This is a genomic window from Pseudomonas japonica (assembly GCF_900188455.1).
Taxonomy (GTDB): domain Bacteria; phylum Pseudomonadota; class Gammaproteobacteria; order Pseudomonadales; family Pseudomonadaceae; genus Aquipseudomonas; species Aquipseudomonas japonica.
Map to the genome: position 1 here is coordinate 1 of NZ_FZOL01000033.1, position 56,396 is coordinate 56,396.

Consider the following 56,396-nt stretch of genomic DNA (forward strand, 5'->3'; position numbering starts at 1 on the left):
GCATCGAAGACGAAATCGATGTCCTGGAACTGTGCCATCCGGGTCAGGCCTTCCACGCCTTCGTGGGTCGTGGCCACGCCCATGCGCGCGGCACGGGCCAGTCCATCGGAGTTCGGGTCGATGCCGACCATCACCGACATTTCCAGGTGCTGCGCCTGGCGCAGGATCTTGATCATCAGATCGGTGCCGATGTTGCCGGAACCGATGATGGCGACTTTCAGTTTGCGTTGACTCATACCGCTTCTCCGTAGACTTCGGCGAGCAGGATCACGTCCTGGCCGAGGGTGTCGGCGTACAGGCGCTGGACCGCCTCGGCGCGCAGCGTCAGGGCGGCGCGCTGGTTGATGTAGCCCTTGTCGGTGATTTCGCCGTCGTTGAGGCTCGCCGGCGTGTCGAGGATCAACAACCGCGCGGCGTGCTGCGAGGAGGCCGGGAAGTCCCGGGCCAGGGCCTGCAGGCCGGCGCACAGGGCCAGACGGACCTCCGCCTGCAGGGCCAGTTCGGCGCCGCTCATGTCCTGCCCGGCCTTGCCCAGCAGTTCGCGCAGCGCCGGGGTCGGATAGACCAGCGCACCGATCACGTCGCGGTCATGCCCGCAGATCACGCAATCGCTGGCATAGGGCGCCAGGGCACTGACCAGGCGTGGCCGCAGGGTGCCGACCGAGACCCAGGTGCCGCTGCTGAGCTTGAAGTCCTCGGTGACCCGGCCATCGAAGAGAATGCCCAGCTCCGGCCGCTCGGGATCGACCAGGCGCCCGGCATCGCCGATGCGGTAGAAGCCCAGTTCGTCGAAGGCCGCCGCGGTGCTCTGTGCATCGTTGAGATAGCGCGGGAACACCGACGGACCCTTCACGCGCATTTCCAGCTTGTCGCCGCTGGGCACGAAGCGGATCTGCGTGCCCGGTACCGGCAGGCCGATATTGCCGGCCTTGTCCAGCTGGAAGTGCACGCTGGTGACCACCGGCGAGGTCTCGGTCGAACCCCATTCGGTGGCGAAGAACAGCGGCGCCTCGCGCACCTCGGCAGCCCGCGCGGACAGGCGCTGCCAGGAACTCTGCGGCAATGCGGCGGCGGCGTAGAACAGCAGTTCGAGACGGCCGAACAAGGCCCGGGCCAGTTCCTCGTCGCGCTCCAGGTACGGCAGCAACGCCTCGTAGCCCCGCGGCACGTTGAAGAACAGGGTCGGCCTGACCGACTTGATGTTCTCCACGGTGCGGTCGATCTGCCCCGGCAGCGGGCGACCGTCGTCGATATACAGGGTGCCGCCGTTGCGCAGCACCAGGTTGAAGTTGTGGTTGGCACCGAACACATGGCTCCACGGCAGCCAGTCCAGCACCACCACCGCGATCCGTTCGATGAAGCGCCAGCACTGGGCGATGGCCTGCTGGTTGGCGCAGAGCATGCCGTGGGTGTTGATCACCGCCTTGGGCGAGCCGGTGGAGCCGGAAGTCAGCAGGTAGCGCGCCGGGGTGTCGCCGTCGATGCGCGCGAACGCCTGCATCACCGCCGGGCTTTCGGTCTTGTACAGCAGCGGCAGGGCCAGGCCGTCGGGCAGCTCCTGGGCGTTGCGCGCCGCCACCACCGGACAGCGCGGGGCGACCAGCTCGATGGCGCGGCAATAGGCATCGCCGTCATTGACGAAGATCAGCGCCGGGTCGAGCACCTCGACGATGGCCTTGAGCTTGGCGCAGCCGCCGGCGGTATTGCGCGCATAGGCCACCGACACCGTGGACACCGGGATGCCCACGTGCATCGCCGCCAGGGTCAGCAGGGCCTGGTCGATATCGTTTTCCGAGAGCATCAGCAGCGGCCGCCCCGGGGCGATGTCCAGCTCCAGCAGGCCCTGGGCCAGCGCGCCGACGCGCTGGCGCACCTGCTGGTAGGTCAGGGTGAACCAGGCGCCGTTGCGCCGCTCGGCCAGATAGGGATGATCCGCCCTGTCCACGGCCCAGCGCTCCAGCCACTCGCCGATGCAGCGCGCATAGGGTTGCAGGGTTTCCTCGTTGCTCAGGATGAAACTGCCGTCCGCGCCGGGCTCGCAGCGCACGTGCGCCGGCGCCAACCGCGTCGGGTCGTTGAAGATGTCGTACATGGCACGCCCTCGTGGGTCCGGCCGGTCAGGTGCCCGCCGCCCACTGGTTTTATTGTTGTGACGTACACCGGCACTGGCGGCCGGCGTGACTCGGGTCAGGCTTCAGACGAAGCGGCAGCTCACTTCGCCCAGACGGGTCAGGCGCAGGCGCAGGCTGTCGCCGGCCTGTACCTGGACCATCGGCCCCAGCGCCCCGGACAGCAGCACATCGCCGGCCTGCAGCGGACGTCCCGCCGCGGCCATGGTCCGCGCCAGCCACAGGCAGGCATCCAGCGGATTGCCCATGCACGCCGCGCCGAGACCGATGGCGGCCTGGGCCGCGTTCTTCTCCAGGAGCATGCCCTCCAGGGCCAGGTCGAGGCCGGCCAGGCTGACCGGGGTCTTGCCCAGCACATAGAGGCCGGACGAGGCGTTGTCGGCGACGGTGTCGACCAGGGTGATCTTCCAGTCCTCGATCGCCGAATCGACGATTTCCAGCGCCGGCAGCACATGGTCCACCGCGCGCAGCAGCTCGGCCAGGGTGGTGTCGACGTGGGGCAGGTCGCGGCCGAGAACGAAGGCGATCTCGCCTTCCGCCTTGGGCTGGATCAGGCGACTGCTGTCGATGGCATCGCCGTCGCGGTACTCCATGTCGGCGAAGAGCATGCCGAAGTCCGGCTGGTCGACGCCCAGTTGCTGCTGCACCGCCAGCGAGGTCAGGCCGATCTTGCGCCCGCTCAGGCGGCGGCCCGCGGCCAGGGCGACGCGGGTGTTGAGGTCCTGGATGGCGTAGGCGTCGGCCAGGCTGTGGATGTCGAAGCGTTCGGAAACCCGCGGGCACGGGGTCCGGCTGTCGCGCGCGCGGGCCAGGGCCTCGGCGGCGGCGTGCAGGGACGGATGAGTCATGGCGATGCTCCTTTACAGCGCGCGGGCGCGGCTTTGTTGGTAACCCCGGTGCAGTTCGTCGACCAGCTCGGCGACGCTGTAGCGCCGGGTGATCTGCCCCACCCCCTGCCCCGCCGACCACACGTGCTTCCAGGCCTTGTTGGCGCTGGCGATATTTCCGGAGAAGTCGATGCTGGCGCGGCTTTCGGCGTTCGGGTCGATCCCGGCCTGCTCCAGCGATGGGCGCATCCAGTTGGCGAGCACGCCGCTGACCGCCTTGGTCGTGACGATGTCGTCGAGCCCGCAGGCCACCAGCATGTCGCGGTAGGCATCGTCCACCAGGCTTTCCGCGGCGGCGACCAGACGGGTGCCGACCAGCGAGAAGTCGCAGCCGAGCACCTGCGCCGCGTGGATATCGCGGCCCGAGGAAATCGCCCCGGCCAGCCCCAGCGGGCCGTCCCAGAACTGGCGCACCTCGCCGATGAAGGCGAACGGGTTGTAGTTGCCGGTATGCCCGCCGGCACCGTTGCACACCAGGACCAGGCCATCGACCCCGGCGTCCGCCGCCTTGCGCGCCAGCGCCGGGCTGATGACATCGGCGATCACCACGCCGCCGTAGGCGTGCACGGCCTCCAGCACGCGCTTGGGGCTGCCCAGGGCGGTGGAAACGATCGGCGGCTGGTAGCGCTTGACCAGTTCCAGCTCGGCGTCGAAACGGTCGTAGGTGCTGTGCACGATCATGTTCAGCATCCACGGCGCGCGGGTTTCGCCGCGCAGGCGTGCGGCCTCGCGCTCGGCGACGATCTCGCCGAGCCAGGCATCCAGTTGCTCGACGGTGCGCGCGTTGGGCGCCGGCAGGCTGCCGACGATGCCGGCCTGGCAGCAGGCCGAGACCAGTTGCGGCCCGGAAACCAGGAACATCGGCGCGGCCAGTACCGGCAGGTCGAGGCCGGCGAACAGCGCCAGCAGGTGTTGTTGCGGTGCACTAAGGCTTCTGTCGCTCATCACGCATCTCTCTTGTTCATTTTGTCGAGCACGCAGGGTCAATCAGGTCTTGCGGTGTTTCGCCGCGCCGCTGCCGCGGATCTCCCAGCCACCATCGCTGTGAATGATATTGGCGGTGGTCAGCCCGGCATTCTCCCGCGAGGCCAGCAGCACATAGTGGCCGGTGTGATCCTCGGGTTCGGCGATGCGTTGCAGCGGAACCGCGGCGGCGGCACCGGCTTCGAAACCGGGAATCTGGTTCAGCGGCACGCTGCGGCTGTTCAGGCCTTCGAGGCTCTTCATCGGCGTGTTGGTGGCACCGGGGGCGACGCCGTTGACACGGATGTCCGGGGCCAGCTCGTAGGCCAGCTGACGGATCATGCCGACCAGGGCGTGCTTGGCGGTGACATAGAGAATGCCACCACCACCGGCATAGAAGGCACTGTTGGACAGGGTGAAGATCATGCTGCCGCGGCTTTCGCGCAAGGCCGCGGTCGCCGCCTGGGCGCCGAGCAGGTAGCCCTGGACGTTGATCGAGAACAGCGTGTTGAAGGCGCTTTCGAAATCTTCCGGGGCGATGCGGTCGAGCCGGGTGAAATAGTCGAACACCGCGGCATTGCCGACGAAGGTGTCGAGCTTGCCGAAGGCTTCGAGGGTCGCCGCCACGGCGCGCTGGTTGTCCTGCCAGCGCGAGACATCGCCCTGCACGGTGATGATGGAATCGCCCAGTTCGGCGGACAGCGCCGCCAGTTGCGCGGCGTCGCGGCCCATGACGGCGACCTTCGCCCCTTCGGCGACATAGCGCCGCACGATGGCGCTGCCGATACCGCCGGTGCCGCCGGTGACCAGGGCGATCTGGTTGTTCAGCCAAGCCATGTTTCAGTCCTCGATAAAAATGACCTTCTTGCCTCCGCCTCCCCGTAGGAGCGTGGCTTGCCCGCGAAGGACCGCGCAGCGGTCCCCGACTTGACTGCTATCGGGACCGCTTTGCGGTCCTTCGCGGGCAAGCCACGCTCCTACGGGACATGAGCAACCTTCACGTCACAGGAAGGTATTGATGTTCTTGCACAGCAACATCGCGTTGGGGATCAGGATCTTGCGCCGCAGCAGCTTCAACCCGTCCGCTTCCAGGCGCAGCACGTCCTCGCGCCGCCCGGTGATCTGCGACTGCTCGTCGAGCCCGCGGCTGCGCACGTTGATGAAGCAGGAATAGGCCCGGTACTGCCCCGGCTCGTCACCGGCATACACCTCGATATTGCTCACCAGGTGCACGTTGCGCGTCGGCGGGTTCTCGGCCCAGGCCGAGGGTTGCTTGAAACGCGACACGCGGCGCTGCAGCTCGCGCATGCCGTCATCGAAGAAGGCCATGTGCTCCAGGGTGTAGGGTCCGGCCTTGTCCTCGCGGCGGCGGTTCTCGATGCCGGGCATCCAGTAGTGAATCGCCTCGCTCAGGGTCAGCAGCCAGTCGTCCCAGCATTCGTCATCCAGCAGGCGCGCTTCGCGCAGCAGGAACTGCTCGACCCGGCGCACTTCGTCGAAGCCCAGCGGGGTGTCCAGTGGTGTCTGTGTCATTCCTCGTGCTCCTCAGCGCAGGGTGCCGTTGCGGTCCGGCACATCGGCCCAGCTGGACGCCTGCAGCAGGTCCTTCCAGCGCTGGTAGAACGCCCGCGCGTTGCATTCGTTGAGCTGGCCCTTGAACACATTGCCCGGCAGCTCGCTGTCGTCGAGGCGGGTGTGCATGCCCAGGCCCACGTACAGGTCCTGGTAGCGGGTCACCACGCCCTTGGCGGTCTTGGTGCAGTACTCCCAGTTCTCGCCGTCGTCCATCTCGAACACGCCGGTGGGCGAGAAGGTCATCATCGCGCCGCGGCGCCACTTGTCCTTGATCTCCTGGGGCGCGTTCCTGTTGACGATGACCCAGGTGAACAGCTCGATCTTGTGCGGCCCGCGCGGTTGCCAGATGCGCACGGTGTTCTGCCCCGGCAGGAAGGAGAAGTTGGGGAACACGGTGAACGAGGAAATCGCCCCGATCAGCTTCGAGCGGAACTCGCCCAGACGCTCCGCCACCTTGGGCCGCAGCACATGCAGGTACTTGTTGATGTCGCGCTCGCCGAGGGTCGCGGCATTGCCCACCACGTCGGTGGCGAATTCGTAGCCGTGGCCGTTCCAGTTCACCGAATAGGATTCCGGCAGCTCGCCGACATTGGCCACCGGCCCGCCGAGCATGGCCTTGGCCGCCGAATCGTGGGTCCAGCCGCCATGGAGGATATCGCCGACGAAGTTTTCCGCGGCGATCTTCCAGTTGCAGTCGATGGTGGAACGGATGCAGCCGCCAAGGAACTCGCTGCCGCCCTCGTCCATGTCGAGCATCACGTCCAGGTACCAGGTCATCGGCCCGAGGTATTCCTCGAGGCTCGGCGCATCGGCGGCGAAGGTGGCGAACACCAGGCCCTTGTAGGTGGCGACCCGGGCCTCGCGCAGGCCGTGTTTCGCCTTGTCGAAGTGGCTTTCTTCGTAGCACTTGGACTCGTGCATGCCCATCAGTCGGCCACCGTCGGCGCCGAACGACCAGCCGTGGTAGTTGCAGATGAAACCGCGGGCATTGCCGGCCTCGGCGAAGCAGACCTTGTTGCCGCGGTGCGGGCAGGCGTTGAGGAAGACCTTCAGCGAGGCGTCCTTCTGCCGCACCACCAGCACCTCGTCCTCGCCCATGGAGGTGGTCAGGTAGTCGCCGAACTTCGGCAGTTGCGATTCGTGGGCGACGAACAGCCAGCAGCGGGCGAAGATCTTCTCCAGCTCCTGCTCGTAGATCGCCTGGTCCCAGAACACCTTGCCGGACAGGCGGCCCTCTTCCATGTCGCAGATGCGGTCGAGGTTGTCCAGGCAGGGCGTGGATTCGATGGTTCTGAGCGGAATGTGCTTGTTGTTATCCATGGTTCAGACTCACGGGGAATTCGGTTGGACGGCGGATCAGACCGGGCTCTGGGCGGCGGCCACGGCCTCGTCGGCTTCCAGGGCGACGTCGGCGTAGACCTCGCGGTCGGTGACGATGATCTTGTAGGTGCGCAGGTGCCGTTCGCAGGGGAAGGTCACCGCCTGCCCGCTGGGGATATGGAACTGGCCCCAGTGCACCGGGCAGGTGATCAGGTCGTCTTCCAGGTCGCCCTCGGCCAGCGAAGCGGTGGCGTGGGTGCACATGTCGGTGGTGGCGTAGAAGGTGCCGCCGAGGTTGTAGACGCAGATGGCGTCGCCTTCGGCCTGCTCGACCTTCTTCAGTTCGCCGGGGGCCAGCTCGTCGCGCTGGCACAGCAGTACGCGGCTCATGCCGATGCCTCCTTCAGTTCAACGAAGCCCAGGCCGGTGACCCAGGCCGGCACCGCCTCGTAGGCGATGACTTCGCCCACCGGCCGTTCCAGCGCGGCCATGGCGCAGGCGAAATTGCGGATTTCCATGGCGCCGTTGCCGGCGCGGCGGAGAATCTCCTCGTCGCTGTAGGCGCAGAGCCCGGCCAGGTCGCCCTTGACCCCAAGGGCGAGAATCTCGCGGTCGAAGTCCTCGGCGACCTTGCCCATCTCGGCGGTGCCGACCCAGTGGCTGATGCCGCCGCTGCCGATGATCACCACACGCTCGTCGGCGTCGAAGGACTCCACCGCCGCGCGCAGCTGCCGGCCCAGGTCGGCCGAGCGCCGCAGCGAGATATAGGGATCGACGCCGCAGGCCAGGTACACCGGGATGCTCGGCAGGGTCTTGCCCAGCAACTGCTCGGCCGGCTGCACCACCAGTTGGTGCGGGATGGAGAACGAGTGGTCGACGGTGAAGCTGCGCGCCACGCTCCAGTCCACGCCATTGGCATCGCCATGGGCGACGACATGCCCGGCCAGGGCCTCGTGGTTCTTCACCACCTGGCGCTGCAGGCCCGGCAGGCGGTCGATCGGCCCGTCGACATCGCCGGTGCCGATCACATAGCGCGGCAGGCAATGGGTGCCGAACAGAATGTAGTGGTCGCAACCCACGATGATCACCGCGGTCGGTTCCAGCTCGGCGAGGCGCCGCGCGCATTCGGCGTAGGCACCCCACACGGCGTCGCGCTGGGCTTCGGGCGGCGCCTTGGGCGCCACGAACATCACCGGGTCATGCGGCATCCAGAAGCCGCCAACTATCTTGCCCATCTCGTCACCCCTTGAGCGCGGCGGAGAACCCCGCGCTGTCCTGGTCGGTGCAGCCCAGACGCTGCTTGTAGATCGTCATGCCGCGCTCGGGCGAAAGCTCCTGCCAGAAGCCCATGGTCAGCATCGGGTTGACCCCGGCGGCCTGCAGGCCGGCGACATCGAAACCGAGGATCATGTCGCGCTCCCGTTCACCCAGTTCGAAGCGTTCGAGAAAGCCGGCGGCGTCCTGGCGAAAGCGTTCTTTCGCCGCGCGCTCGACGCAGAGTTGCCAGAGCACCCGTTCCATCACGTTTCGGCTCATGGCGGTCACTCGCCGAGGAAATCGCGGACCAGCGCGGCGAAACGCCGGGGCTGCTCGCTCTGGACCCAGTGGCCGCAGTGGCCGAACAGGTGCAGGTCGGCGTTGGGCACGCTGTTGGCGATCAGCAGGCCGCACTGCGGCGGCACCACGCGGTCTTCGCGACCGTGGACCACCAGGGTCGGCGCGCTGATCTTCGCCAGGGCGGCGGCTGGGAAGCCCTTGACCAGGGTTTCGCCTTCGGCGGCCGGTTGCGGAATCAGCTTGCGCAGGGCGTCCTGGGCCCCCGGCCGGGCGCTGGCCTCATAGCGCGACCGGACCATTTCGTCGCTGATCAGGGCCTTGTCGTAAGGGAACAGCTCCATCAGCCGGCGCATGTTGTCCAGCGATGGCTCGTACTCCCAGGCGCCGCGCAGGCCGGGGGTCTGCACGAATTCACCGGCGGGGGTGCCGAGCAGCACCAGCTTGTCGACCCGCTCCGGGGCGAACACGGCCAGGCCGATGGCCACCGCGCCGCCGAAGGAGTTGCCGATGAACGAAGCCTTCTGGATATCCAGGGCATCCATGATGCCGACCAGGTGACTGACCCAGAGCTTGATGTCGTACTTCGCGTCGTCCTGGAACTCGGTGAAACCGAAGCCGGCGATGTCCGGCACGATCACCCGCCAGCGGTCGGCGAATACAGGAATGCTTTTTCCCCAGTTGCTCCAGCCGGACACGCCCGGGCCGGAACCGTGCAGCAGGAACAGGGCATCGCCCTGGCCAGCCTCGTAGTAGTGGGTGTTGTGCCCTGCGGCCAGCAACGTCTTGGCGTTTGCGCTCATCGCGGTCTCCGTTTTTATTCTCAACATACACATCTGTATCTAGATGCTAGGGAGGGTTTTGACGTGCGTCAACGAAAAAAACCTGGAACCGTGCAAAATAATGGGGATCAACCTACAGATGTGTATTTCAAGAAACGAGGGAATTCGGCACACTGCCAGGGCCCCGGGCCGCGTCCAGCAAGCCCCGGCGGCGATAGCCTCGGCATTGCGCCGGGCGCTAGAATGCCCTCCTTCGCGCCCTCGGCCTGTGCCGCCCCGGCGCCTGACCCGTTCGATGAACAAGGCCCTACAACGATGTCATCACGCCCCAACCTCACCCGCGAAGACTGGATTCACGCCGCCCAACACGTGCTGGTCAGCAGCGGTGTCGACGCGGTCCGGGTCGATACCCTGGCCAAGGAACTGAAAATCACCCGCGGCAGCTTCTACTACCACTTCAAGAGCCGTGGCGAACTGCTCGAAGGCATCCTCGGCAACTGGCGCGCCCGCGCCACCGAAGACGTCATCCTCAGCCTGCGCAACGCCCACGCCTCGCCGCTGCAGCAGCTGCAGCGCCTGCTGGAGCTGCCGTCCCACGGCCAGACCGCCAAGGATGCCGCGGCCATCGAACTGGGCATCCGCGCCTGGGCCCGCCGCGACAAACAGGCGCGCCAGGCGATCGACGAGGTGGACAGCCATCGCCTGAACTACATCGAGGGCCTGCTGATCCAGGCGGGAACGCCGGTGGACGAGGCGCAGGACCGGGCCTACCTGATCTATGCGTACCAGATCAGCCTGTCGCTGCTGCATGGCGACGACAGCTCGCAGCAACGCCTGGAGCGCAGCCAGCGCATGGCCGGCCTGCTGCTGCCGCAGGGGGCGGCGGTGCCGGCCTGACGCCATCTTGCTGGCGGTTAATACCCTCGTAGGAGCGCGGCTTGCCCGCGAAAGGACCGCAAAGCGGTCCCAGATCACTTTGGGACCGCTTTGCGGTCCTTTCGCGGGCAAGCCGCGCTCCTACGAGGGCTATGCGCGTCTAAAAATACACAACTGTATCCTCTGATTTCAAAACCCCACCTTTCCTCATTCCCCTCTTGACAACCCTCCTTCATGACCCGCTAGTCTATACATACACATTCACATGTGTATTTTGAACGAATGACCTACGGCCCCTGCCAGGGCTGGAACGTACAACAACAAAAATACATTCAGGTATCTCGCCATGCGCTCACCTACGTGCCCCGGCAGGGTCGTCCCCTGCTCGCCCCCACTTCCCTACCCCACCGCTCGCTGAGGGCAACCCCATGGATCTCTCGATACTGGCTTTCCTCGGCCAGGACGGCCTGACCACGGGCGCGATCTATGCGCTGGTGGCCCTGGCCCTGGTCCTGGTGTTCTCGGTCACCCGCACCATCCTGGTGTTCCAGGGCGACTTCGTGACCTACAGCGCCCTGACCCTGGCCATGCTGCAGACCGGCCTGCTGCCCGGCACCCTGTGGCTGCTGCTCGGCCTGTCGCTGCTGGCCTGCGCACTGGATAGCGCACTCGCCCTGCGCCACGGCCATTACCGCCGCCTGCCGGGGCTGGCCCTGCGCTACCTGGGCCTGCCGGTCGTGCTCTGGCTGCTGCTCGGCAGCCTCGACCTGCGCGCCTTGCCCGGCCTGCTGCAGATCGTCGTCACCCTGGCCCTGGTCACCCCGCTGGGCCCGCTGCTCTACCGCCTGGTCTACCAGCGCGTGGCGCAGACTTCGGTGCTGTCGCTGCTGATCATCTCGGTGGCGGTGCACATCGCCCTGGTCGGCATCAGCCTGTCGCTGTTCGGTGCCGAGGGCGTGCGCACCCACTCCCTGGCCGACGCCACGTTCATGCTCGGCGACCTGCCCGTGAGCCTGCAGAGCCTGCTGGTGATCGCCTGTGCCCTGGCCCTGATCGGCCTGCTCTACGCCTTCTTCGGCCACAGCCTGTACGGCAAGGCCCTGCGCGCCACCGCACTGAACCGCGACGGCGCGCAACTGGTGGGCATTCCCACGCAACTGGCCGGACGCAGCGCCTTCGCCCTCGCCGCCTTCATCGGCGCGGTGTCCGGGGTGCTGATCGGGCCACTGACCACGCTGTACTACGACTCCGGCTTCCTCATCAGCCTCAAGGGCTTCGTCGCCGCGATCTTCGGCGGCCTGGCCAGCTACCCCATCGCCGCCGCCAGCGCCTTCTTCGTCGGCGTGCTGGAGAGCTTCGCCAACTTCGGCGCCTCGGCCTTCAAGGAAGTCATCGTGTTCACCCTGGTGATCCCGGTGCTGCTGTGGCTGTCGCTGAAACACCCGCATCTGGAGGACCACTGATGCGCCGTCGCCTCGTTCCCCTGATTCTGCTGCTGGCCGCCATGGCCCTGGCGCCGCTGGTACTGCCGCCGTTCCAGGTCACCCTGCTCAACTACATCGGCCTGTACAGCCTGGTCGCCCTTGGCCTGGTGCTGCTCACCGGCATCGGCGGCATGACCTCCTTCGGCCAGGCCGCCTTCGTCGGCATCGGCGCCTATGCCACGGCGGTGCTCAGTACCGACTACGGTCTGTCGCCCTGGCTCGGCCTGCTCGCCGGCCTGGGCATCACCCTGCTGGTCGCCACCTGCCTCGGCCTGCTGACCCTGCGCCTGGCCGGGCACTACCTGCCGATCGGCACCCTGGCCTGGGGCCTGGCGCTGTTCTACCTGTTCGGCAACCTGCCGGGGCTCGGCGGCTTCGGCGGCATCCAGGACCTGCCGGCGATCGAGCTGTTCGGCTGGACGATCAGCGCCGCGGGGGACTTCAGCGTGCTGCTCGGGGTGATCCTGGTCGCCAGCCTGTGGCTGCTCGCCAACCTCCTCGACAGCCGTCAGGGTCGTGCCATCCGCGCCTTGAAGGACGCCGCGGGCATGGCCGAGGCCATGGGCATCGACACCGCGCGCAGCCGTCTGCAGGTGTTCCTCATCGCCGCCCTGCTCGCCGCCCTGTCCGGCTGGCTCTATGCCCATCTGCAACGGGTGGTCAACCCGACACCGTTCTCGGTGGTGATGGGCATCGAGTACCTGTTCATGATCGTCCTCGGCGGCGTCGCCAGCCTGTGGGGCGCGCTGCTCGGCGCGGCGCTGCTGACCCTGCTCAGGCAACTGCTGCAGGACCTGCTGCCGCACCTGTTCGGGCATGCCGGCAACGTCGAGATGATCTTCTTCGGCGTGCTCATCATCCTCATGCTGCAGTACGCACGCGGCGGTCTCCTGCCGCTGCTCCAGGCCGCGCTGCCGAAAGCCCGGCGCAACCTCGACGTACCTCGCCAGGCCGCCCCGCTGCCGCGCCGCGGCATGCCCGCCCACGGCCAGCCGCTGCTGGTGGCCGAAGGACTGGTCAAGCGCTTCGGCGGCCTGGTGGCGAACAAGGACATGGGCCTGGCGATCAACAGCGGCGAAATCACCGCGCTGATCGGCCCCAACGGCGCCGGCAAATCCACCCTGTTCAACCTGCTGTCCGGGGTGCTCGCGCCCAATGCCGGCCAGATCAGCTTCCTCGGCCGCCGCATCGACGGCCTGAAACCGCGGACCATCGCCGCCCTGGGGATCAGCAGGACCTTCCAGCACGTGCGCCTGCTGCCGGAAATGAGCGTGCTGGAAAACGTCGCCCTCGGCGCCCACCGCCGTGGCCGCGCCGGCCTGCTGCGCGCGCTGCTGCACCTGGAGCGCGGCGAGGAAGCCAGCCTGCTCGGCGAAGCCGCGCGGCAGATCGAACGGGTCGGCCTCGGCGACTACCTGCACACCCCGGCCGGCAGCCTGGCCCTGGGTCAGCAGCGCATCGTCGAAATCGCCCGGGCACTGTGCAGCGACCCGATCCTGCTGCTGCTCGACGAGCCCGCCGCCGGCCTGCGCCATGGCGAGAAGCAGGCGCTGGCGCGACTGCTCGAACAACTGCGCGGCGAGGGCCTCGGCGTGCTGCTGGTGGAGCACGACATGGACTTCGTCATGGGCCTGTCCGACCAGATCGTGGTCATGGAGTTCGGCCAGCGCCTGGCCAGCGGCACACCGCCGCAGATCCAGGAAAACCCGGCGGTCCTGGCCGCCTACCTCGGAGGTGTGGAATGACTCGCCTGCTGGATGTACGCAACCTGTCGATCAGCCACGGCAAGGTGGAAGCGGTGCGCAACCTCGACCTGCACCTCGACGAGGGCCGCATCGTCAGCCTGATCGGCCCCAACGGCGCCGGCAAGACCACCCTGATGGCGGCGCTGATCGGCCTGCTGCCGAGCCGTGGCGAGATCGTCTACGCCGACCGGCCGTTGCTGGCCCACCACGACGTGGCCCGGCGCATCGACCTGGGCATGGCCCTGGTCCCGGAAAGCCGCGAGCTGTTCGGCCTGATGAGCGTCGAGGACAACCTGCGCCTCGGCGCCTTCAGCCGCCACCGCCAGGGCCATCGCGATCATGAACAGACCCTGGAGGAAGTCTTCGGCCTGTTCCCGCGCATGCGTGAACGCCGCGACCAGGCCGCCTGCACCCTGTCCGGCGGCGAACGGCAGATGCTCGCCATCGGCCGCGCGCTGATGGCCAAGCCGCGCCTGCTGCTGCTCGACGAACCGAGCCTGGGCCTGGCGCCGCGGGTCATCGGCGAGATCTTCGAGATCTTCAAGACCCTGCGCGAGCGCGGCGTTTCCATCCTCCTGGTGGAACAGAACGCCCGCGCCGCGCTGAAGATCTCCGACTACGGCTACGTCCTCGAAACCGGCGACATCGTCCTGCGGGGCGAGGCCGGCGACCTCGCGCGGAACCCGCGGGTGGTCGAGAGCTACCTCGGACGCAAACCCACCACGGAGGCCGCCCGCGCTACCGGCACCTAGCGCCGTTCCACCCGATTGCTCGACACCATAAAAACAACACCTAGGAGCTTGCATGAAACCTTTCCTCCCCTTGCTGCTGGTCGCCGCGATCTCGACCGCCGCCCAGGCCGACCTCACCGTCGGCGTCGTCCTCTCCACCACCGGTCCTGGGGCCTCGCTGGGCATTCCGGAACGCAACACGGTGTCCCTGCTGCCCAGGGAGATTGCCGGCCAGGCCGTGAAATACGTGGTCCTCGACGATGCCAGCGACAGCACCGCCGCAGCGAAGAACGCACGCAAACTGGTCAGCGAAAACCAGGTCGACCTGCTGATCGGCTCGACCACCGTGCCGACCTCGGCGGCGGTGGCGCAGATCGCCAGGGAAAGCCGCACCGCGCAGATCGCCCTGGCCCCCTACACGCCGCCGAGCGGCGAGCAGCAGTGGATCTTCACCATCGCCCAGACCAACGCACTGATGGCCGAAGCGCTGATCGAGCATATGCAGCAGGCCGGGGTGAAGACCCTCGCCTATATCGGCTACAACGACGTCTGGGGCGAGGACTGGCACAAGGTGCTCAGCGAGCTGGCGCCGGCGGCGGGGATCACGCTGGTGCGCGACGAGCGCTTCAACCGCACCGATTCCTCGGTCAGCGGCCAGGCCCTGAAAGTCATGGGCAGCAAGCCCGATGCCGTGCTGATCGGCGCCACCGGCACCCCGGCCGCCCTGCCCCACACCGAACTGCGCCGGCTCGGCTACAAGGGCACGATCTACCACACCCATGGCGCCGCCAACAGCGCCTTCCTGCGGATCGGCGACAAGGCCCTGAACGGCGCGATCCTGCCAGTGGGACCGGTGGTGGTGTGGGACAAGCTGCCGGAATCGCACCCGTCCAAAGCCATCGCCAGCGACTACGCGCGGCGCTACGAAGCCGAGTACGGCGCCGGCAGCCTGTCGCCGTTCGGCGCCTACCTGTACGACGCCATGCGCCTGGTCGAGAACGCCGTGCCCGTGGCGCTGCAGACCGCGCAACCGGGCAGCGCCGAATTCCGCCAGAGCCTGCGCGACCAGCTGGAAAAGACCAAAGAGGTCGCCGGCACCCACGGTGTCTACAGCCTCAGCCCCAGCGACCACTTCGGTCACGACCAGCGTGCCCGCGCCCTGGTCAGCGTGCAGGACCAGCAATGGGTACTGCTCCACGCACCTGAATGATGTCCACCCACAACAACAAGAAAGGCACCGGCATGAACAGACTGCACAACACCCTGGCCCTCGGCACGTTCTTCACCCTCAGCGCCCTCAGCCCGATCCTGCAGGCGCAGGGGTTCTTCGAGGACAGCAAGGCCAGCGTCACCGCACGCAACTACTACTTCGACCGCGACTACAAGGGCACCTCGGCGCAGTCGGCGACCCGCGAATGGGCCCAGGGCTTCATCCTGCGCTTCAGTTCCGGCTACACCGAAGGACCGGTCGGTTTCGGCCTCGACGCCCAGGGCCTGCTCGGCCTCAAGCTCGACTCCAGCCCGGACCGCACCGGCACCGGCCTGCTGCCGTTCGACAGCACTGACCGCGAGCCGCGTGACGACTATTCGGAGCTGGGCCTGACCGGCAAGGTGAAAGTGTCGAAGACCGAACTGCAGGGCGGCACGCTGATGCCGATCCTGCCGATTCTCTTCGCCAGCCCCACCCGTCTGCTGCCGCAGACCTTCCGCGGGGTGAACCTGAAGTCCCAGGACCTCGACGGTTTCACCCTCAGCGCCGGGCGCCTCGACCGCATGAACCAGCGCGACTCGACCAACCAGCAGAAGATCAGCATCGCCGCGCCCAACCGTCGCTTCAACGGCGCGGCGCAGTCGGATGCCTTCACCTACCTGGGCGGCGACTACCAGTGGTCCGAGCCGCTGACCCTGAAGTACTACCACGCTGAACTCGAGGACATCTACAAGCAGGACTTCGTCGGCTTCGTCGACAACCGCGCCCTGGGCGGCGGCCGGCTGAAGACCGACGTGCGCTACCACATCAGCCGCGAAGATGGCGCGGCCCGGGCTGGCGAGGTGGACAACCGCACCTTCGGCATCATGAGCACCTACAGCCAGGCCGGGCACAGCCTGGGGCTGGGCTGGATGCAACTGAATGGCGACACGTCGATGCCGTACATCGCCGGGTCCGAGCCGATGGTGGTCAGCGAGGGGGCGTTGAGCAGCGAGTTCCTCAACCCGAAGCAGCGCACCTGGCAGGTGCGCTACGACTATGACTTCGCCACCGTGGGCATGCCCGGCCTGAAGGGCATGCTGCGCTACCTGGATGGCAGCCATATCGAACTGCCGGCGGCGCTGGGTGGTGCGGATCGCAGCGAAAGCGAGAAGGACATCGAGCTGTCGTACGTGGTGCAGAGCGGGCCGCTGAAGAACGTCGCCGTGCGCCTGCGGCATGCCTGGTATCGCAATGACTTCGCCTCGGCGGCGTCGTTCCGCGATGACAATGAGCTGCGGGTGAATATCGACTATACGTTGGCGTTGTTCTGATTCCCGGGGGCGGCGCGGACGTGTAGGAGCTGGCTTGCCTGCGAAAGGACCGCACAGCGGTCCCAATAGCGGTGATATCCGGAACCACTATCGGGACCGCTGCGCGGTCCTTTCGCAGGCAAGCCAGCTCCTACAAGAATTCGTGCCAGCCCCAACTTAAAATTCATTTTTTGCATATTAGCTTATGCACAATTTGAATTTTGAGAATCATCCAGCCATTGCTAGGGTCATGGAAAACCGCAGCCGAGCCTGACCACCATGACCCAACCGCTCCGCCTGGACCGTCTTCGCCGGTTCATCGGCGACCTCGCCGACCTGCTCGACCATGAGCAGGACGAAGCCGCCATCCTCGACCGCGGCCAGAACCTCCTGCAGCAGCTGGTCGCCCATGACGACTGGTTGCCGGAAGACCTGGCCCAGCCCGACCCGACCCGCTACCAGCAGTTCCTCCTGCATGCCGATTCGCGTCAGCGCTTCTCGGTGGTCAGCTTCGTCTGGGGCCCGGGACAGCGCACGCCGATCCACGACCACCGGGTCTGGGGCCTGATCGGCATGCTCCGCGGCGCCGAGTATTCCCAGGGCTTCGCCCGCACCGAAAGCGGCGCGCTGATCCCCGCCGGTGACGCGGTACGCCTGGCGCCCGGCCAGGTCGAAGCGGTCTCGCCGCGCATCGGCGATATCCATGAAGTACGCAATGCCCACGACGACCAGGTGTCGATCAGCATCCATGTCTACGGCGCCAACATCGGCGCGGTCAAACGCGCCGTCTACCTCGCCGACGGCAGCGAGAAACCGTTCATTTCCGGCTACTCCAACACCCGCTTGCCCAATATCTGGGACCTGTCCAAAGAGAACCCCGCCCCATGAGCACCGCGACCACCCGCTCCTATGCCGAGCTGCGCCAGCACCTGCTGGCCAGGCATGAACTCGCCCTGATCGATGTGCGCGAAGAAGCGCCCTTCGCCCTGGAGCACCCGCTTTTCGCGGCCAATATTCCTCTGTCGAAACTGGAGATCGAGATCTACCCGCGGGTGCCGCGCCGCGATACGCCGGTGACCGTCTATGACGACGGCGAAGGCCTCGCCGCGATCGCCGCCGAGCGCCTGCGGGCCCTGGGCTACAACGACGTGGCCGTGCTCGAGGGCGGCCTGGCCGGTTGGCGCGAGGCCGGTGGCGAGCTGTTCCGCGACGTCAATGTGCCGAGCAAGGCGTTCGGCGAACTGGTCGAGTCGCTGCGGCACACGCCGTCGCTGGCCGCCGAGGAAGTGCAGCAGTTGCTGGACGACAAGGCCGACGTGGTGGTGCTGGACGCCCGCCGTTTCGACGAATACCAGACCATGAGCATCCCCGGCGGCATCAGCGTGCCGGGGGCCGAGCTGGTGCTGCGGGTCGCCGAGCTGGCACCGGACCCGGCGACCCGGGTCATCGTCAACTGCGCCGGGCGCACGCGCAGCATCATCGGTACCCAGTCGCTGGTGAATGCCGGCATCCCCAACCCGGTGTCGGCGCTGCGCAACGGCACCATCGGCTGGACCCTGGCCGGGCAATCCCTGGCCCACGGGCAGGCGCAGCGCTTCGCCGAGGTCAGCGACAGCACCCGCGAGAATGCCGCCCAGCGCGCCCGCGCGGTAGCGGACAAGGCTGACGTGGCGCGGATCTCCAAGGAAGGGCTGCTCGCCTGGCAGGCGGAAACCGCGCGCACCACCTACCTGTTCGACGTGCGCACCCCCGAGGAGTACGCCAGCGGCCACCTCCCCGGCAGCCGCTCGACCCCGGGCGGGCAACTGGTGCAGGAGACCGACCACAACGCCAGCGTGCGTGGAGCGAGGATCGTGCTGGTGGATGACGACGGCGTGCGCGCCAACATGAGCGCGTCGTGGCTGGCGCAGATGGGCTGGCAGGTGGCGGTGCTCGATGGCCTGGGTGTCGACGACTTCAGCGAGACCGGCGACTGGCAGCCAGCGTTGCCGGAGCTGCCACAGCCGCCGGCGATCCAGGGCGAGCAGTTGCAGCAGTGGCTGGCCGCGGGCGACACCGTGCTGCTGGATTTCACCACCAGCGCCAACTATGTGCAGCGGCATATCCCCGGCGCGCATTGGGCGATCCGTGCGCAGTTGGCTCAGGCCCTGGAGAAACTGCCGGTCGCCGAGCGTTATGTGGTGACCTGCGGCAGCAGCCTGCTGGCGCGCTTCGCCGCAGTGGACCTGGAGGCGCTGACACGCAAGCCGGTGTTCCTGCTGGAAGGCGGCACCGGCCGCTGGATCGCCGAGGGGCGCGCGCTGGAACAGGGCGAGACGCACCTGGCGGTGCCGCGCAGCGACCGTTATCGCCGGCCGTACGAAGGCACGGATAACCCGCGGGAAGCGATGCAGGGCTATCTGGACTGGGAGTTCGGCCTGGTGGCGCAGTTGGCACGGGATGGGACGCATGGGTTCTTCGTGATCTGAAACCCCGAACTTACAAACGCCCCCCCTTGTAGGAGCGGATTTATCCGCTCCTACCAGGAGGCCGCTGCGGCGCACATAACGCCTCGCAATAAAATTAAATAAATGCATATTCATAAAAAACAAAATTCAAAAAAAGAATAATATTCATATTCCAAAAAAGAATTTCCAATGAAATTCTTATAAAAATAAGATCAACCCCAGACGACCTCGTTCCCCTTCAAGAAAACCGGACAACCCCGCTGCACCCACACCCAGGGCCAGTGCCAGCTTCGATGGACCAAGCCGCATGCCCCGACACCTGCCTTTCAGTGCCCTGACCACCACCACGACTCAGTACGGCTTCCACCCGGGCGGCTACGGGTACGGCAAGATCGCCTACGACTTCTAAGCCCATCCGGCCGCACCGCCGGGATGCGGTGCGGCCCTCACGGAGGACCCGCCCATGCGACTGCAACGAACCCTGGCCAGCACGGCCATCCTGCTGGCCCTGGGCCTGACGCTCGCCGGCTGCAAGCCCGGCCAGGCCGATGCCCAGGCCGCCAGTACGCTGAAGATCGCCTTCTTCAGCGACAACACGCAGTTGGTCAGCATCGACCCGTTCCAGGTCTACTGGATCGAACACCGGGTGGTCCTGCGCAACGTGGTCGAGGCCCTGACCGACCAGGACCCGCAGAGCGGCCAGATCATTCCCTGGCTGGCGCAGAGCTGGGAGATCAGCCCGGACGCCCGCGCGTACACCTTCCACCTGCGCCAGGGGGTGACCTTCAGCAACGGCGAGGTGTTCGACGCCCAGGCCGTGAAGACCGCCTTCGACAGCAACAAGGCCTTCGCCAGCGAAGTGCCGAGTGCCTTCGGCGCCACTTACCTGGCCGGCTACGACCACGCCGAGATCCTCGATCCGTACACCATCAGGCTGGTGCTGAACAAACCCAACGCCGGCTTCCTCCAGGCCACCTCCACCACCAACCTGTCGATCCTCGCCCCCGAGTCCTACCGCAAGAGCGCCAAGGAGCGCTCCCTCGGCGCGGTGATCGGCAGCGGGCCATTCAAGATCGAGCACTACACCCCGGAAAGCGGCCTGCGCCTGGTGCGGCGCGAAGGCTATGCCTGGGCCTCGGCCAACGTGCAGAACAAGGGCGAGGCGCACCTGGCCGCCATCGAGGTCAGCTACGTACCCGAGGAAAGCGTGCGCAACGGCCTGTTCCTGCAGGGCAAGGTGGATATCCTCTGGCCGCGGGTGCCGTTCTCCGAAGTCGACCTGCAACTGTTCCAGCGCAATGCCGCGACCATCCAGAGCCGCTCCCTGCCGGGCCCGGCGTGGAACCTCTACCCCAACACCCGCGACCAGCGCATCCTCGGCGACCACAACGTGCGCCTGGCCCTGCTCAAGGCCATCGACCGCAAGAGCTACGCCAGCACCGTGTACAACGCCGAGTTCCCGGTGGTCGACGGGGTGTACGACGTGACCACGCCGTTCTTCCGCAGCCAGGGCGACAAGCTGGCCTACGACCCGCAGGGCGCGGCGCAACTGCTCGACGCCGCCGGCTGGACCCTCGGCCCGGACAACTACCGCTACAAGGACGGCAAGCGCCTGACCCTGGTCTACAGCCTGGCCGGCAAGGAAACCCCCGGCGACGTGCTGATCCAGGACCAACTGCGCAAGGTCGGCATCGAGCTCAAGCTGCGCGTGCAGACCACCGCCGAGTGGGCCGCGGCCAATGCCGCCGGCAACTACGACCTGACCTACACCTACATGACCCGCGCCGACCCGATCGTCCTGCAGAGCGTCCTCGATCCGCGCAGCGCCAACAGCTCGACCCTGGCCACCAACACCTACGCCCCGGCCGTGCTGCCCCAGGCGCAGAACCTGTTCGACGCCGGCCTCACCGCCACCACGCCCGGCCAGCGCGCCGATGCCTACGGCCAGTTGCAGGACCTGCTGATCGACCAGGGTTCGGCGATCCCGGTGTATGAGCGGGTCTGGCAGGCGGCGACGTCGCCACGGGTGCGCAACTTCCGCTGGAGCGCCGAAGGCTTCGCCTTCCTCAACGACATCGAGGTCAAGCCATGAGCCGCTACCTGCTCGGCCGCATCGCCCAGGCCGCGCTGGTGCTGTGGGGCGCGTACAGCATCACCTATTTCATCCTCTACCTGCTGCCGGGTGATCCGCTGAGCATCATGCTCAGCGCCTCGGGCATGGAGATCGATGCGCTGTCGCCCGAGCAACTGGCCAGGGCGCGGGTCTACTACGGCCTCGACCAGGGTCTGCTGGAGCGCTATGTCGACCTGCTCCTGGGTGTGCTGCAGGGCGACCTCGGCCAGTCGCTGACCCTCAATCGCCCGGTCACCGAGATCCTTGCCGAGCGCCTGCCGCAGACCCTGAGCCTGGCCGGCCTGGCCATCGTCCTGTCGCTGATCGGCGGGGTCGGCCTGGCCTATGTGGCCGCCTACGTGCGCTGGCAGCCGCTCAAGGTGTTTCTCGCGCGCCTGCCGGCCCTGGGCTTTTCCGTGCCGGTGTTCTGGATGGGTCTGCTGCTGATCCAGATCTTCGCCTTCGGCCTGGGCTGGTTCCCGGCCACCGGCAGCGTCGGCTTCGACAGCCTGGTGCTGCCGGCGGTGACCCTGGCCATTCCCAGCGCCGCGGTGTACGCCCAGGTGCTGCAGCGCGGTTTCCAGGATGTCTGGCGCGAGCCCTATATCGCCACCGCCTGGGCCAAGGGCCTGAGCCGTGCCCAGGTCCAGGCGCGCCATGCGTTTCGCAATGCCGCCCTGCCGCTGCTGACCCTGATCGGCCTGCAGGTGGGCAACACGGTGTCCGGGGCGGTGCTGGTGGAAACCATCTTCGCCCGCAACGGCGTCGGCCGCCTGGTCCAGGAAGCCGTGCTGCGCCAGGACATTCCCCTGGTGCTGGCGGTGGTCACGGTGTCCGCCGCCGCCTTCGTGCTGGTCAACCTGCTGGTGGACCTGCTCTATCCGATTCTCGATCCGCGCATTACCCATGCGCCCAAGGTGAGCTGAGATGACCGTCCTGCACCGCCGTCTTGTCCGTGCCCTGCCCGTCAACGACGCCTGGCGTCCGCGGCGCCGCCTGCAACGCCTGCGGGACCAGGCCGGACCGCTGCTGCGCCGGCCCGGCTTCGTGCTGGCGCTGGTCCTGGTGCTGTTCACCCTGGTCGCCGCGCTGGCGCCCTGGCTGTTCACCCAGCTCGATCCCTACGCCACCCAGCCTTCGGCCAAACTGCTGCCGCCCAGCCTCGGCCACTGGTTCGGTACCGATGAACTGGGGCGCGATCTCTACACCCGGGTCCTCTACGGCGCGCGCCTGTCGGTGGAAGCGGCCCTGCTCGCGGTGGGCCTGGCCCTGGTCTGCGGCCTGGGCCTGGGCATCGTCTCGGGCTTCGTCGGTGGGCGCCTGGACGCGGTGATCATGCGCCTGGTCGATGTACTGCTGGCCCTGCCCGGGCTGCTGCTGGCCCTGGCCATCGTCACCGCCATCGGCTTCGGCACCCTTCCGGTGGCGATTGCCGTGGGCGTCGGGATCATCCCCGGCTTCGCCCGGACCACTCGCGCCGAGGTGCTGCGGATCAAGACCCTGCCCTATGTCGAGGCCGCGCGCCTGGGCGGGGCCAGCTGGGGGCGCACCTTGCTGCGCCATGTCCTGCCCAATGCCTGGGGGCCGGTGGCGGTGCTCGCCACCCTGGATATCGGCGCGGCGATCCTCGCCACCGCCGGCCTCAGCTTTCTCGGTTTCGGCGCCGCGCCGCCGGCGGCGGAATGGGGCACGCTGATCGCCAACGGCCGCCACTTCCTGATCACCGCGCCCTGGGTCTCGCTGCTGCCGGGACTGTTCCTGGTGCTGGTGGTGTTCAGCCTCAACCATATCGCTCGCACCTTCGAGGAAAACCAGCGATGAGCCGCCTGATCGATGTCGAGGACCTGAAGGTCAGCTACCGCAGCGCCGGGCGCGTCACCGAGGCGGTGCGCGGCGTCAGTTTCCACCTCGATCCGGGCGAGACCCTGGCCATTGTCGGCGAGTCCGGCTCGGGCAAGACCACGATCGCCAGTGCCCTGCTCGGCCTGCTGCCGGTGACCGCGCGCATCGACGGCGGGCGCCTGGCCGTGGCCGGGCAGGACATCAGCCATGCCAGCGAACGCAGCAAGCAGCGCCTGCGCGGACGGGTGGTCGGCCTGGTCCCGCAGGACCCGATGGTCAGCCTCAACCCGACCCTGAGCATCGGCAAGCAGATCGGCGAAAGCCTGATTCTGCGCCACGGCCGGCGCTATCCGGGGCTGGATGCCGATGTCCTGGAGCTGCTGCAGCAGGTCGGCATCGACAACCCGGCCCTGCGCGCCGCGCAGTATCCCCATGAGCTGTCCGGCGGCATGCGCCAGCGCGTGCTGATCGCCATCGCCCTGGCGGGCGAGCCGCAACTGATCATCGCCGACGAGCCCACCAGCGCCCTCGACGTGACGGTGCAGAAGCGCATCCTCGATCATCTGGAACAACTGGTGAAAGCCCGCGGCATCGCCCTGCTGATCATCACCCACGACCTTGGCGTGGCCGCCGACCGCGCCGACCGGGTGCTGGTGATGCGTCAGGGCGAGGTGGTGGAAAGCGGTGTAGCACGGGAGGTACTGTCGGCGCCCACGCATGCCTATACTCGCGACCTGCTGGCGGCCGCGCCGGCCTTTGGCGAGACCCCGCGGCCGTTACCCGTGGCGATCACCGGCAAGAAACCGCTGCTCAGCTTCCAGGGCGTCGGCAAGGCCTTCAGCCTGCCCCAGGGCCACAGTTTCCAGGCCTTGCAGGGCCTCAGCCTGGAGGTCTATCCGGGCCAGACCCTGGCCATCGTCGGCGAATCGGGTTCGGGCAAGAGCACCAGCCTGCGCATCGCCCTCGGCCTGGAACAGCCCAGCAGCGGGCAGGTGCGCTTCGCCGGGCAGGACATCGGCAAGCTGACCTGGAAGCAGTTCAGACCGCTGCGCCAGCGCATGCAACTGGTGCAGCAGAACCCGTTCGCCGCCCTCGATCCGCGTTTCAGCATCTACCAGAGCGTGGTCGAGCCGCTGGTGTCCTTCGGCCTGCTCAAGGGCCGCGAACTGGAACAGGCCGCGCGGCGCCTGATGGAGCAGGTGCAGTTGCCGGCGAGTTACCTGGATCGGCTGCCGCGTGAGCTGTCCGGCGGGCAGCGCCAGCGCGTGGCGATCGCCCGGGCCCTGGCCTTGCAGCCGGACCTGTTGCTGCTGGACGAGCCGGTGTCGGCGCTGGATGTGTCGGTGCAGGCGCAGATTCTCGATCTGCTGCGGGAATTGCAGGCGGAGCTGGGGGTGGCCTATGTGCTGGTGTCCCACGACCTGGCGGTGGTGGCCAGCCTGGCGCACCAGGTGGTGGTGCTGAAGCAGGGGCAGGTGGTGGAACAGGGGGAGGCGCGGCAGGTGCTGGAGCAACCGCGGGAGGCGTATACCCGGGAATTGCTGGAGGCGGTGCCGGGGAGGCGGCTGGCAGTGGCTTGAATTACTGCTGTGCCTGCCTCAAGCCTTGCAGCGCCCTCCAGATCGAGCGCCGCCCGCGCGGCGCATCGCTGTGCATGACGATGCTCTTCTAGCGTCCTTGAGATCGAGCGCCGTCCACACGGCGCTTCGCGAGCAAGCTCGCTCCCACAGTTTGTTGCAACGCGCCATGGCCTGTGGGATTTGAGTTGTCAGCCCTTGGTGCTTGGCGATTTATTGCGGGGAGTCTCTTGGGCCCGACTTGATATCGCGTCGTGCAAACAAGGCGGTCAATGGCGGTCTATCAGACATAGGTTCGTTGCAACAAACTGTGGGAGCGAGCTTGCTCGCGAAGCGCCGTGCGGACGGCGCTCGATCTTGAGGGCGCTGGAAGAGTGTCGCCATGCACTGCGATGCGCCGCGCGGGCGGCGCTCGATCTTCAGAGCGCTGCAAGACTCAAGACAGGCACCTGGCGGCCTTGATGCGGCCCCCCGACAAGCCTTCGAAGATGTGTAGATACCCATGCAGCGATGAGGCCAGAATGATCGAAACAAAAATCCCGGCCAGATGACCGGGATTTTTCATGTTCAAGCCGGACTTACTTGATCACCCCACAGGCAAACCGCGCCGCCCCGCCACCCAGCGGTGCCGGGTGATCGGAATGGTTGTCGCCACCGGCATGGATCATCAGCGCATGGCCCTTGAGGTCATCCAGCTTCTTGATCTTCGGCGCCAGCAGCGGCTGCGCGGCCTTGCCGTCGGCGGTGACGATCAGCGCCGGCAGGTCGCCCATGTGACCGCCGTCATCCCACGGGAAGCTGTGCTTGCCGGTGTTCTTCGGATCCCAGTGCCCGCCGGCACCACCCGCCGGTACCGGCTTGCCATCGACCTCGGTCGGCGCGCAGCTCGGATTGGCGTGCACATGAAAACCGTGCACGCCCGCGGCCACGCCGCTCAGCTCGGGGGTGAACACCGCGCCATAGGGGCTCTCGGTGATGGTGACGAAGCCGACACTCTTGCCCTCGCCCTGGGCGGTGGCTTCCTTGAGTTCGACCTTGAGCGAGTCCGCTGCCTGCACGGCGGCGCTGGCACACAGGGCAACGGACAGGGCAATCCACTTTTTCATGAGGTACGTTCCTTATATCGCGGGAAATCGGCTGTAGAGCTTAGACAAAACCCGGACCGGCTTCGAATGAAAATCAGTCTCGGCAACATCAGGCAACAGCTCTGCCACCAAGGTTCCCACAACGTCCGTGTGAAGCCTGAAGTCTTTACTGCGGCACCGGCAACCGGGTCACGGCCTTCAACTCACGCAACGCCAGGCTCGACTGGATCGAGACGATCCCCGGCTGGCGCCGCAGCACCTCCTCGACGAAACGTCCGTAACTCTCCAGGTCGGTCGCCACCACCGTGAGCATGTAGTCCGCCTCCCCCGTCACCTTGTGGCAGGTCAGCACCTGCGGCAGGCCAAGCACGGCCCGCTCGAACTCGTCCGGGGCATTGTCCGAAACCTTGCCGAAGCGCACCTGGGCGAAAGCCAGCACGTCGTAGCCCAGTTTGCGTCGGTCCAGATTGGCCTGGTAATCGCGGATGATGCCCAGTTCCTCCAGGCGCTTGCGCCGCCGCCAGCACGGTGTCACCGACATCGAAAGGCGCTCGCCCAGGGCCGCGCTGGACAACGTCCCATCGTCCTGCAGCAGCCCCAGCAAGGTACGGTCGACACCGTCCAGCGAATCGAAAGCACGGTCTTTGCTCATATACCAAACCCACGAAAATGATTTTGCTCACTTAACCGGATTGAACGGCAATAAAGCAAAACAATTTCCACCTTGCAGCGCGAAAATCGTCCTCACAACAACACCACGAGAGGACACCCGTGTGCTGACCGTTTTCAGTTCCAGCCACCGCCTGCACCATGGTTCAGAGCTCAAGGACGGCGCCCTGACGCCGTCGTTCGAAAAACCGCAACGGGCCGAGACGGTCCTGGCCCGGGTCCGCGCCAGCGGCCTCGGCGAGGTCATCGCCGAACAGCGCCATGACCGCGCCTGCTATGTCGCCGCGCACAGCGAGCGCTACGTGAGCTTCCTGGAGAACGCCTGGAGCGAGTGGGCCGCCACCGGCAAATCGCATGACGCCCTGCCCCTGGTCTGGCCCGTGCGCGACCTGGCCAGCGCACCGGAGCCGGGCTTCATCGACGGCAAGCTGGGCTTCTACGCCATGGACGCCGGTTCGCCGATCACCGCCGGTACCTGGGAAGCGGTGCGCGCCAGCGCCGATGTGGCCCTGACCGGCATGGACCAGGTCATCGCCGGCGCCCCCGGTGCGTTCGCCCTGTGCCGGCCACCGGGACACCATGCCGCCCGCGAATACATGGGCGGCTACTGCTACCTGAACAACGCCGCCATCGCCGCCGAACGCTGCCTGGCCCAGGGAGCGAAACGGGTGGCGATCCTCGATGTGGATTTCCACCACGGCAACGGCACGCAGAACATCTTCTACGACCGCCCGGACGTGTTCTTCGCCTCGATCCACGGCGATCCGCGGGTGTCCTACCCGTATTTCTCCGGCTATGCCGAGGAAACCGGCCGCGGCGCCGGAGAAGGTTGCAACGCCAACTACCCGCTGCCCCGCGGCACGACATGGAGCCACTACCAGCAGGCCCTGGACCACGCCCTGCAGCGCATCGTCGCCTGGCGCCCGGAGTTCCTGGTCATCTCCCTGGGCGTCGACACCTTCGAACACGACCCCATCAGCCACTTCCTGCTCACCAGCGAAAACTTCCTGCGCCTGGGCCAATGCATCGCCAGCAGCGGACTGCCGACCCTGTTCGTCATGGAAGGCGGCTACATGGTCGATGAGATCGGCATCAACGCGGTGAACGTCCTGCAAGGCTTCGAAGCCAGCGCCTGACGCACACCCGCCCCGCCACCCGAGCGGGGCACCGCGACCCACTACAACAACAAAAGAGGTTCGAGCATGCCTACGTCTCCCGCGCATCCACCGGCCGAGGGCCACCTGCAACGCACGCTGGAAAACCGCCATATCCAACTGATCGCCATCGGCGGGGCGATCGGCACCGGGCTGTTCATGGGCTCGGGCAAGATCATCGCCCTGGCCGGCACCTCGATCATCCTGGTCTACGCCATCATCGGTTTCTTCCTGTTCTTCGTCATGCGCGCCATGGGCGAGCTGTTGCTGTCCGACCTGCGCTTCAAGTCGTTCGCCGATATCGTCGCCGCCTACCTCGGGCCGCGCGCCGGCTTCGTGCTCAGCTGGTCGTACTGGTTGAGCTGGAGTGTCGCGGTGGTCGGTGACGTGGTGGTGGTCGCCGGGTTCTTCCAGTACTGGTACCCGGATGTGCCGGCGTGGATGCCGGCGTTCTTCACCCTGTTCCTGCTGCTCGGCCTGAACCTGCTGGCGGTGCGGATCTTCGGCGAGGTGGAGTTCTGGTTCGCGATCGTCAAGATCATCGCCATCGTCGCGCTGATCCTCACCGCGCTGGTGATGATCGCCACGTCGTTCACCTCGGCCAACGGCGTGCAGGCTTCGCTGGGGCACATGGTCGCGCCGGGCACGATGTTCCCCCATGGCCTCAGCGGTTTCTTCGCCGGTTTCCAGATCGCCGTGTTCTCCTTCGCCGGCACCGAACTGATCGGCACCACCGCCGCCGAGGCGAAGAACCCGGAACGCACCCTGCCCAAGGCGATCAACACCATTCCGGCGCGGATCCTGCTGTTCTACATCCTCGCCCTGGTGTGCATCATCAGCGTGGTGTCCTGGGCCGAAGTCCCGGCCAACCGCAGTCCCTTCGTCGAACTGTTCCTGCTCGCCGGCTTCCCCGCCGCGGCCGGGATGATCAACTTCGTGGTGCTGACCTCGGCCGCCTCCTCGGCCAACAGCGGCGTGTACTCCGGCTGCCGCATGCTCTTCGGCCTGGCCGAGCGGCGCAACGCTCCGGCGATCTTCGGTCGCCTGTCGCGCCTCAGCGTGCCGGCGTACAGCCTGCTGTTCTCGGGAGCCTGCATGTTCGTCGGGCTGACCCTGCTGTTCGTGATTCCCGAGGTGATGACGGTGTTCACCCTGATCTCCACGGTATCGGCGGTGCTGGTGATCTTCACCTGGTCGATGATCCTCGCCGCGTACATCGCCTACCGCCGGGCCAACCCGGCGGCGCACCAGCGCTCCGCTTTCAGGATGCCCGGCGGCGTGCCGATGGCCGTGCTGACCCTGGGCTTCCTGCTCTTCGTCCTGTCGCTGCTGGCCCTGGAAGCCGACACCCGCGCGGCACTGTGCGCCATGCCGTTGTGGTTCGTGTTCCTGTTGCTGATGTACCGACGTCGAGGCACCAGAGCAGTCGCCAGCGCCCCGAACAACGCCTGAGCCCCTGCGACATTTCGTCCGTCCCCCGTGACGTGACTCACTGGTCACCCGCCGTTGTCTCCCTGATACGCGCCCCTCGCCGGGCGCGCACTCCGGAACAATCACAACAATACGGCTGACCCTACATGCACGCCCAACGCACCGCCCTGCACAACGAGCTGCACGCCCGCCCGTCGCTGTATTTCGACGCGCCGGCGCATGTCTTTCATCTCGCCTTCATCGGCGGCCAGGGCGAGTGCGACGCCCTGCTCCGGCGCTGCTGCCCGGATGCCGACACCGACGCGGTGCAGGGCATCACCCGCTTCGACGGCTGCCCGTTCAAGTGGGAACGCCACTCCGAATTCTTCACCCTGACCCTGGTGCGGCCCTCCCCCCATGCCGCACCGGACTGGAGCGAGCTGCCCGCCGCCCTGGCCGAAGCCATCGCGCCCTACCGCGAGCAGCTCATCAACGCGATGCAGGTGCTGGTGCGCGAGGAAGCCGGCCTGCAACTGGCGCGCTACGGCTTCAAGGATCCCAGCGGGTCCAGTGTCGGTGGCGGCAGCGCCGTGGTGTGGAGCGATTTTCGCCTCGACGGGCAGGGCAACAACCGCCTGCTGTTCGTCAATCGCGGGCTCAACGCCTATCGCCTCGGGCGAATGATCCGTCGGCTGCTGGAGATCGAGACCTACCGCATGATGGCCTCCCTGGCACTGAGCACGGCCAAGGCCCTGAGCCCGCAGCTGGATGGTTTCGACCGCAGCCTGGTCAACCTCTCCGAGCGCAATGCCGGGGCCAGCGGCGTGCAGGCCAAGGTGCTGCTGGAGGACATCGCCGAGCTGTCGCGCCAGGTGGTGGCCAGCACGGTGAAGAGCCGGCACCGCTTCAGCGCGACCCAGGCCTATGCGCAACTGGTGTTCGAGCGCCTGGCGGAACTACGCGAAGGACATGTGGACGATTGCCAGCGCCTGGGGATGTTCATCGAACGGCGCTTCAAGCCCACCGTGCGCTACTGCGCGGCGACCGAACAGCGCCTGGAGCACCTGGCCAAGGGCGTGGCCAACCTCGGCGACCTGTTGCAGGCACGGGTGCAGGTGGAGATGGAGGAGCAGAACGCGGAGATCCTGCGCAGCCTGAATGCCCGGGCGGAATCGCAGATCAAGATCCAGCGGGCGGTGGAAGGCCTGTCGATCATCGCGATCACCTACTACCTGCTGAGTCTGTTCAAGTTGCTGTACGCGGGGCTGGATACCCTGGGGGCGCATATCGCGCCGAGGGATGCCCTGCTGGGGCTGGCGCCGGTGGTGGGATTGATACTGGGGGTGATCCTGTTGCGGATCAGGAAGGCCAAGCAGCACTGAAAATGCCACGCCCCCCCGTAGGAGCTGGCTTGCCTGCGAAAGGACCGCGCAGCGGTCCCCGACCTCACTGTTATCTGGGACCGCTGCGCGGTCCTTCGCGGGCAAGCCACGCTCCTACGGGGTCGTTCGCGGCGCAAAGCGCCCCGAAGGAGTGCGCCGTCAGGCGGCCTGTTTAAGAGCCCGCTGGTGCACGATCACACCGATCAACGCCACGACGATCGCCGCGATACCCGTGGAAACCACCAGCACCTGGTACTCCTCGACGAACGCCATGGTCACCAGGCAGCCGACGATGAACACGATGCTCAGGTAGGTCAGCCACGGGAACAGCCACATCTTCAGGCGGATCTGCTTGCCTTCGGCTTCCAGCTTGCGGCGCATCTTCAGTTGCGAGCAGGCGATCACCAGGTACACCAGCATGGCGATCATGCCGGTGGTGTTCATCAGGGTATCCAGCACGTCCTTCGGACGCAGGGCCTCGCTGAAGTTGATCAGCGCACAGAAGATCGCGATCGAGCACGAACCGATGATGGCGAACACCGGTACGCCGGTGCCGGCACGGGTCATCTTGAAGATCGCCGGGGCATCGCCACGTTGAGCCAGGGAGAACAGCATGCGCGAAGCGGTGTAGTGCGCCGAGATCAGGCAGCTGCTGACCGAGGTCAGGACGACGAAGTTCATCACGAATTCGGCGCCCGGAATGCCCAGCAGTTCCAGGGTGCGACGGTACGAGCCGTAGCCGGAAGTGCCCATCAGCGGGTCGTTCCACGGCACCAGGCAGACGATCAGGAAGATCGAGCCGATGTAGAACAGGCAGACGCGCCACACCACGGAGTTGGTCGCCTTGACGATCTGCCCGGCCGGGTCCTTGGACTCGGACGCGGCGATGGTGACGATTTCCGCGCCGAGGAAGGCGAACATCGCGCCGAGCATGGCCACCACCACCGACTCGATGCCGTTGGGCATGAAGCCGCCGTGGGCGGTCAGGTTGGCCATGCCGCTGACTTCACCGGTCGGCCACAGGTTCATCACCGCGGCGGTGCACACCACCAGGAAGCAGACGATCGCCACCACCTTGATCAGGGCGAACCAGAACTCGAACTCGCCGTAGTGCTTGACGTTGAAGAAGTTCACGCAGATCAGCGCCAGGGTCGCCATCAGCACGAATTCGTTGATGCTCACCGAAGGGAACCAGCCGTGCAGGATCTTGCCGGCGACATACGCCTCCCAGGCCATCAGGATCACCCAGTAGCCCCAGTACAGCCAGCCGATGGTGAAACCGGCCCAGCGCCCGATGGCGCGCTCGGCGTAGGTGGAGAAGGAGCCGGTGTCCGGCGAGGAGGTCGCCATTTCGCCGAGCATGCGCATGACCAGCACCACCAGGATGCCACCGGCCAGGTAGGCCAGTACCGCGGCCGGGCCGGCGCTGTGGATCACGCTGCCGGAACCGACGAACAGTGCGCCGCCGATCACCCCGGCGATCGACATCATGGTCAGGTGGCGTGATTTGAGCGAAGCCGCCAGCTTGCTCTCGTGCTCCGACTTCGTTGCCGAAGTCGATGTGGATGTTGCGTCCATCAGTGGTCTACCCCGTGTTCTTTTTATCCAAGGAAACTCGACAGGGGCGCGACATGGCGTCGCGCCCCCTGTTGCATCAGCTGCTCTGATTCGACGTGCGCAACGCTGCCCGAGCCGACGAACGGCCAAGTGCTGGGCAACTGGTATGTCGCGCTCAGGCTCGTCCGCTAAGCCTGAAAGGTACTGCGAGGACACCGTGGACAACGCTTGCCGGCGTCGCCCTCGGCGGGTGGGACGCGAGGGCTGAGCCTCGCATCGGCAATTCGTGGTTCGACGAGCGGTTGTTCATGAAGCTTCACGGCATTGATCTAGCGGTAACTGATACCTAATGTAAAAATGTCCGGCCTCAAGAGCCATGCACAGTGCGCACTGATTGTCACTGCACTGTACAGGTGGCCAATGCAATACAGCGCAGGCGCGGCCGGCGTCCTGCTCACCCCAAGGCACTGCTTTCCCATGTTCGAACTACGCCCCGACGCCTCGCCCCCGCTGGTGAACCAGATCATCAACGGGCTGCGCGACGCGATCGAGAACCAGACCCTCAAGCCCGGCGCCAAGGTCCCGTCGATCCGCGCGTTCGCGGCGAAATACTCGGTGAGCACCTTCACCGTGGTCGAGGCCTATGACCGCCTGGTGGCCCAGGGGCTGCTGGTCAGCCGCGGCACCGCCGGGTTCTTCGTCAACCGCGCCGCCAGCGATCTGCTCGACGCCCAGGCCAGCGAGCCGGACGCGGCCAAGCCGGCGTTCAACTCCGAGTGGTACCTGCAGCAGATCTTCGAAAGCCGGCAACTGGCGTTCAAGCCCGGTTGCGGCTGGCTGCCCAACGACTGGATGTTCGAGGACGGCCTGCGCCGCGGCCTGCGCCAGGTGGCCAGCAGCGTCCTCGAACTGAGCGGCTACGGCGACCCCATGGGCCTGGCCGAACTGCGCACCCTGACCGCGCAGAACCTGCAGCAGGACCTGCGCATCGTCGTGCCGCCGAACCAGTTGATGCTCACCCACGGCGCCAGCCAGGCCCTCGACCTGGCGGTGCGCACCCTGGTGCGCCCGGGGGACGTGGTGCTGGTGGACGATCCCGGCTACCCCAACCTGATGAGCATCCTGCGCTTCCAGGGCGCGACCCTGATCGGCGTGCCACGCACGCCCAACGGCTACGACCTGGACCACCTCGAACGCCTGCTCGCCGAGCACCGTCCGACGGTGTTCTTCACCCAGCCGCACCTGCACAGCCCGACCTGCTCGCGGACCCCGCTGGTGCAACTGCACCGCCTGCTGCAACTGGCCAGCCAGCACGGTTTCCGCCTGGTGGAGAACAACCTCTACGCCGACATGATCGAGGAGCCGCTGCCCTGCCTGACCAGCCTCGACCATCTGCAACAGGTGGTCTATGTCGGCAGCTATTCGAAAAGCATCTCGCCCAACGTGCGGGTCGGCTACATGCTGGCCAACCCGGAGCTGATGCAGCAGTTGCTGCAGTTGAAGATGCGCTCGGGCCTGACCACATCGCAGGTGATGGAACGGGTGGTCTACGCCGCGATCACCGACGGCCGCTGGCGCAAGCACCTCAAGCGCCTGCGCCAGCGCCTCGCCGAAGCGCACCAGGAGGTCGGCCGGCAACTGGCGCGGCTGGGCTTCGAGCGCTTCATCGACAGCGACGAAGGCATGTACATCTGGACCCGCCACCCGGCCATCGCCGACAGCGCCGCGCTGGTCGACGATGCATTGGACCAGGGCATCATGCTCGGCCCCGGACAGTTGTTCCTGGTGGACTCCCAGGCTACCGGCTGGATGCGCTTCAATGTCGCGTTCAGTACCGATCCGGCGTTGTGGGAGCAGTTGGAGAAGCTGCTGGTCAAGCATGTGCGGGCGGGCAAGGAGCGCTAGCTGTCGGCGAGCCGGCCAGTGATTCATGGTCTACCGTTGCCCAAACCCCTTGCACAACGGCCGCCCATGTCCCGCTACAACCGCACCACCACCGCCATCGGCATGGCCGCCCTGATCGCTGCCTCGGCCCTGCTCGGCCTGCCCTACTGGCGCGAGGACTTCGCCCTCGCCGACCTCAGCACCGGCAGCGGCCAGTGGCACAGCGAGCGCCTCGCGGACGGCAGCCAGCTGACCCTCGACGCGAGCTCCTCGGTTGCCCTGCAGTTCGGCGACGATCAGCACCTGATCCGCCTGCTCTCCGGCCAGATCCTCCTCGAAGCCGGCGCCAGACCGCTGCGGGTAACCACCCCGCAAGCCCTGGTCGAAACCCATGACGCCCGCGTCGTCATCGCCCGTTCGCAAGGCACCACCTGGGTCAGCCAGCTCGCCGGCAGCAGCCGGATCGCCGACCGGTTGACCCTGAACGCCGGCCAGCGGGTGCGGGTGACCGACAGCGGTATCGACCCGGCGCATCCGCTGGATGCCGGCGCCCTGGAGCAGGCCTGGCGCGAGCGCCGCCCGACGCCGTCGCCATAACGGCGTTTCCTGTCGCACAGGGCAGAAAAAGGTCGAATGTCCACCTCCGGCGCAACGCGCTAGGATCGAACGACCAAAAAGAAAGACAGAGGCCGGTTTCATGACAAGCTCGACATTCAAGGATCATTTCTCCAGTGGCTCCGCCGGCTATGCGGCCTACCGACCGAGCTACCCCCTGGAACTGATCGACGAGCTCACCAGCATCAGCCCCGGCACCGGCCGGGTCCTGGATTGCGGCTGCGGCACCGGGCAACTGTCGGTGCTCCTGGCCGAGCGTTTCGACGAGGTGATCGCCACCGACGCCAGCGCCGCGCAGATCGCCGCCGCCGAACCGCGCGAGGGCGTGGTCTACCGCACCGCCCTGGCCGAGGACAGCGGCCTGAGCGCCGACAGCGTCGACCTCATCACCGTGGCCCAGGCCGCCCACTGGCTGGACCTGGAGGCGTTCTACGACGAAGCCCGGCGCATCGCCCGGCCGCAGGCGGCGATCGCCCTGATCACCTACGGCGTGCTGCACCTGGAAGGCGAGCTGGATCGCCCTCTGCAGCAGTTCTACTACCAGACCATCGCCCCCTACTGGCCGCCGGAGCGTCGCCATGTCGAGACCGGCTATCGCGACCTGCCCTTCCCCTTCACGGAGATCGAGGTACCGCCACAGGTCATCGAGATGCGCTGGACCCTGGCGCAACTGATCGGCTACCTGAACACCTGGTCGGCGGTGAAGGCCGCGGAAAAGGCCCTCGGCCACAGTCCGCTGGACAGCCTGGCGCAACAGCTCGCCGAGGCGTGGGGCGATCCGGCGACCCGGCGCCTGGTCACCTGGCCGCTGACCCTGCGCGCGGGGCGTATTCGCGGCTGACACCGCGGCGCTCACTCCTCGCGCAGATCCGGCGCGTCGAGCAACCACCCGCGAAACGCCTCCAGGGCCGGCAATGCCTGGTTTCTCGGCGGGTACACCAGGTAGTAGCCACGGGCACTGGCATACGGCGCCAGCGGGCTGACCAGCGTGCCCTCGGCCAGTTCGTCGGCGATGAGAATCCGCGGTACCAGCCCTATGCCGATATCCGCGCGCACCGCCTGGATCAGATGCGAGGTCAGCTCGAAACTCGGCCCCAGGCGCATCGACTGGTGCGTCAGGCCATGGTGGGAAAACCAGTCGCCCCAGGCGTTGGCGTTGTTGGTCACGCTGAGCAGCGTCTGCCGGGCGATGTCCCGCGGTGTCCACGACGGACGCGAAGCGGCCAGCGCCGGCGAGAGGATCACCAGCAATTCCTCGGCATGCAGCCGATGGCAGATCAGCCCCGGCTGCTCGCCCGTGGCGACGACGATGGCGGCATCGATGCCGCTGGTGGCGAAATCCACCGGCTCGATCCGCGAGTTGATATGCACCAGCACCTCGGGATGGCGCCGATAGAACTCATGCAGGCGCGGCAGCAGCCATTTCGAACCGAAGGTCGGCAAGGTCGCCAGGCGCAGGCTGCCGCCACCAGCATGGTGGGCGATGGCATGCAGGGTGGCGCTGCGGATACGCCCGAGGGCCTCGCTGATCTCGCGCTGATACAGGCGCCCGACCTCGGTGAGCTTGACCGTGCGCCCCTCGCGGCGGAACAGGATCACCCCCAACTGCTGCTCCAGGGTCTGCACCTGGCGACTCACCGCGCTCTGGGTCAGGGCCAGTTCCTCCGCCGCGCGGGTGTAGCTTTCATGCCGGGCAGCGGCCTCGAAGGCCAGGAGCAGCGACATGGACGGGGTCAGGTTGCGGTAATTCATTCATAAAACTCATCAAAGGCTGCGCCATTATCCGTTTGTGTCCGTGGCGACACTACGGAATCATTGGCATCATCCACCATCTGGCCGAAGGATGACCATACATCCAGGTCAAGTATTCATGATTAGCCGCCATTAAAAAGAGGCCATCCACCGATGATCGCCCAGCTCCCCGTCAGCGCCCCCGCCGCCGACTACCGTGTCTTCCTCGATGCCCTGCGCGCCGCCGGTTTCCGTGGCCAGTTCAGCGCCGACTACGGCACCCGCACCGTGCTTGCCACCGACAACTCCATCTACCAGCGCCTGCCCCAGGCCGCGGTGTTCCCGCTGGACGCCGACGACGTGGCGAAAGTCGCCACGCTGATGGCCGAGCCGCGCTTCCGCCAGATCAAGCTGACCCCGCGCGGCGGCGGCACCGGGACCAACGGCCAGTCGCTGACCGACGGCATCGTCGTCGACCTGTCGCGACACATGAACCAGATCCTCGAGATCAACGTCGAAGAGCGCTGGGTACGGGTCCAGGCCGGGGTGGTCAAGGACCAGCTCAACGCCGCGCTTAAGCCTCACGGGCTGTTCTTCGCCCCCGAGCTGTCCACCTCCAACCGCGCCACCGTCGGCGGCATGATCAACACCGACGCCAGCGGCCAGGGCAGTTGCACCTACGGCAAGACCCGCGACCACGTGCTGGAACTGCACAGCGTGCTGCTCGGCGGCGAGCGCCTGCACAGCCTGCCGGTGGACGACGCCACCCTGGCTGCCGCCTGCGCCCTGCCCGGCCGTGTCGGCGCGGTCTATCGCATGGCCCGGGAGATCCAGGAAACCCAGGGCGAGCTGATCGAAAGCACCTTCCCCAAGCTCAACCGCTGCCTGACCGGCTACGACCTCGCGCACCTGCGCGACGACGCCGGCCGCTTCAACCTCAACAGCGTGCTGTGCGGCGCCGAGGGTTCACTGGGCTATGTGGTGGAAGCCAAGCTCAACGTCCTGCCGATCCCGAAATACGCGGTGCTGGTCAACGTCCGCTACAGCAGCTTCATGGACGCCCTGCGCGACGCCAATGCGCTGATGGCGCACAAGCCGCTGTCGATCGAAACGGTGGACTCGCGGGTGCTGATGCTGGCGATGCAGGACATCGTCTGGCACAGCGTCGCCGAATACTTCCCGGCCGATCCCGGCAAGCCGACCCTGGGCATCAACCTGGTGGAGTTCTGCGGCGATGAGCCGGACGAGGTCAACGCCCGGGTCGCGGCCTTCATCCAGCACCTGCAGGGCGACCAGAGCGTCGAGCGCCTTGGTCATACCCTGGCCGAAGGCGCGGCGGCGGTGACCCGGGTCTACACCATGCGCAAGCGCTCGGTGGGCCTGCTCGGCAACGTCGAGGGCGAAGTGCGCCCGCAGCCGTTCGTCGAAGACACCGCGGTACCGCCGGAGCGACTGGCCGACTACATCGCCGAATTCCGCGCCCTGCTCGACGGCTACGGCCTGACCTACGGCATGTTCGGCCATGTCGACGCCGGCGTGCTGCATGTACGCCCGGCCCTGGACATGAAGGACCCGGCCCAGGCCGCGCTGGTCAAACCGATCTCCGACGCCGTCGCCGCCCTCACCCTGCGCTACGGTGGCCTGCTCTGGGGCGAGCACGGCAAGGGCCTGCGCTCGGAATACGTGCCGGAATACTTCGGTGCCCTGTACCCGGCGCTGCAACGCCTGAAAGGCGCGTTCGACCCACACAACCAGCTCAACCCGGGCAAGATCTGCACCCCGCCGGACAGCGCCGAGGGCCTGATCAAGGTCAACGAAGCGCCACTGCGTGGCGAGCACGACCGGCAGATCGACGAGCGCGTGTGGCAGAGCTTCGCCAGCGCGGTGCACTGCAACGGCAACGGTGCCTGCTACAACTACGACCCCGACGACGCCATGTGCCCGTCGTGGAAAGCCACGCGCCAGCGCCAGCATTCGCCCAAGGGCCGCGCCTCGCTGATCCGCGAATGGCTGCGTCTGCAAGGGGCGGCGAACGTCGACGTGCTCAAGACCAACGGCACCTCATGGCTCAAGGGCCTGCCGCAGCGCCTGCGCAACGTGCGCGCGCAGCAGCGGGGCCAGGCCGATTTCTCCCATGAGGTCTACGACGCCATGGCCGGTTGCCTGGCCTGCAAGTCCTGCGCGGGGCAGTGCCCGATCAAGGTCAACGTGCCGGACTTCCGCTCGCGCTTCCTCGAGCTGTACCACAACCGCTACCAGCGGCCGCTGCGCGACTACCTGATCGGCTCGCTGGAATTCACCATTCCGTACCTGGCCTACGCGCCGGGGCTGTACAACGCGGTGATGGGTTCGAAATTCGTCGGCGGCCTGCTGGCCGAGCGCATCGGCATGGTCGACAGCCCGCTGATCAGCCGTTTCAACTTCCAGGCCACGCTCAAGCGTTGCGGCGTGCGCGCGGCCAGCGTGCCGGCGCTGCGCGAGCTGACCCCGGCGCAGCGCGAGCGCAGCATCGTGCTGGTCCAGGATGCCTTCACCCGCTACTTCGAAACGCCGTTGCTGGCGTCGTTCATCGACCTGGCCCATCGCCTCGGGCACAAGGTATTCCTCGCCCCGTACAGCGCCAACGGCAAGCCGCTGCACGTACAGGGCTTCCTCGGCGCGTTCGCCAGGGCGGCGATCCGCAACGGCACGCAGCTCAAGGCCCTGGCCGACTGCGGCGTGCCGCTGGTGGGACTGGATCCGGCGATGACCCTGGTGTACCGCCAGGAGTACCAGAAGGTGCCGGGCCTGGAAGGCTCGCCGAAAGTGCTGCTGCCGCAGGAATGGTTGATGGACGTGCTGCCGGAGCAGAGCGGCGGCAAGACCGCCAGCTTCCGCCTGCTGGCGCACTGCACCGAGAAGACCAACGTGCCGGCCAGTACGAAGCAGTGGGAACAGGTGTTCTCGCGCCTGGGGCTGAAACTGGCGACCGAGGCCACGGGGTGCTGCGGCATGTCCGGTACCTACGGGCACGAGGCGCGCAATCAGGAGACCTCGAAAGTGATCTTCGAACAGTCCTGGGCCGGCAAGCTGGACAAGGACGGCGAACCGCTGGCGACCGGGTATTCGTGCCGCAGCCAGGTCAAGCGCATGGCGGACCGCAAGTTGCGCCATCCGTTGGAGGTGGTGTTGCAGTATGTGATTGGGTGAAGGTTGCAGGGGCCGTGATCGGCCCCTTTTTCTTCAGCAACAACGATGAAGTGCCCTGCCCCCACCCGCCAGCGTCTGTCACTCTCCCCGCCCACGCATCCCAGGCAGTCGCCCATGCAAGACATGCTGCAAGCCATCCTCGACCAGGTCCGTCCCCTGCTCTCCCAGGGCCAGGTCGCCCAGTACATCCCCGCCCTGGCCGAGGTCGATCCGCACCAGCTGGGCATCGCCATCTGCAGCCTCGACGGCCAGTTGCACTGCGCGGGCGATGCCCGGACGCCGTTCTCGATCCAGAGCATTTCCAAGGTCTTCAGCCTGGTCCAGGCCATCAGCCACAGCGGCGAGGAAATCTGGACGCGCCTGGGCTACGAGCCGTCCGGCCAGGCCTTCAACTCGCTGGTGCAGCTTGAGGTGGAAAAGGGCCGCCCGCGCAACCCGTTCATCAACGCCGGCGCCCTGGTGATCTGCGATATCAACCAGTCGCGCTACGCCACGCCGGCCCTGTCGATGCGCGACTTCGTCCGCCATCTGTGCGGCAACCCGCGCATCGTCAGCGACGCCGTGGTCGCCGAGTCGGAATACCAGCACCGCGCGCGCAACGCGGCCATGGCCTACCTGATGCAGGCCTTCGGCAATTTCCATAACGAGGTCGACGCGGTGCTGCGCAGCTATTTCCATCACTGCGCGCTGTCGATGAGTTGCGTCGATGTCGCCCGCGGTTTCGCCTTTCTCGCCAACAGCGGCTACTGCCCGCACAGCGGCGCGCAGATCCTCAGCCCGCGCCAGGCGCAGCAGGTCAACGCGATCATGGCCACCAGCGGTTTGTACGACGAAGCCGGCAACTTCGCCTACCGCGTCGGCCTGCCGGGCAAGAGCGGCGTGGGCGGCGGGATCGTCGCGGTGGTGCCAGGGCGCTACAGCATCTGCGTGTGGTCGCCGGCGCTGAATGCCTCGGGCAACTCACTGGCGGGGATGCGCGTGCTGGAACTGCTCAGCGAACGCATCACCGGCTCGGTGTTCTCGGCCGTTCCGTAGGTACGTGGTAACGCACGCAATGCTCAGCGCATCGCCGCCAGCTTGATACCGAACCCCACCAGACAAGCCCCCGCCATCCGCTCGAACAGGTTGGAAAGGCGCGGATTGGCACGCATGCGCTCGGCCAGTCGCTGGGTCACGACCACCGCGATCAGGCCATAGAGGAAGGTCACCACCGCCACCGTGGCGGCGAGGAAGCCGAAGGTGATCAGGCCCTGATGCTGCTGCGGGTCGACGAACAGCGGGAAGAAGGCCATGTAGAACATGATCGCCTTGGGGTTGAGCAAGGTGATCATCATGGTCTGGCGCAGGTAGTGACCATTGTCCATGCGGCTCTTGCGCGGCGCGCCGCCAGGCTTGCTCAGGAGCATGCGCAGACCCAGCCAGGCCAGGTACGCGGCGCCCGCCCACTGCACCACATGGAACGCCGCCGGGTACGCCGCGAGCAGCGTGGCCACGCCGGCCACCGCCAGCCACAGCAGCACCTGGTCACCGAGAATCACCCCGCAGGTCGCCGCCAGCCCGGCCTTGATCCCGCCCTTGCCGGTGGCGGTGATCAGGGCGAAGTTGCCAGGGCCGGGAATGGCCAGGACGATGATGAAGGCGATGACGAAAGCGCCATAGTCGGTCACGCCAAGCATTGGGGATCTCCTGAAGTGTGTGGGAATTTTCCTATAAGCGCCTAGCCTACCCGCTGTGTCAGCGTCTGAATATGCCGAGAATATCGATACAGGAAGATTTGACTTGTACAACTTTCCGCCTAGCCTTGGGTAATACCTGTACAGAAAAACCATTCTGTACAAGATTGCCCGGAGCCGCGGATGTCCCTTTACCTGGAACGCTTTGTCGAGCGCTTTTCCCTGTTGAATGCGGGGAACCTCGAACCACTGGAAAAGTTGTACAGCGCGGACATCGTCTTTCGCGATCCGCTGCACCAGATCCACGGCCTGCCCGCTCTGCGGGACTATTTCGCCCAGCTGTACGCCAATGTCCGCGAGCTGCGCTACGACATTCACGACAGCAGCGAAATCCGCCCCGGCGAGGGCTACCTGCGCTGGACCCTGCACTTTCGCCATCCGCGCCTGGACGGCGGGCGCCTGATCAGCCTCGACGGTTGCAGCCATCTGCAGTGGGACGAGCGCGTGCATCGGCATCAGGACTTCTTCGATGCCGGCGCCCTGCTCTATGAACACGTACCGGTCCTGGGCAGTGTGATCGCCTGGCTCAAGGGCCGTCTGGCATGAGCCGCTGCTGGCTGACCGGGGCCAGCAGCGGCCTCGGTACCGCCCTGGCGCTGCAGTTGCTGGAACAGGGTCATCGGGTGGCGCTGGGCGGGCGCCAGCTCGGGCCGTTGCGCCAACTGGCTACCGAGTATCCGCAGCAGGTGCTGCTGACCCCGGGCGATATCGCCCAACCCGATGAAGTCCGCGCCATGGTCGAGACGATCGAACAGGCCTGGGGCGCGCTCGACCTGGCGATCCTCAATGCCGGAACCTGCGAATACCTGGAGCCAGGCCATTTCGATACGGCCCTGGTCGAGCGGGTGATGCGCACCAACCTGCTGGGCCTGAGCCAGTGCCTGGAAGCGGTGCTGCCCTTGCTGCAACGCGGCCAGCGCCCGCACCTGGTGGTGACCGGCAGTTCGGTGGACTGGCTGGCCCTGCCCCGGGCCGCCGCCTATGGCGCGTCGAAGGCCGCCGTGCGCTACCTGGTGGAGTCGCTGCGCATCGACCTGATCCGCGCCGGTATCGATGTCACCCTGGTCAGCCCCGGTTTCGTCGACACCCCGCTGACCCGGCGCAACGACTTCCCCATGCCGCAACGCTGGAGCGCCGAACGCGCCGCGGAACATATCGTCGGGCGCCTGCAGCGACGGCCGCTGGAGATCGCCTTTCCGTTCCCGTTCATCACCATCCTGCGCCTGCTCGGCGCCCTGCCCGGGCGCTGGCGCCTGAAACTCGGCCAGCACCTGGCCCGCGATCAAAAGGACTGAGCGCCATGCGTATCGCCATCATCGGCAGCGGTATCGCCGGCCTGACCTGCGCCCGGCTGCTCAGTCGCCGCCATGAAATCAGCGTGTTCGAAGCCAGCGCCTGGATCGGCGGCCACACCCACACCGTCGACGTGCACTGCCAAGGCCGGGACTATGCGCTGGACACCGGTTTCATCGTGTTCAACGACTGGACCTACCCGAACTTCATCCGCCTGCTCGACCAGCTCGGCGTCGCCTCGCAGCCCACCGAAATGAGCTTTTCCGTGCACGATCCGGCCAGCGGCCTGGAGTACAACGGGCACACCCTCGACACCCTCTTCGCGCAACGGCGCAACCTGCTGTCGCCGGGCTTCTGGGGCATGCTGCGGGATATCCTGCGCTTCAACCGCCAGGCCCTCGCCGACCTCGACGGCGGGCGCCTGCAGGCAACCACCAGCCTCGGCGACTACCTGCGCCAGCACGGCTACGGCCAGCGCTTCATCGAGCACTACGTGCTGCCCATGGGCTCGGCGATCTGGTCGATGTCGCGGGCCGACATGCTCGCCTTCCCCCTGCAGTTCTTCGTGCGCTTCTGCCGCAACCATGGCCTGCTCTCGGTCAACCGGCGTCCGCAGTGGCGAGTGATCGAGGGCGGCTCGCGCAGTTATGTGGAGCCGCTGTGCCGCACGTTCATCGGCCGCATCCGCCTGAACTGCGCGGTTTCGCGGGTGCTGCGCGATGACGCCGGGGTCTGCGTGATCAGTGCCGATGGCGCGGAGCGCTTCGACAAGGTGGTCCTGGCCTGTCACAGCGACCAGGCCCTGGCCCTGCTCGACACCCCCAGCGAGCACGAACGGGACATCCTCGGCGCCATCCGCTACGCCGACAACGACGTGGTCCTGCACACCGACACCCGCCTGCTGCCACGCCGGCGCAAGGCCTGGGCCAGCTGGAACTGTCGCCTGGGCAACGGCGCGCACTCGCCCGCCGCGCTGACCTACGCGATGAACATCCTGCAGCGCCTCGACGCGCCCGAGACCTTCTGCGTCAGCCTCAACCAGACCGCGCTCATCGACCCGGCGCGGATCCTCGCCCGCTTCACCTACGCCCACCCGCAATACAGCCTCGCCGCCGTGGCCGCCCAGGCGCGCCAGGCCGAACTGCAAGGCCAGCGCCACAGCTACTTCTGCGGCGCCTACTGGGCCAACGGTTTCCACGAGGATGGCGTGGTCAGTGCGCTGCGCGTGGCCGAACACTTTGGAGAGCAGTTGTGAACAGTTGCCTGTGCCATGGCTGGGTCAGCCACCGGCGCCTGGGGCCGCGCGCCCATGGCTTTCGCTACCGGATCGGCATGTTCCTCGTCGACCTGGATGAGCAACCGCGCCTGCTCGGTCTGTCGCCCTGGCTCGGCGCTTCGCGGCTTTCGCCCCTGAGCTGGCGCGAAAGCGACTACCTGCCGGCGCTGACCCGGCACGGCATGCCCCTGGCCGAGGCGGTCCGGCAACGGGTGGCGCAGGCCTGCGGCCAGGCCCCGACAGGCCGTGTGCAACTGCTGACCCAGCCACGCTGCTGGGGCCTGTCGTTCAACCCGGTGAGCTTCTATTTCTGCCATGACCAGGACGAGCGCCTGGCGGCGATCCTGCTCGAAGTGCGCAACACGCCCTGGCGCGAACGCTTTCACTACGTGCTGCCGGTACAACCGGAGCGGCCCCATGACTTCGCCGTGGCCAAAGCCTTTCATGTCTCGCCGTTCCTGCCGCTGGACATGGACTATCGCCTGCGCTTTCGCCTCGATGGCCCGCGCATCCGCATCCATATGGAGAACTGGCGCCAGGGTGCCAGGGTCTTCGAGGCCGATCTGCTCCTGCAGCGCCAGACGCTGGACCGCGCTGCCCTGCACCGGCACATCCTGAGTTTCCCCTGGATGAGCCTGCGCACCGTCGCGGCGATCTACTGGCAGGCCCTGCGCCTGCTGCTCAAGCGCACCCCCATTCACGACCACCGCCCCAGCCACGGCGACCTGCGCCTTGGCCAACCCGAGGAGCCCGAGCATGTCCAATCCCACGCTGAGCGTTAGCAAATCGACGCTGCTGGCGCCCGTGCTCGGCGGCCTGGCCCGCGGTGCCGTGACCGCGCAACTGCGCCGCCTGCGCCACGGCCATCTGCGCCTGGTCGGCGCGGATCGCCAGTGGAGTTTCGGCGACCCCGCCAGCCCCCTGCAGGCCGAGGTGGAAATCCTCGACGACGAGGCCTGGAGCCTGGTCGCCGGAAACGGCTCCATCGGTGCCGGCGAGGCCTATATCCACGGCTACTGGCGCAGCCCCGACGTGGCCGCGGTCACCCGCCTGTTCGTTGCCAACCTCGATGTACTGGACGCCCTCGAAGGCGGCCTGGCGCGCTTCGGCCGCCCTGCCCTGCGCCTGCTGCACCGGCTCAACCGCAATGACCGGCACGGCTCGCGGCGCAATATCCTCGCCCACTACGACCTCGGCAATGCCCTGTTCGAACGCCTGCTCGATCCCACCATGATGTACTCGGCGGCACGCTTCAGCAGCGCCGGGCAGAGCCTGGAACACGCGCAGTTGCACAAGCTCGACGAGATCTGCCGCAAGCTCGAACTGCGCCCCGACGAACACCTGCTGGAAATCGGCACGGGCTGGGGCAGCCTGGCGATCCACGCGGCGACCCGCTGCGGTTGCCGGGTGACCACCACCACCCTGTCCGAGGCGCAGTACGCCCACACCCTGCAGCGGGTGCGGGCGCTGGGCCTGGAGCAGCGCATCCGCGTGCTGCGCGAGGACTATCGCGACCTGCGCGGGCGCTTCGACAAGCTGGTGTCGATCGAGATGATCGAAGCGGTCGGTCATCGCTACCTGCCCACCTACTTCCGCCAGTGCGCCGGCTTGCTGAAGGACGATGGCCTGATGCTGCTGCAGGCCATCACCATCCGCGACCAGCGCTACGCCCAGGCGCGGCGTTCGGTGGACTTCATCCAGCGCTACATCTTCCCCGGCGGCGCCCTGCCCTCGCTGAGCGTGCTGCTCGCCACCGCCAGCCAGCAGACCGCGCTGAACCTGGTGCATATGGAGGACTTCGGCCAGGACTACGCGCGCACCCTGCGCCACTGGCGCGACAACCTGCGCCAGTCGCGGACGGCGTTGAGCGAGCTGGGCTATGACGACAGCTTCCAGCGCTTGTGGGAGTTCTACCTGTGTTACTGCCAGGGCGGCTTCGAAGAGCGGGCGATCGGCGTGGCGCAATTGCTGTGGGCCGGACCGCGGGCGCGACGGGCGGCGCTGGAGTGACACGCACCTGGCTGCTCGGCAATGCCCTGTGGTTGCAGGCGGGCTGGTGGGGGTGCGTGCTTGGGGCGCGGTATCCGGGGTTATTGCTGGCGGTGCTGGCGGGGTTGCTGGTGCATTTGTGGCTGTGTCGCCAAAGGATCGCTGAGTTGCGCGTGCTGCTGATCATCGGCCTGGCGGGCTGCGCGCTCGATACGGTGCTGGGGGCTGCCGGCGTCTTCGATTTCGCCCAGCGTCCGCTGCCACTGTGGCTGGCGCTGCTGTGGCTGGTGCTGGCCAGCGGGATGCGCCACAGCCTGGCGGGGCTGGCTCGACCGGTGTGGCTCGCGGTGCTCTGCGGGTTGCTTGGCGGGCCCTTGGCTTATCTGGCCGGCGCACGGCTGACGGGGGTCGGTTTGCCTTTGGGGATGATGGCGACGACGCTGGTGCTGGCGCCGGTCTGGGCGGTCTGGTTTCCGCTATCGCTGCGTCTGGCAGCCCGAAAGCAGTAGCAGCAGGCACTGCGATCGCGGTGCAACAACGTCTACAACGCCTCCCCCGCATCCAGCCGTGCCAGCAGCGCCTCGCCCCGCTGCCACAGCGCTTCCCGCCGCGCCGGCTGCATCCTGTCAAGATTGCCGTAGAGCAAGGCCATGCGCTGATTGCCGGCGAAGGTTCGCCGGTGGCGCATCAGAAAATGCCAGTACAAGGCATTGAACGGACAGGCATCCTCCTCCACCGCACGCTCCACCCGATATGCGCAGTTCGCACAGTGATCGGACATGCGCTGGATGTACTTGCCGCTGGCGCAATACGGTTTGGAACCGAGGAACCCGCCATCGGCATGCATCACCATGCCCAGGGTATTGGGCAGTTCCACCCAGTCGTAGGCATCCATGTACACCGCCAGGTACCACTCGCAGATCTGCGCCGGCGCGATGCCGGCCAGCAGGGCGAAGTTGCCGGTGACCATCAGCCGCTGGATATGGTGCGCATAGCCCAGTTCCAGGGTCTGCCCGATCACCTGGGCCATGCAGCGCATCTGCGTCTGGCCATCCCAGTAGAACCCGGGCAACGGCCGGCGATTGCCCAGCGCATTCAACTGCGCGTACTCGGGCATGCGCAGCCAGTAGATGCCGCGCACATACTCGCGCCAGCCAATCAACTGGCGGATGAAACCCTCCGCCGCATTCAGCGGCACCTCGTTGCGCCGCCAGGCCCGCTCGACGTCCTCACACAGCCGCCGCACGTCCAGCAGGCCGATATTCAGCGCCGCGCTGATCCGCGCATGGAACAGATATGGCTCGCCCTCGGCCATGGCGTCCTGGTAGTCGCCGAACGCCGTCAGGCCATGTTCGAGAAAGTGCCGCCACAGCGCCTCGGCCTCGACATGGGTCACCGGGTAGTCGAAGCCCTCGGCATTGCCGTAGTGATCCTTGAAGCGCCGGCGTACCAGATCGATGACCTCGGTAGTGATCGCATCCGCCTTGAAGCTCGCGGTAAACGGCCCACGCACCTTGCGCGGCAGCGGCTTGCGGTTGTCCTTGTCGTAATTCCAGGCACCACCCGCTGGCCCGCCGTCCGGCTCCAGCAACAGCTGACTGCGCTTGCGCATGCCGTGGTAGAAATTTTCCATGCGCAGTTGCGTGCGCCCGTTCGCCCAGCGCGCGAAGGCCTCGCGGGAACAGAGAAAACGCCGGTCGCGGTGCCAGACCATGGGCAGGTCGCACGCGCGCATGCTCTGCTCCAGACGCCACTCGCCGCACTCGGTGACGTGTACTTCCTCAGCCTTGAGCTTCCCGTGCCAGCGCTTGAGTTCGCCAACGATGCTGCCGCTGTTGCCGCGCGCGTCCAGGGTCACGTACTCCACCCGCCAGCCACGCGCACGCAAGGCTTCGGCAAAATGGCGCATGGCGCTGAGGACCAGGATGATCTTGCGCGGATGGTGCGGCACATAGCGGGTTTCGTCCTCGACCTCGGCCATCAGCAGTACGTCGCGGGCCGGGTCGAGGGCACGCAGCAGATCGAGGTCGAAGGACAGCTGGTCGCCCAGCACCAGACCCAGGCGCGGCGCCTGGCGCCGGGTCACCGGGCGCCCTCCGGCAGGCGACGGAAGAACAGGGTGATCTGCCCGACCTCGACCCCGAGCTTGCTCATGCGGGTGCGGTTGATCAGGGTGTCCTCGTCCATCAGGTACATCCAGTCGTCCATGTCCATCACCCAGTTGCGCCCATCCACTGGCAGGTCCAGGCGATAGCGCCAGTGCAGGGCATTGCCGGACACCTGGCCCTGGGCATCGCCGACCACGTCGCCAGCCCGCCCGATCCAGCGGCCATCGCCTTGCGGGGTCAGGGTCCAGGTGCGGCGCTGGGTGGTGCCATCGCTGTAGACGAAATGCTCGTCGAGAATCAGCCGCTCGCCGTCGCGGCGGCTGTCGATGCTTACGTGGAAGCGCTTGACCACTTCCCCCGAACGCTTCTGGAACATGCCCCAGGCCTGCACCGGGCGCGAGAAATAGGCGGCGAGGTCGAGGCGCGGTTGCTGGTCGGCATAGCGGTCGACCTCGACGTTGCCGCAGCTGCCGAGCAACAGGCAGGCGAACAGGATCAGCAAGACGCGCATGGTCATTCTCCTCGGTCGGTGCCGGCGCGCCCGAGCAAGGCCTGGCGCAGTTGTGGCTCGCGGGCCCGCGGGTCGAGCCAGATGGCGAAGAACGCTCGGGCGAAGGCCGCCTCGTTGATCTGGCGACGCAACTGACCGTCGACGTAGAAACGACAGCCCTGCCCGGGCAGGTACACCCCGGTAATGCGCATCCCCGGGCGCACATCGACGAAGGCCTGACGCATCAGGCCGGCCCAGCGGTCGAGGGTCGCCTCGCTCAGGCTGTCGCCGCCGAGCCGGCGCATCTCGTCGAGACTGGCCTCGACCAGGGTTTCCCGCGACAGCGTGCGATGGTAGGTCAGTTCCAGGGCGAAGGGGGATGCCCAATCCAGCGGCGCCACGGCACTCCAGGTGCGCGCGCTGTACAGGCGCAGGCCGAACCAGCTGAACTCGCCAGCGCCGACCGCTCGCGCGCCTGGCACCCCGGGGCGCCAGTCGGCCGTGGCCGATTGCGCCGTCGCCAGCAGCAGACAGAAGCACAGGCGGCCAAGCCAGTGTCTTTCGCCAACCATGAGCCTCGGCCCTCATGTTTTACAGTTGTTGTACAAGTATATTTATTTGTACAACAAAGCCTGGAAAAAGTTTGCACAACTTTCCCGACGGTCCCGCCTCAAAGACCAGGAGAGCGGTGCATTCATTCCTCCGGAGGTCGTCATGTCGATACGCGCGCCCCTGCTGCTGTCCTGCCTGATGCTGGCCCTGGCCGGCTGCTCCAGTCCCGAGCGTTCGGGGTCACCGCCCGAGACCCAGCAGGTCGACCTCGAGCGTTACCAGGGCACCTGGTACGAACAGGCCCGCCTGCCGATGTTCTTCCAGCGCAACTGCGTGCAGTCGGAGGCGCACTACCGCCTGCGCGACGACGGTCGCGTCGAGGTGAACAATCGCTGCAAGGAACACGACGGCCAATGGAACGAGGCCCACGGCATCGCCGAGGCGCAGGTGCCGGGGCGTACCGACAAGCTGTGGGTGCGCTTCGACAACTGGTTCAGCCGCCTCGCCCCGGGGCTGACCAAGGGCGAGTATTGGGTGCTGTACCACGATGCGCAGTACCGGGTGGCCCTGGTCGGGCACCCGGACCGCGAGTACCTGTGGCTGTTGTCGCGGGAAAAGGAAATCGGCGCGGCGCAGCGCGAGGAACTGCTGCGCATCGCCCGTGAGCGCGGCTATGACACCCATGGGCTGATCTGGCGCCAGAGCGCCGTCCCGGAACAATAGCGGCGCTCGACGGCCCGGCACGCGCTGGTTACCCTTGCGCCCTTTCGACAGGACCGACAAGCCATGACGATCTACCAGGGAAGCTGCCTGTGCGCGGCGGTGCGCTACGAACTGCTGGGTGAGCCGAAAGCGGTCAGTCACTGCCATTGCGGACAGTGCCGCAAAGGCCACGGCGCCGCGTTCGCCAGCTACGGCAGCGTGCCCCGCGGCGAATTGCGGATTGTCGCAGGCGCCGAGCAGCTCAAGGCATTCGCCTCCTCGCCCACGGTGCTGCGCGAGTTCTGCGGGTGCTGCGGGTCGAGCCTGTTCTGGTCGCGCGCCAGCGGCGAGCATGCCGACTGGGTGTCGGTGGCGTTGGCAACGCTGGACACCCCGTTCGTGCCGCGCAAGGAAAAGCACATCCATATCGAATCCCGCCTGCCCTGGCCGGGGATTTGAAATCCGCGCGAATGCCCGCCAGAATCGCCGCCCGATTGGCCTGCTGCCGTCCTTGCGAGGTATCCCGTTGAATCCCCAGACCCTGTCCCGCCGCCTGGAGCGCGTCGCGGCCCATGTCCCGGCCGGCGCGCGACTGGCCGATATCGGCTCGGACCACGCCTACCTGCCCGTGGCGCTGATGCACCGTGGGCTGATCGTCGCGGCGGTGGCCGGCGAGGTGGCGTCGACCCCGTACAACGCGGCACTGCGCAGCGTGCGCGAGAACGGGCTGGAGCAGGCGATCGTGGTGCGCCATGCCAGTGGCTTGCGGGCGATCGAGGTGGCGGACGGGATTACCGCGATCACCCTGTGCGGCATGGGCGGCGAGACCATCCGCGACATTCTCCAGGCCGACCGCGAACGCCTTGGCGGTCATGAGCGCCTGGTGCTGCAGCCCAATGGTGGCGGGCAGCCGTTGCGCCGCTGGTTGATGGACAACGGCTATCGGATCGTGGCGGAAGAGGTGTTGCGGGAGAACCGCTTCGACTACGAGATCGTCGTCGCCGAGCGCAGCGGGCCGGTGGTGTACAGCGAACAGGAGCTGTACTTCGGGCCGTTGCTGCTGCGCGAGCGCGGTGCGGCGTTCATCGCCAAATGGCAGCGGTTGTTGCGGTTGAAGCGCAAGACGCTGGAGGGGTTGTCGCGGGCGAGGCAGGCGGTGGCGGAGGAGAGGCTGCGGGAACTGGGCCAGCAGATTCGCTGGATCAGTGAGCTGTTGGGGTGACATGTGGTGGCTTGCCAGGGGAACCGCATCAAGGCCGCCAGGTGCCTGTCTTGAGTCTTGTAGCGCTCTCAAGATCGAGCGCCGCCCGCGCGGCGCATCGCGAGCGCGCTCGCTCCTACATTTTTTGCAACGTGCCTATGTCTGTCAGGCCATGGTTGACCGCCTTGTGTGTACGACGCGGTATCGCGTCGACCCCAACAGCTTCCCCGCGATAAATCGCCAAGCGCCAAAGACTGGCAACGCCGCTCTCACAGGCCATGGCACGTTGCAAAAAATGTAGGAGCGAGCGCGCTCGCGATGCGCCGCGCGGGCGGCGCTCGATCTCATAGGCGCTACAAGACTCAAGACAGGCACCCAGCTAGACAACACTTCCCTGAGAGCATATTCACCAAACCGTCACGATTGGCCCTCGCAACGACCATAAAACCTGCCGCCCCAATCGATTTACTGAACGACAACCCGCGAAACAGACAACCAGCCATCAATCTGCCAGCTATATTTCCCAGAACTCCATAACCTCTTTTTTTGTCCCCTTTTTCTATCCCTGTTTTTCTGCTTATGTACGCTCTTTTGCCGCAGTGCCCCGAGCGCTGCCAAGCCGACAGGAAGTCTGCCCGATGGCTCGCCGCCGCCTTTTGCGTCGCGGCCATGTTCAAGCGTTACCAACCGGACTACCTGACTTATGCCCGTTGACCTGCAAGCGCTCTACCCCAAGCTGATCCACTTGATGCTGGATACGGTGTTCGTCGTCGACCGGGACGACCAGATCGTCTTCGTCAGCGATGCCTGCCAGGCCTTGCTCGGTTACCGCTCCGACGAGTTGGTCGGCACCTCCATCACCCACTACATGCACCCGGAAGACCTGGCCGCCACCCGGGCGTCGATTGTTCGCGTGATGAACGGGCAGCCGCATTTCGACTTCCGCAATCGCTATATCCGCAAGGATGGCGGTGTCGTCTACATCCTCTGGGCGGCGTTCTGGTCGGATGAGGTGGGCGCGCGGATCGGCGTCGCGCGCAACATCACCGCACTGGCCAAGGCCGAGGAAGAGCTGCGTTTCCTCGCTCATCACGACCCGCTGACCAAACTGACCAATCGTTCGCTGTTCACTGATCGGCTGCATACCGCCCTGCTCTCCGCGCATCGGCACAACAGCCAGTTCGCCTTGCTGTTTCTCGATATCAACGACTTCAAGGGCATCAACGATGAATATGGACACAGGATGGGTGACCGCATCCTGTGCGTGATTGCCCGGCGCCTGGAAGAATGCGTTCGCGAAACCGATACGGTGGCGAGGATGGGCGGCGATGAGTTCATTGTGCTGCTGACCGAGATTCATTCGGAGAACGCGGTATCGGAAAAGGTCGCGCAGATTCTTGCGGTGATGGCCGAGCCGCTGGAGGAGGATTTTGACGGGTTGGCGATGCCGTCCTGCAGTATCGGGGTGGCGTGCTATCCGGGGGATGGGGAGGATGCGGACACCCTGCTCAGTCATGCGGATGGGGACATGTACCAGATCAAGCGGCGGCGGTCGGAGGTGGGATAAGTCCCCCGGCTGATCATTGCCGGACAGTGGCTCCCGGACGACTCAGACGCCCGGAGGTGGCGTCCCGGCTTCGCTCAGCATATAGAGCCGGCACTGCTCGAAGATCCGCTTCGCCAGCTCCGCATCCTCTGCCCACAGACGTTTGTAGGCCCGCAGGCAACCCGAGTGAGGCAGGTTCGGCTGGGTCATCCGCGCGATCAATGCCAGGTCGGACTCGCTGGCCGTCCCCTGCGCCTGCGCAAGCAAGGCCGGGCCGAACAGGGCAAGCATGCGCGCGCGGTCGCGGTGCAACTGCTCGCGGTCGTTGAGCCCGAAGAAATCAATGATGATCTGGCCACGCAAGCGTCGTGGTCCGTCGGCCTGGGTGGGGACAGCCACCGTCGCCACGAAGGTGATCAGTTCCTCGGGATCCTCCGCCTGCGCACCAATCGGATAGCAGAGAAACGCTTGCTCGCTGCCAAGGTTGGCGATGGGCGCCAGGAGAGCGCCGCGAGCCGCGCCTATCGGGAAGTAGTTGAGCTTGAACGTGGTGTTGCACACCTTGCACGACGCCGCGTAGTTCAGCGGGTCATAGGCCAGCCAGTAGTAGCCTTTCTCGCTGGCGTCACCGGTTGCCACCGGATAGTGCAGCCGCGGGTGACGCTGTGGATCCGGCCAGCTGAGCACCGCGGATTTTGGCCGGAAATGTTCGAGGTCGAACTCGATCGTGCCGTACTGCGGGCTTTCGAACTGGCGCTCACAGAACACGCACTTGTTCAGTTGCACCTTCATGAAGACCGGCTTGACCGTGCTCCAGATCGAAGTCTTTTCCTTGAACTGCTGCGCGTCGACCAGCTTCTGCGTGCGCTTGCCGGCGTTGCTGGTCCAGCGCGGGTCGGCCGCGTCGATTTCCTGGGCCAGCGCCTCGGGCTCGATCGGGTACTTGATCATTCCTTGCGTTTCCCGCCCTGGCCGGAGGCGCTGTCATCGGCCAACGGCGCGGCCTGGGTCAGGCGCTCGAGAAAATCCAGGGCCGCCACGGCATCGCCCTCGGCCGCCTTGCGAAACAGCGTCTCGCCTTCGCTCTGGAAGGATTCCGGCCGGGTCGTCTGCATACCGAAGTAGGAGGACAGCAGCAACTGCTCCATGCTTCGGCCGTAGACGCTCTCCTGCAGTTGCGCCACGGTCGCCGTGCCATCGGCGGCCGTATCGGTGATGAACACGTTCTCGCGCTTGACCGTGCTGGCTACCAGCGGGCTGTGGGAGGTGAACACGAACTGCAGTTTCGGGAAAGCGCTGGCCAGCGAGGGGACGACACTGCGTTGCCACTCCGGATGCAGGTGCAGATCGATTTCGTCGACCAGCACCATGCCCGGAATATCGTCGATACGCTTGTGCTGCGGGGCGACATCGCACAGATGTCCGAGCAGATCGCCAACCCAGCCGACGAAGGCCTTGTAGCCGTCGGACAACGAACTGAAGGGTGTGGTGATACCGTCGAAGAGAAACTGGTACTGATCGTCTTCTTCATCGAGCTCACCCTCGAAGACGACATTGGCCGGCAGCACCCTGTTGAGCAACCCGACGACCTCCTGGAAGCGCTGCTCGTCGCGCGATTTCAGGCGTGGCAACCACATCTGCAGAGGTCGCAAGGCGACCTGGTCCTCGAACAGCCCCGCGATGCGCTGGTAGCGCAGGCCCCGTGAGCGGCGTGCACTGCCGGGCGAAAAATCGCCCGTTTCCACCCGACGGGTAGCGCCGTAGCCGACGACGAAGAACGCCGGAGAATAGTCGTCGCCGAGCAGCGTGGAAATCGGCGAATCGGGCGTGCTGTCCAGGTGCAGACGGTCCTGGCTGCTGCGCGGGCCGCGGGGTTCCAGGCGGGCGAGCAGTTCCAGCTTCTTTCTTGCGGACGCGGGAAAGTGCTCGTCGTCGGTGATGACCGCCTCGATCTTGAGCAGGCTCTCCTTGATTGCCTCCTCGTCAGCCCTGGCCCGCCGCACCAGGCGGTACGGGACAAAGCCGGACTCGAGAAGCGCGGGAGCGAGAGCGGCAATCGCCAGTGCGCGCAGGATGGAGGACTTTCCTCCGCCATTGTCGCCGAGCACCAGATTGACGTTCTTCAAGCTCGACACACCCTTGCCCGTACGCCCCGGATACTGCAGGCGAAGGACAGCCTTGCCATAGCATTTGAAGTCGTAGATATGCAGGGATCTGGCGTACAAGGGCGAACCTCTTGGGCATCGGTGGGGTGCGGTTGCGCAGCCATTCTGCTGGGGATGGTGGCCAGGTGCAAGTTGGTGGGGGGGGGGGTGGGTTGGGACTTCCTTTGCTGGTTTGGATTTAGGGGCGGGCCTTTTGACCAGCTCAATCGCTGCCTGAGTGACGTTTAGCTTTCCGTAGAAACTGTAGGAATTTTCCTCGTTTTTGATAGGCTTTTGCCATCAGTCGAGAGAAAATGAAATGCCCGTCGTCATCGTGGAAAACGACACATCGCAGTGGGAAGACAAAACTGAGGTGGTTTATCAAGACGGCGGTTCAACTTCCACCGGCCCACCAAATGATCAAAAAAAGACGTCCACGGACGTCTTTTTTGTGCCTGCAACCCAGAAAATACACGGCCTCCAGCGCTTTTGCGGTCTTTTGAGAGTTTTTGAGTTCCAGCCGTTCGGGTATTCCAGACGGTATTCCAGCTCACCCGGTACCAATCTTTGGAATACCGAATCAGTGCCTGAGGAGAATCTCATGCCTGCTCAAAACCTCCGCCTCTCCGATCGACAACTCAAGGGAGTCAAACCCGCATCCAAGGAGACTGTTGGTTTCCGGTCACGGTCAACTACCTCCGCCCCATAGGTGCCAGTTCTTCAGTGGAACGCGGGGCGTAATTTTTTGTGGGCAGTGGCGAGAATTTGGTCGTACATCAACGGACTTCAAAGAAGTCAGGGCGCGATTTACGCGTCGTTCATGGGGAAAATGCATAAAGTAACTTGACGCCAGACTAAATGGTTGCACTATGTCCCGCGCGCTATCTTCGTCTCCCAAGCGCGACAGAGTGCGCAAGGTAAAGGCTGACTTCTGCTTGGCGGTTGCGCCCGAGTGAAGTTTGAACTCAAGGAGTAACGTGTGCTGCACGCCATAACGCACAATAAGTCTCGTGTATATCAGCGCTACCTGGGGCATCGAGAGCCCGGCGAAAAGAGAGCCTCGGAGGAAGATGAGATCACCGCCTTAGTCATGGGGCCGTTAGCCTTCCTGCCTGCCAGCGCGATCGGAGCATTCTGGATGGCGCTCACGAAACAGGGAAGACCAGAAGCGTTCCCTGAGGGGCCGGTGTCACATGCAGAAATGAGATTTTGGCCCAGAAAAAATCGAACCGAACCGGATATGTTGGTCGAGCTGTGGTGGGGTGCGGAGAAGTGGTCGCTACTGATCGAGTTCAAGTGGAGGGCTCCCTTGAGTGGTGACGACCAGCTCCATAAGCAATGGAAGAATTTTCTGTCGCAGGATGAGCAGAAACAAGCATTGCACATTTTCATTGCCCCTGAGGTCAGTGCGGGTATCGAAGCAAAAGACCGAGACGACATATGGAAAGACCACCTTCTACTTCGATCTTGGTACGATATATTGAATACTTTGCATGGGTTGAAGAACTCAGAGTTACTTCTGCATCGTTGGTCTGAACAGGTGATTTGTTTCCTCGAAAAGCTGGGAGTTCGCCCTTTTTGTGGTTTCAAGAAACTTGGCGCGCTGGAGTTAGCACCGCAGAGAACCGAAATTTTCTGGAAGGGCTTCGATGGTTTTGTTGACCTGAAAGTACCTGAAGCACCCTCAGTGAACGCCGTGCAACAAATATTTTTTCATGCAGCAGGAGGCCGTCATGGCTGATATCGGAAAGTCTATTTCGGAGTGTATATCCTTCATTTCCAAAGTCGGCGCAGAGTGTGAGGTTCTCGCTTTGTTGTTGAAACAGGAACTGAATAGCCTGCTGAGCAACGGATCGGTCAGAAAATACGTTGTAGCAGGACCATGGGAAGAAGCGTCTTTGACGGACAGCAATCAATGGGTATACACCGACATTGCTTACTCTCTGCCCGTAATCATAAAGCCCAAACGAAAGATTGGCGCGCACCTGAGTTTTCAGATCAGTTTCGTGGGGACTGGCATTGCGGCATTAGATAACAATCAACCACTAATGCACATAGGCTTTTGGTCTAAGGCCGTAGATTTTGACGAGTGTTGGATGGGGTTCCCTCTGGATGATTCATCGCGAACCCTCGAACACGGTCAGTTGTTCAGGTGGACA

The 56,396-nt window shown here is 66.0% G+C and carries 54 protein-coding genes (1 of these 54 running past the window's edge); 33 read left to right on the forward strand and 21 right to left on the reverse strand.

What is annotated here, in order from left to right; genetic code table 11:
- The 11 genes from CHB99_RS27150 to CHB99_RS27200 all read right to left on the reverse strand — a co-directional run.
- Positions 1–236: NAD(P)-binding domain-containing protein (locus CHB99_RS27150; RefSeq protein WP_170946418.1), on the reverse strand; the 236-nt coding region annotated here is incomplete at its 3' end.
- Positions 233–2,092 carry a feruloyl-CoA synthase gene (locus CHB99_RS27155; RefSeq protein WP_042129500.1) on the reverse strand — a complete coding sequence of 620 codons (1,860 nt, stop codon included), beginning with the start codon at positions 2,090–2,092 and terminating at the stop codon, positions 233–235. The genes CHB99_RS27155 and CHB99_RS27150, both read right to left, overlap by 4 nt.
- Positions 2,093–2,194: 102 nt before the next feature.
- Entirely contained in the window at positions 2,195–2,983 is a 789-nt protein-coding gene (locus CHB99_RS27160; protein WP_377697287.1) for a 2-keto-4-pentenoate hydratase, read from the reverse strand.
- A gap of 6 nt (positions 2,984–2,989) precedes the next feature.
- Positions 2,990–3,961 carry an NAD(P)H-dependent flavin oxidoreductase gene (locus CHB99_RS27165; protein WP_042129503.1) on the reverse strand — a complete coding sequence of 324 codons (972 nt, stop codon included), beginning with the start codon at positions 3,959–3,961 and terminating at the stop codon, positions 2,990–2,992.
- Positions 3,962–4,003: 42 nt separating this feature from the next.
- Positions 4,004–4,816, reverse strand: a complete 813-nt coding sequence (hcaB, locus tag CHB99_RS27170) for a 3-(cis-5,6-dihydroxycyclohexa-1,3-dien-1-yl)propanoate dehydrogenase (protein WP_042129505.1) — start codon at positions 4,814–4,816, stop codon at positions 4,004–4,006.
- A gap of 165 nt (positions 4,817–4,981) precedes the next feature.
- On the reverse strand, positions 4,982–5,512 hold the full coding sequence (locus CHB99_RS27175; RefSeq protein ID WP_042129507.1) for a 3-phenylpropionate/cinnamic acid dioxygenase subunit beta: 531 nt from the start codon (positions 5,510–5,512) through the stop codon (positions 4,982–4,984).
- Positions 5,513–5,524: 12 nt separating this feature from the next.
- Entirely contained in the window at positions 5,525–6,874 is a 1,350-nt protein-coding gene (locus CHB99_RS27180; protein WP_042129509.1) for an aromatic ring-hydroxylating dioxygenase subunit alpha, read from the reverse strand.
- A 36-nt stretch (positions 6,875–6,910) separates the two neighbouring features.
- Complete coding sequence (locus tag CHB99_RS27185; protein ID WP_042129510.1) at positions 6,911–7,264, reverse strand: non-heme iron oxygenase ferredoxin subunit; 354 nt, start codon at positions 7,262–7,264, stop codon at positions 6,911–6,913.
- Complete coding sequence (locus CHB99_RS27190; RefSeq protein ID WP_042129512.1) at positions 7,261–8,109, reverse strand: DODA-type extradiol aromatic ring-opening family dioxygenase; 849 nt, start codon at positions 8,107–8,109, stop codon at positions 7,261–7,263. Before CHB99_RS27190 ends, CHB99_RS27185 begins: the two co-directional genes overlap by 4 nt.
- 4 nt (positions 8,110–8,113) lie before the next feature.
- Positions 8,114–8,410, reverse strand: coding sequence for an extradiol ring-cleavage dioxygenase (locus CHB99_RS27195; protein ID WP_042129513.1), 297 nt, complete (start codon positions 8,408–8,410; stop codon positions 8,114–8,116).
- Between the two features lie 5 nt (positions 8,411–8,415).
- Positions 8,416–9,231, reverse strand: a complete 816-nt coding sequence (locus tag CHB99_RS27200; RefSeq protein WP_042129516.1) for an alpha/beta fold hydrolase — start codon at positions 9,229–9,231, stop codon at positions 8,416–8,418.
- A 294-nt stretch (positions 9,232–9,525) separates the two neighbouring features.
- On the opposite strand from CHB99_RS27200, the gene CHB99_RS27205 reads away from it, so the two are divergent.
- The 12 genes from CHB99_RS27205 to CHB99_RS27260 all read left to right on the forward strand — a co-directional run bounded on the left by CHB99_RS27205 (position 9,526) and on the right by CHB99_RS27260 (position 24,530).
- Entirely contained in the window at positions 9,526–10,107 is a 582-nt protein-coding gene (locus CHB99_RS27205) for a TetR/AcrR family transcriptional regulator (RefSeq protein WP_042129518.1), read from the forward strand.
- Between the two features lie 407 nt (positions 10,108–10,514).
- A complete protein-coding gene (locus CHB99_RS27210; RefSeq protein WP_042129519.1) occupies positions 10,515–11,549 on the forward strand; it encodes a branched-chain amino acid ABC transporter permease in 1,035 nt (344 codons plus the stop codon).
- Complete coding sequence (locus CHB99_RS27215) at positions 11,549–13,315, forward strand: branched-chain amino acid ABC transporter ATP-binding protein/permease (protein WP_042129522.1); 1,767 nt, start codon at positions 11,549–11,551, stop codon at positions 13,313–13,315. Before CHB99_RS27210 ends, CHB99_RS27215 begins: the two co-directional genes overlap by 1 nt.
- Positions 13,312–14,067 (forward strand): ABC transporter ATP-binding protein, encoded by a 756-nt coding sequence (locus tag CHB99_RS27220; RefSeq protein ID WP_042129523.1) that lies wholly within the window; start codon positions 13,312–13,314, stop codon positions 14,065–14,067. The genes CHB99_RS27215 and CHB99_RS27220 overlap by 4 nt, the downstream gene beginning before the upstream one ends.
- A gap of 52 nt (positions 14,068–14,119) precedes the next feature.
- Entirely contained in the window at positions 14,120–15,256 is a 1,137-nt protein-coding gene (locus tag CHB99_RS27225) for an ABC transporter substrate-binding protein (protein ID WP_042129525.1), read from the forward strand.
- A gap of 32 nt (positions 15,257–15,288) precedes the next feature.
- Positions 15,289–16,569, forward strand: coding sequence for an OprD family porin (locus CHB99_RS27230; protein ID WP_042129540.1), 1,281 nt, complete (start codon positions 15,289–15,291; stop codon positions 16,567–16,569).
- A 258-nt stretch (positions 16,570–16,827) separates the two neighbouring features.
- Positions 16,828–17,436, forward strand: coding sequence for a cysteine dioxygenase family protein (locus tag CHB99_RS27235; protein ID WP_042129528.1), 609 nt, complete (start codon positions 16,828–16,830; stop codon positions 17,434–17,436).
- Positions 17,433–19,016: a rhodanese-related sulfurtransferase gene (locus tag CHB99_RS27240; protein WP_042129530.1), complete on the forward strand. Its 1,584-nt coding sequence runs from the start codon at positions 17,433–17,435 to the stop codon at positions 19,014–19,016. Before CHB99_RS27235 ends, CHB99_RS27240 begins: the two co-directional genes overlap by 4 nt.
- Positions 19,017–19,458: 442 nt before the next feature.
- Positions 19,459–21,087, forward strand: coding sequence for an ABC transporter substrate-binding protein (locus CHB99_RS27245; RefSeq protein WP_042129532.1), 1,629 nt, complete (start codon positions 19,459–19,461; stop codon positions 21,085–21,087).
- Positions 21,084–22,034, forward strand: coding sequence for an ABC transporter permease (locus CHB99_RS27250; protein ID WP_042129534.1), 951 nt, complete (start codon positions 21,084–21,086; stop codon positions 22,032–22,034). Before CHB99_RS27245 ends, CHB99_RS27250 begins: the two co-directional genes overlap by 4 nt.
- Before the next feature lies 1 nt (position 22,035).
- Positions 22,036–22,929, forward strand: coding sequence for an ABC transporter permease (locus CHB99_RS27255; RefSeq protein ID WP_042129536.1), 894 nt, complete (start codon positions 22,036–22,038; stop codon positions 22,927–22,929).
- Complete coding sequence (locus CHB99_RS27260; protein WP_042129538.1) at positions 22,926–24,530, forward strand: dipeptide ABC transporter ATP-binding protein; 1,605 nt, start codon at positions 22,926–22,928, stop codon at positions 24,528–24,530. Before CHB99_RS27255 ends, CHB99_RS27260 begins: the two co-directional genes overlap by 4 nt.
- Positions 24,531–25,105: 575 nt before the next feature.
- Here CHB99_RS27260 and sodC read toward each other — a convergent pair.
- The gene (sodC, locus tag CHB99_RS27265; protein WP_042129659.1) at positions 25,106–25,633 is read right to left on the reverse strand and encodes a superoxide dismutase family protein; all 528 of its coding nucleotides are present in this window, start codon (positions 25,631–25,633) and stop codon (positions 25,106–25,108) included.
- A gap of 145 nt (positions 25,634–25,778) precedes the next feature.
- Entirely contained in the window at positions 25,779–26,264 is a 486-nt protein-coding gene (locus tag CHB99_RS27270) for an Lrp/AsnC family transcriptional regulator (RefSeq protein ID WP_042129661.1), read from the reverse strand.
- Positions 26,265–26,385: 121 nt separating this feature from the next.
- Here CHB99_RS27270 and CHB99_RS27275 point away from each other — a divergent pair, with 121 nt between their 5' ends.
- The 3 genes from CHB99_RS27275 to CHB99_RS27285 all read left to right on the forward strand — a co-directional run bounded on the left by CHB99_RS27275 (position 26,386) and on the right by CHB99_RS27285 (position 30,227).
- Positions 26,386–27,417: a histone deacetylase family protein gene (locus CHB99_RS27275; protein ID WP_042129664.1), complete on the forward strand. Its 1,032-nt coding sequence runs from the start codon at positions 26,386–26,388 to the stop codon at positions 27,415–27,417.
- A gap of 66 nt (positions 27,418–27,483) precedes the next feature.
- Positions 27,484–28,887: an amino acid permease gene (locus tag CHB99_RS27280; RefSeq protein WP_042129666.1), complete on the forward strand. Its 1,404-nt coding sequence runs from the start codon at positions 27,484–27,486 to the stop codon at positions 28,885–28,887.
- Between the two features lie 125 nt (positions 28,888–29,012).
- Positions 29,013–30,227, forward strand: a complete 1,215-nt coding sequence (locus tag CHB99_RS27285) for a DUF3422 domain-containing protein (protein WP_042129667.1) — start codon at positions 29,013–29,015, stop codon at positions 30,225–30,227.
- 159 nt (positions 30,228–30,386) lie between these two features.
- Here the strand turns inward: CHB99_RS27285 and CHB99_RS27290 are convergent, their stop codons facing one another.
- A complete protein-coding gene (locus tag CHB99_RS27290; protein ID WP_042129669.1) occupies positions 30,387–31,805 on the reverse strand; it encodes an amino acid permease in 1,419 nt (472 codons plus the stop codon).
- A gap of 456 nt (positions 31,806–32,261) precedes the next feature.
- Between CHB99_RS27290 and CHB99_RS27295 the strand changes: the two genes are divergently transcribed.
- From CHB99_RS27295 to CHB99_RS27305, 3 genes are all read left to right on the forward strand, one after another.
- Positions 32,262–33,689: an aminotransferase-like domain-containing protein gene (locus CHB99_RS27295; protein WP_042129671.1), complete on the forward strand. Its 1,428-nt coding sequence runs from the start codon at positions 32,262–32,264 to the stop codon at positions 33,687–33,689.
- 66 nt (positions 33,690–33,755) lie between these two features.
- A complete protein-coding gene (locus CHB99_RS27300) occupies positions 33,756–34,265 on the forward strand; it encodes a FecR domain-containing protein (protein WP_042129673.1) in 510 nt (169 codons plus the stop codon).
- A 100-nt stretch (positions 34,266–34,365) separates the two neighbouring features.
- Positions 34,366–35,124 (forward strand): class I SAM-dependent methyltransferase, encoded by a 759-nt coding sequence (locus tag CHB99_RS27305; RefSeq protein WP_042129675.1) that lies wholly within the window; start codon positions 34,366–34,368, stop codon positions 35,122–35,124.
- An 11-nt stretch (positions 35,125–35,135) separates the two neighbouring features.
- On the opposite strand, the gene CHB99_RS27310 is transcribed toward CHB99_RS27305, so the two are convergent.
- Complete coding sequence (locus tag CHB99_RS27310; RefSeq protein ID WP_042129677.1) at positions 35,136–36,035, reverse strand: LysR substrate-binding domain-containing protein; 900 nt, start codon at positions 36,033–36,035, stop codon at positions 35,136–35,138.
- Between the two features lie 153 nt (positions 36,036–36,188).
- Here CHB99_RS27310 and ydiJ point away from each other — a divergent pair, with 153 nt between their 5' ends.
- Together ydiJ and glsB are read left to right on the forward strand one after the other, a co-directional pair.
- Positions 36,189–39,203 (forward strand): D-2-hydroxyglutarate dehydrogenase YdiJ, encoded by a 3,015-nt coding sequence (gene ydiJ / locus CHB99_RS27315; RefSeq protein ID WP_042129679.1) that lies wholly within the window; start codon positions 36,189–36,191, stop codon positions 39,201–39,203.
- A gap of 114 nt (positions 39,204–39,317) precedes the next feature.
- Entirely contained in the window at positions 39,318–40,238 is a 921-nt protein-coding gene (glsB, locus tag CHB99_RS27320; RefSeq protein WP_042129681.1) for a glutaminase B, read from the forward strand.
- 23 nt (positions 40,239–40,261) lie between these two features.
- On the opposite strand, the gene leuE is transcribed toward glsB, so the two are convergent.
- Positions 40,262–40,879 (reverse strand): leucine efflux protein LeuE, encoded by a 618-nt coding sequence (gene leuE, locus CHB99_RS27325; RefSeq protein ID WP_042129683.1) that lies wholly within the window; start codon positions 40,877–40,879, stop codon positions 40,262–40,264.
- 180 nt (positions 40,880–41,059) lie between these two features.
- Here leuE and CHB99_RS27330 point away from each other — a divergent pair, with 180 nt between their 5' ends.
- From CHB99_RS27330 to CHB99_RS27355, 6 genes are read left to right on the forward strand one after another with little or no spacing between them, the layout of a single operon-like run.
- Positions 41,060–41,482: a nuclear transport factor 2 family protein gene (locus tag CHB99_RS27330; RefSeq protein ID WP_042129684.1), complete on the forward strand. Its 423-nt coding sequence runs from the start codon at positions 41,060–41,062 to the stop codon at positions 41,480–41,482.
- Positions 41,479–42,231 carry an SDR family NAD(P)-dependent oxidoreductase gene (locus CHB99_RS27335; protein WP_042129686.1) on the forward strand — a complete coding sequence of 251 codons (753 nt, stop codon included), beginning with the start codon at positions 41,479–41,481 and terminating at the stop codon, positions 42,229–42,231. The genes CHB99_RS27330 and CHB99_RS27335 overlap by 4 nt, the downstream gene beginning before the upstream one ends.
- 5 nt (positions 42,232–42,236) lie before the next feature.
- Complete coding sequence (locus CHB99_RS27340) at positions 42,237–43,484, forward strand: NAD(P)/FAD-dependent oxidoreductase (RefSeq protein WP_042129688.1); 1,248 nt, start codon at positions 42,237–42,239, stop codon at positions 43,482–43,484.
- Positions 43,481–44,287, forward strand: coding sequence for a DUF1365 domain-containing protein (locus tag CHB99_RS27345; protein WP_042129690.1), 807 nt, complete (start codon positions 43,481–43,483; stop codon positions 44,285–44,287). The genes CHB99_RS27340 and CHB99_RS27345 overlap by 4 nt, the downstream gene beginning before the upstream one ends.
- Positions 44,262–45,515 (forward strand): SAM-dependent methyltransferase, encoded by a 1,254-nt coding sequence (locus tag CHB99_RS27350; RefSeq protein WP_042129692.1) that lies wholly within the window; start codon positions 44,262–44,264, stop codon positions 45,513–45,515. The genes CHB99_RS27345 and CHB99_RS27350 overlap by 26 nt, the downstream gene beginning before the upstream one ends.
- A complete protein-coding gene (locus tag CHB99_RS27355; protein WP_042129706.1) occupies positions 45,512–46,003 on the forward strand; it encodes a DUF2878 domain-containing protein in 492 nt (163 codons plus the stop codon). Before CHB99_RS27350 ends, CHB99_RS27355 begins: the two co-directional genes overlap by 4 nt.
- Before the next feature lie 32 nt (positions 46,004–46,035).
- Here CHB99_RS27355 and CHB99_RS27360 read toward each other — a convergent pair whose 3' ends face one another.
- The 3 genes from CHB99_RS27360 to CHB99_RS27370 are packed head-to-tail and all read right to left on the reverse strand — an operon-like array spanning position 46,036 to position 48,664.
- On the reverse strand, positions 46,036–47,580 hold the full coding sequence (locus tag CHB99_RS27360; RefSeq protein ID WP_042129694.1) for a cryptochrome/photolyase family protein: 1,545 nt from the start codon (positions 47,578–47,580) through the stop codon (positions 46,036–46,038).
- Positions 47,577–48,113 (reverse strand): DUF3833 domain-containing protein, encoded by a 537-nt coding sequence (locus tag CHB99_RS27365; protein ID WP_042129696.1) that lies wholly within the window; start codon positions 48,111–48,113, stop codon positions 47,577–47,579. Before CHB99_RS27365 ends, CHB99_RS27360 begins: the two co-directional genes overlap by 4 nt.
- Positions 48,114–48,115: 2 nt before the next feature.
- A complete protein-coding gene (locus CHB99_RS27370) occupies positions 48,116–48,664 on the reverse strand; it encodes a chalcone isomerase family protein (protein ID WP_042129698.1) in 549 nt (182 codons plus the stop codon).
- A gap of 142 nt (positions 48,665–48,806) precedes the next feature.
- Here CHB99_RS27370 and CHB99_RS27375 point away from each other — a divergent pair, with 142 nt between their 5' ends.
- The 4 genes from CHB99_RS27375 to CHB99_RS27390 all read left to right on the forward strand — a co-directional run bounded on the left by CHB99_RS27375 (position 48,807) and on the right by CHB99_RS27390 (position 52,114).
- The gene (locus tag CHB99_RS27375) at positions 48,807–49,367 is read left to right on the forward strand and encodes a lipocalin family protein (RefSeq protein WP_042129700.1); all 561 of its coding nucleotides are present in this window, start codon (positions 48,807–48,809) and stop codon (positions 49,365–49,367) included.
- 63 nt (positions 49,368–49,430) lie between these two features.
- Complete coding sequence (locus CHB99_RS27380) at positions 49,431–49,805, forward strand: GFA family protein (protein ID WP_042129702.1); 375 nt, start codon at positions 49,431–49,433, stop codon at positions 49,803–49,805.
- A 67-nt stretch (positions 49,806–49,872) separates the two neighbouring features.
- Positions 49,873–50,568, forward strand: coding sequence for a tRNA (adenine(22)-N(1))-methyltransferase (locus CHB99_RS27385; protein WP_042129704.1), 696 nt, complete (start codon positions 49,873–49,875; stop codon positions 50,566–50,568).
- A 682-nt stretch (positions 50,569–51,250) separates the two neighbouring features.
- Positions 51,251–52,114 carry a sensor domain-containing diguanylate cyclase gene (locus CHB99_RS27390; protein ID WP_042130689.1) on the forward strand — a complete coding sequence of 288 codons (864 nt, stop codon included), beginning with the start codon at positions 51,251–51,253 and terminating at the stop codon, positions 52,112–52,114.
- 42 nt (positions 52,115–52,156) lie between these two features.
- On the opposite strand, the gene CHB99_RS27395 is transcribed toward CHB99_RS27390, so the two are convergent.
- Positions 52,157–53,044, reverse strand: a complete 888-nt coding sequence (locus CHB99_RS27395) for a hypothetical protein (protein WP_052419579.1) — start codon at positions 53,042–53,044, stop codon at positions 52,157–52,159.
- Complete coding sequence (locus tag CHB99_RS27400) at positions 53,041–54,318, reverse strand: AAA family ATPase (protein ID WP_042130691.1); 1,278 nt, start codon at positions 54,316–54,318, stop codon at positions 53,041–53,043. The genes CHB99_RS27395 and CHB99_RS27400 overlap by 4 nt, the downstream gene beginning before the upstream one ends.
- A 238-nt stretch (positions 54,319–54,556) precedes the next feature.
- Here CHB99_RS27400 and CHB99_RS29695 point away from each other — a divergent pair, with 238 nt between their 5' ends.
- The 3 genes from CHB99_RS29695 to CHB99_RS27410 form a co-directional block, all read left to right on the forward strand.
- Positions 54,557–54,946 (forward strand): hypothetical protein, encoded by a 390-nt coding sequence (locus CHB99_RS29695; RefSeq protein ID WP_141137351.1) that lies wholly within the window; start codon positions 54,557–54,559, stop codon positions 54,944–54,946.
- Positions 54,947–55,216: 270 nt separating this feature from the next.
- On the forward strand, positions 55,217–55,978 hold the full coding sequence (locus tag CHB99_RS27405) for a hypothetical protein (protein WP_042130693.1): 762 nt from the start codon (positions 55,217–55,219) through the stop codon (positions 55,976–55,978).
- Positions 55,971–56,396: the 5' portion of a hypothetical protein gene (locus CHB99_RS27410; protein WP_042130695.1), read on the forward strand. Its footprint extends 210 nt past the window's final position; 426 of the gene's 636 nt are visible here — the first part of the coding sequence; it begins with the start codon at positions 55,971–55,973; the stop codon falls past the right edge of the window. Before CHB99_RS27405 ends, CHB99_RS27410 begins: the two co-directional genes overlap by 8 nt.

Bases quoted from the DNA above. Each gene is read 5' to 3' on its own strand.
- CHB99_RS27155 (WP_042129500.1), bottom strand. From the start codon at position 2,092: ATGTACGACATCTTCAACGACCCGACGCGGTTGGCGCCGGCGCACGTG.
- CHB99_RS27165 (WP_042129503.1), bottom strand. From the start codon at position 3,961: ATGAGCGACAGAAGCCTTAGTGCACCGCAACAACACCTGCTGGCGCTG.
- hcaB (WP_042129505.1), bottom strand. From the start codon at position 4,816: ATGGCTTGGCTGAACAACCAGATCGCCCTGGTCACCGGCGGCACCGGC.
- CHB99_RS27175 (WP_042129507.1), bottom strand. From the start codon at position 5,512: ATGACACAGACACCACTGGACACCCCGCTGGGCTTCGACGAAGTGCGC.
- CHB99_RS27180 (WP_042129509.1), bottom strand. From the start codon at position 6,874: ATGGATAACAACAAGCACATTCCGCTCAGAACCATCGAATCCACGCCC.
- CHB99_RS27185 (WP_042129510.1), bottom strand. From the start codon at position 7,264: ATGAGCCGCGTACTGCTGTGCCAGCGCGACGAGCTGGCCCCCGGCGAA.
- CHB99_RS27190 (WP_042129512.1), bottom strand. From the start codon at position 8,109: ATGGGCAAGATAGTTGGCGGCTTCTGGATGCCGCATGACCCGGTGATG.
- CHB99_RS27195 (WP_042129513.1), bottom strand. From the start codon at position 8,410: ATGAGCCGAAACGTGATGGAACGGGTGCTCTGGCAACTCTGCGTCGAG.
- CHB99_RS27200 (WP_042129516.1), bottom strand. From the start codon at position 9,231: ATGAGCGCAAACGCCAAGACGTTGCTGGCCGCAGGGCACAACACCCAC.
- CHB99_RS27205 (WP_042129518.1), top strand. From the start codon at position 9,526: ATGTCATCACGCCCCAACCTCACCCGCGAAGACTGGATTCACGCCGCC.
- CHB99_RS27210 (WP_042129519.1), top strand. From the start codon at position 10,515: ATGGATCTCTCGATACTGGCTTTCCTCGGCCAGGACGGCCTGACCACG.
- CHB99_RS27215 (WP_042129522.1), top strand. From the start codon at position 11,549: ATGCGCCGTCGCCTCGTTCCCCTGATTCTGCTGCTGGCCGCCATGGCC.
- CHB99_RS27220 (WP_042129523.1), top strand. From the start codon at position 13,312: ATGACTCGCCTGCTGGATGTACGCAACCTGTCGATCAGCCACGGCAAG.
- CHB99_RS27225 (WP_042129525.1), top strand. From the start codon at position 14,120: ATGAAACCTTTCCTCCCCTTGCTGCTGGTCGCCGCGATCTCGACCGCC.
- CHB99_RS27230 (WP_042129540.1), top strand. From the start codon at position 15,289: ATGAACAGACTGCACAACACCCTGGCCCTCGGCACGTTCTTCACCCTC.
- CHB99_RS27235 (WP_042129528.1), top strand. From the start codon at position 16,828: ATGACCCAACCGCTCCGCCTGGACCGTCTTCGCCGGTTCATCGGCGAC.
- CHB99_RS27240 (WP_042129530.1), top strand. From the start codon at position 17,433: ATGAGCACCGCGACCACCCGCTCCTATGCCGAGCTGCGCCAGCACCTG.
- CHB99_RS27245 (WP_042129532.1), top strand. From the start codon at position 19,459: ATGCGACTGCAACGAACCCTGGCCAGCACGGCCATCCTGCTGGCCCTG.
- CHB99_RS27250 (WP_042129534.1), top strand. From the start codon at position 21,084: ATGAGCCGCTACCTGCTCGGCCGCATCGCCCAGGCCGCGCTGGTGCTG.
- CHB99_RS27255 (WP_042129536.1), top strand. From the start codon at position 22,036: ATGACCGTCCTGCACCGCCGTCTTGTCCGTGCCCTGCCCGTCAACGAC.
- CHB99_RS27260 (WP_042129538.1), top strand. From the start codon at position 22,926: ATGAGCCGCCTGATCGATGTCGAGGACCTGAAGGTCAGCTACCGCAGC.
- sodC (WP_042129659.1), bottom strand. From the start codon at position 25,633: ATGAAAAAGTGGATTGCCCTGTCCGTTGCCCTGTGTGCCAGCGCCGCC.
- CHB99_RS27270 (WP_042129661.1), bottom strand. From the start codon at position 26,264: ATGAGCAAAGACCGTGCTTTCGATTCGCTGGACGGTGTCGACCGTACC.
- CHB99_RS27280 (WP_042129666.1), top strand. From the start codon at position 27,484: ATGCCTACGTCTCCCGCGCATCCACCGGCCGAGGGCCACCTGCAACGC.
- CHB99_RS27285 (WP_042129667.1), top strand. From the start codon at position 29,013: ATGCACGCCCAACGCACCGCCCTGCACAACGAGCTGCACGCCCGCCCG.
- CHB99_RS27290 (WP_042129669.1), bottom strand. From the start codon at position 31,805: ATGGACGCAACATCCACATCGACTTCGGCAACGAAGTCGGAGCACGAG.
- CHB99_RS27295 (WP_042129671.1), top strand. From the start codon at position 32,262: ATGTTCGAACTACGCCCCGACGCCTCGCCCCCGCTGGTGAACCAGATC.
- CHB99_RS27300 (WP_042129673.1), top strand. From the start codon at position 33,756: ATGTCCCGCTACAACCGCACCACCACCGCCATCGGCATGGCCGCCCTG.
- CHB99_RS27305 (WP_042129675.1), top strand. From the start codon at position 34,366: ATGACAAGCTCGACATTCAAGGATCATTTCTCCAGTGGCTCCGCCGGC.
- CHB99_RS27310 (WP_042129677.1), bottom strand. From the start codon at position 36,035: ATGAATTACCGCAACCTGACCCCGTCCATGTCGCTGCTCCTGGCCTTC.
- ydiJ (WP_042129679.1), top strand. From the start codon at position 36,189: ATGATCGCCCAGCTCCCCGTCAGCGCCCCCGCCGCCGACTACCGTGTC.
- glsB (WP_042129681.1), top strand. From the start codon at position 39,318: ATGCAAGACATGCTGCAAGCCATCCTCGACCAGGTCCGTCCCCTGCTC.
- leuE (WP_042129683.1), bottom strand. From the start codon at position 40,879: ATGCTTGGCGTGACCGACTATGGCGCTTTCGTCATCGCCTTCATCATC.
- CHB99_RS27330 (WP_042129684.1), top strand. From the start codon at position 41,060: ATGTCCCTTTACCTGGAACGCTTTGTCGAGCGCTTTTCCCTGTTGAAT.
- CHB99_RS27335 (WP_042129686.1), top strand. From the start codon at position 41,479: ATGAGCCGCTGCTGGCTGACCGGGGCCAGCAGCGGCCTCGGTACCGCC.
- CHB99_RS27340 (WP_042129688.1), top strand. From the start codon at position 42,237: ATGCGTATCGCCATCATCGGCAGCGGTATCGCCGGCCTGACCTGCGCC.
- CHB99_RS27350 (WP_042129692.1), top strand. From the start codon at position 44,262: ATGTCCAATCCCACGCTGAGCGTTAGCAAATCGACGCTGCTGGCGCCC.
- CHB99_RS27365 (WP_042129696.1), bottom strand. From the start codon at position 48,113: ATGCGCGTCTTGCTGATCCTGTTCGCCTGCCTGTTGCTCGGCAGCTGC.
- CHB99_RS27370 (WP_042129698.1), bottom strand. From the start codon at position 48,664: ATGGTTGGCGAAAGACACTGGCTTGGCCGCCTGTGCTTCTGTCTGCTG.
- CHB99_RS27375 (WP_042129700.1), top strand. From the start codon at position 48,807: ATGTCGATACGCGCGCCCCTGCTGCTGTCCTGCCTGATGCTGGCCCTG.
- CHB99_RS27380 (WP_042129702.1), top strand. From the start codon at position 49,431: ATGACGATCTACCAGGGAAGCTGCCTGTGCGCGGCGGTGCGCTACGAA.
- CHB99_RS27390 (WP_042130689.1), top strand. From the start codon at position 51,251: ATGCCCGTTGACCTGCAAGCGCTCTACCCCAAGCTGATCCACTTGATG.
- CHB99_RS27395 (WP_052419579.1), bottom strand. From the start codon at position 53,044: ATGATCAAGTACCCGATCGAGCCCGAGGCGCTGGCCCAGGAAATCGAC.
- CHB99_RS29695 (WP_141137351.1), top strand. From the start codon at position 54,557: ATGCCCGTCGTCATCGTGGAAAACGACACATCGCAGTGGGAAGACAAA.